The organism is Bacteroides sp. AM32-11AC (assembly GCF_003603515.1).
GTDB classification, from domain to species: domain Bacteria; phylum Bacteroidota; class Bacteroidia; order Bacteroidales; family Bacteroidaceae; genus Bacteroides; species Bacteroides uniformis.
In genome coordinates, this window is sequence record NZ_QTNH01000006.1 from 57,672 (window position 1) to 115,342 (window position 57,671).

The window sequence follows — 57,671 nt, forward strand, 5'->3', positions numbered from 1 at the left end:
AATAAGAATACCAAGGATGTCCCACGGCGGAGCGCAATGGGGTAAGGCTATTGATTACCACATTGTGTTGCATGAATTCAAGGTTGCCCAGGTCAAGCACTTCATTGTGAACGGTAGAAAGGTTACCGTTTACACCGAATGTCACGTTACCTATTTTCTTGCTGTAACTCAAACCGAATTCCCAACCACGGTTCACCACATCGCCCACGTTGCCGTAAGGAGAAACAGAGATACCTGCCACCGAAGGAACGGGCACCACCTCGATAAGGTCTTTCGTGCGTTTGTTAAAGTAGTCCACAGTAAGGTTCAGGCTGTTGTCAAGCAAGCCCATGTCCAAACCTACGCCCCACTGCTCGGTGGTTTCCCACTTCAAGTCTTTCGTACCGATAGAACCGGCATATACACCACCATATATAATGTTGTTCAAATCTTTACCATAAATCATCGCCCAGTCGGTTTCATTCAGAGGCACATTCCAAGAGTAGCGCGGAACCAATGCCACGTTACCTACCTGCCCCCAGCTTCCGCGGACTTTCAGCAAGTTCACCACGTTCTTCAAAGGTTCGAAGAACTCTTCGGAAGAAATCTTCCAGGAAGCCGAGAATGCGGGGAACACGCCCGAGTTATTGTCCTTATAGAGTTTGGAAGTGGCATCGCGACGCACACTGGCAGTAAGGAAGTAGCGGTCTTCGTAAGAGTAACCCAAACGAGCGAATGCCGACAGCATACTTTCCTCCCAGATGTTTTCCTCCGGCTGGAATTTGCTCCATTCGCCTGCCTGGCCGTTGGTAATGGAGTGACGATCCTCATTGACGTAGCCGGTAGTGTAGTAAGCGTCATATTTATACTTTTCGTAGCTCATGGAGTAACCCGCCATGAGACTGAAGTGATGCTTGTCGGCAAACACCTTGGCATAAGTGGCTGTAGTTTCCCACAAAAGCTTGCTGTTCCAGGTATTGGTCTTGTCGCGGGAGTTGTCAGAGTTGGGGCGACCGATTTCGGGAACACGGCAATTGAAGATGTCTTCCGTACGAATGTCGATTCCGGCAGTAAAGTCACTCTTCACCGTAAGGCCTGAAAGCGGCTTCAACTCAAGCGAAGTTGTAGAGTAGATGCGGTTGGAAGGACGCATCTGGTCGAGACGTTCCAACATAGCAACGGGGTTGCGCATCTCGCCATAAGGGCTGTTGATGCCTTCTGAAGAAGCCCAACGGGGGATGGTACCGTGATAAAGCGGCCTACCGGTTTTTTCGTCAATCATCAACTTGCCCTCCTTGTCATAGTCGTATACGCTTGCCGAACGGGGGAAGAAGACAGCCTGATTGAGCACACCTTCGTGGCCGGTACCCACGCTACCCTGTCCGTTCTTATATTCATAGCTGACACGCTCGCTCACCTTCAGCCACTTTGCCACCTGGAAATCCAGATTAGCCTTGGCAGAGAACTTGCGGGCGTAGGTATTGAGGAGCACACCCTTGTCGTCGTCGTAAGCAAACGAAGCAAAGCCTTTCATCGTATCGCTACCCCCCGACAGAGAGAGGGCATAGTGTTCCAGCGAGCCGGTGCGGAAGATGGCATCCATCCAGTCCGTGCGGGTAACGTTGCCATAAGGGAAAATCTCCGGGTTTCTGGAAGCGTGGAGAGGGTCGCCGGTAGCGGCACAAGCGTCAGCCCAGATTCTGTTATACTCTTCGGCAGTCAGCGTTTCAGGCAGGTTCACAGCGTTCTTAAAGCTCTTGGAAATGTTGATGTTCACCTTCACCTTGCCTGCGGAAGCCTGCTTGGTGGTTACCACAACCACACCGCCCGAACCTACGCTGGCACCATAAATGGCAGCAGAAGCGGCGTCTTTCAGCACAGTGATGCTTTCCACATCTTCCATATTGAAAGGTGCTCCCGGCACGCCGTCGACCACATAGAGCACACCATCACCGCTGTTATAGCTGTCGTCCGTACCACGCGAACCGCGTCCACGGATAGACAGGGAAACATCAGACAGCGGGTCTCCGCCATTGGATTGTATCATGACCCCCGGCATTTGCCCTTGCAAATAAGAACCCAGATTCGCGGGACGGCTTTTCAGTTTATCATCCATTTTCACTGTAGAGACCGCGGTCGACAAGTCTTCCTTACGGCTCGTTCCATAACCGATGACCACCACTTCGTCAAGCAATTCCGCATCTTCCTGCAAAATTATGGTAATGGGCTTCGACGAGGCCTTTACCTCCTGAGTTTTATACCCCAGAAAGCTGATTTCCAAAACATCTTTCTCTGCAGTTTGTAATGCAAACTTTCCGTCAACATCCGTAATCACCCCATTCGTCGTTCCCTTGACAAGGACATTGGCACCAATCACCGGTTCACCGGTCTGATCCTTCACTGTTCCTTTCACTGAAATCTGCTGTGCATAGACGCCAGCCGACAAGAACAGCCCTACCAAAAGGGTCAGAATCGTTCGATAGATTCTAAGATTTACTTGTTTCATTCAATTAAAATTTAAAGTTTATAATATAGATTCTAATATTTCTGCCACAAAGGTCGGAAGGCAGAATTACGTGGTTATTACAAGGTTGCAAAAATCATTTTTCCCAAAGCGCCGAAGCACCCAGCAGACTGGAATCCGTTTGCTGCGAAACCTCCACCTTCACCTTGTCCGATATCACTTTATAGGGGAAACTTTGCATAGCCTGCTCCATGGCATCCTTAAAAAACGGGAAAGCCGCCGCGATTCCTCCACCCAAAACGATAGCCTGGGGGGCGTAAGTGAAAAGGACCGCTTTCATCAGGTTGCCCAAGTGCATCCCGAGTCCATTCCAAAGCCCCAATGCAGCCGGGTCGCCTTGCCGGGCTTTTTCAGCCTCTGCCGCACCGGTAGTATTGTAGCGTCTGAAGAAAAAACTGCTGCAATAGTGCTCAAAGTCCGAGTCCAGATAAGGCAGCGAACCTATCTCGCCGGCACCCAGATACTGCCCGCCATACAGGCGGCGGCCAATGACGACACCGGCACCGATACCCGTCCCGATGGTGATGCCCACCATATTGTCATAAGGTTTCCCAACCCCATACAGGTTCTCTCCTAAAGCAAAACAATTGGAATCATTGTTGACGGCAACCGGAAGCCCGAACTCATTCTCCAGGACCTCCTTCAAATGTATCTCTTTCCAGGAAGCTATGTTTGCCACATTATATACAATCCCCTTCACGGAATCGACAATCGAGGGGACACCGATACCGATGCCATCCACCCGCCCATCCATCATGTCACGGACAAGACGGGAAAGCAGGCTTAACACCGCTGCGGCATCCTGCTGGGCAGGACAAGGGACAGACTCTTTATTCAGGCACTTCCCTTGTTCCACTTGTGCTATCCGGATATTGGTTCCTCCCAAATCTATTGACAGTTTCATAGTATATAGTATATGATTATACAGGTTTCTTAATTCTAATTACAAAATTAATGAAATTAGAAAATCGACAAAACAGCAAATTGCGCATATTAATCCTCATTTTGCGCAAACATTGCCTCTTCTCAAAGGCGGTTGCTGTTTATCAAATACGCCACTAATGCCTTTCCGTCCGGCTTGCCCACAAAATCGATGAAGACAATGCCGCAAATCCGCCTTCCCCCTTTCCTCAAATAGTCGGCAACCGGTTTGTTCACCTTATCGGCAAAGGCTTTAGGAGTTCCCGAAGGAAGCCCGGTAGCACTTACGAAAGTAATCCCCCACCGACGCGAAGAGGCCGGCTCGGCAGATACATTGTCGAGGTTGCGGATGCAGGTTTCTACTTTCCGCCCGGCCTCTTCACCCGATTCATATTGATATTCATCTTCGAGCAGAACCGCCCCTTCCTTACCATCTTTATTACGAAGAGTGAGCAGGCAAGTACTGTCATCCTCCCAACCTACACACGCTGCTCCAGGATAATTATCCATAGCATGATCTCTATGTAGGAAAAGAATCTTTCCACGGCAATCTTTCAGCGTCAGTTCAGGGCGAAAGTCTATCACGAAATAACTTTGATACTCAGGGCTGCTTAAAGAAGCGGACAGCAGAGAAGCATAATCCCGCAATTCTCCTCCTTCCTTTTTCAAGGAAACAATCAAAGTCTCAGAAGGATATGTTTGCAGAAAGTGTATAAAAGCAGGTAAAACATCATCTTCCCAATATATATCCTGAAAGGCATGGCTGTGAAACACCCCCAATTTATTATCCTTTTTTTCCAAACGGATATCGAAAGCACGGATGCCTTGTTGCAATTGGGCAGGAATATCTGTTGCTTGCGTTTTCAACATACGCCCTCCTTTGATGCTACCGCTATCGTGTGAACCGGGAATGGAAATCTTACATATAGGAAGCGTATCATGGAGAATCCTCATCCACTCCGGCTGCAGCACAGTCTCACCCCCCGCCTCTGCACAAGTATCCTGCAATCCGGAGGTTGTAGCACAAACCGGAGCATTCAATAGAAATATGGTCAAAGCCAATGCAACAACTGCTCTTAATCCGTTTCTCTTCATAGTATATTACTTTTAAGTTTACCGTATGCAAATATAGAGGGTTCATTCTTTCCTCCCATCCCAAATTACGTATTTAGTTCTTCATTTTGCGCAAACATCCAAAGCGGCATATAGCAACATCCGAGCTAAACGTAGCGTACCTTTTCATTACATTTTTGTTCTGTTTTTCGGTTTTCCGCCTACCTGCGTCCTATTTTCCCCCTATCTGCTCCGTGTATATATAGAGAGACCTGATAGGGAGCAGGTAGGGACTTGGTAGGGAGCAGATAGGGAGCAGATAGGAAAATGTTCTGTTTCTCGGTTTTCCCACATCGTTCAATTCTGCCAACGGGTTACACAGATGTACCTGACGAAAAATGCCATACATTCTCCGTACTGCGTATCTCATCCCAGACGAAGCCCTCCCAAGAAAAGGATTTCAACTCCTCAGGACACTCCAGACGGTTCTTGACAATGAAACGCGTCATCTCTCCGCGACACATCTTGGCGTAGATGACGACAGTCTTCGGCCGGTCGTCCTTCCAGACTTGAAACTCGGGCGTAATGACGCGCACCTCTTGCTCCACCCGCTTCCAGTCAAACAAATCTTTCATTTCAGCACTTGCCAAATTAATGAGAACACCGCCACAGTTTTTAATTTCCTCTATGAAGTAATCCGTCAACAAAGGCTTCCAATAATCAAACATGGATATTCCACCTTTTTCGGGCAAACGGACATCTCCTTCCAAACGATAGGGTTTGATACCGTCCAGCGGGCGAAGCAACCCATAAAGAAAAGAAGTGATACGCAGATGTTCTTGCGCATAACGAAAATCCTCTGCTGAAAAATCTTTCGGAAGAATGCGTTTAAAAACAGCTCCTGTGTAGGCGCAAACAGCTGGCATCGGACGATTCTCCTCCGAACAGAAATCATGAAAACGCAAACGGTTCTCAGCAGCAATTTTGGTATTCACCCGAAGAAGCCTTTCCAATTCGGATACTGAATACTGCGACATTTCCAACGCATTCCGCACAGCCTCCGCTTCGAATTTCGGGACTGTGACTTCGGGCACGACAACAGAGTAGCGCGCTGCCATGGTCTTTGCACAAGAGATAAAAACAAGCATAGCGATATTTTTTAATGGATACAAAAATAAAGATTTTTTAGTGGAGAATACATATACTTATAAAGATTTTCCGCAGAATCCACCTCCGTTTCAAGAGTTTTTCATACCTTTACACCTTGTTGGAGAAAAGTGCACGTATTGACCCCCTCTACTCCCCCAACACCTTGAGATAGAAAAAGAAAAAATAATATATAAAATGACTCACAAATGGAATTATCAACCCATTACACCCGAACAGGCAGAAGCAAGCCAACAACTGGCCCAAGAATTGGGAATTAGCCCAATATTGGGAAAATTGCTGGTGGAGCGGGGAATAACAACGGCAGCGGATGCCCGGAAGTTTTTCCGCCCCCAACTACCGGACTTATACGACCCATTCCTGATGAAGGATATGGATATAGCCGTAGAGCGCCTGAACAAGGCAATGGGAAAGAAAGAGCGCATTCTTGTTTATGGAGATTATGACGTAGACGGTACCACGGCTGTGGCATTGGTCTACAAGTTTATTCAACAGTTCTATTCGAACATCGACTACTATATCCCCGACCGTTACAATGAGGGGTATGGAGTTTCAATCCAAGGAGTAGACTATGCCGCAGAGAGTGGTGTAGGCTTGATTATTGTATTGGACTGCGGTATCAAAGCCGTCGAAGAAATCACATACGCCAAGGAGAAAGGCATTGATTTCATCATCTGCGACCATCATGTCCCCGATGATGTACTGCCCCCTGCTGTAGCCATTCTGAATGCCAAACGGGAAGACAACACCTACCCTTATGAACATCTGTCCGGATGCGGTGTAGGCTTTAAGTTCATGCAGGCATTTGCCCTCAACAACGGTATCGAGTTCCATCACCTTATCCCTTTACTGGACCTCTGTGCCGTCAGTATCGCATCGGATATTGTACCTATCATGGGTGAGAACCGCATTCTCGCCTACCACGGTTTGAAGCAGTTGAACAGTAATCCCAGCGTAGGCCTGAAAGCAATCATTGATGTCTGCGGACTGACGGACAAGGACATCACCGTCAGTGACATTGTATTCAAAATAGGTCCCCGCATCAATGCCTCCGGACGTATCCAGAACGGGAAAGAAGCTGTTGACCTGCTTACTGAAAAAGATTTCTCTCTTGCCCTGGAGAAAGCCGGACAAATCAACCAATACAACGAGACACGCAAGGACCTGGACAAGACCATGACCGAGGAGGCCAACAAGATTGTAGCTGACCTGGACGGACTTGCCGACCGACGTTCCATCGTATTGTACAATGAAGACTGGCATAAAGGCGTCATCGGCATCGTAGCCTCCCGGCTGACGGAAATCTATTACCGGCCGGCAGTAGTACTGACACGTACGGATGACATGGCAACCGGATCTGCCCGTTCCGTCTCCGGATTCGATGTCTACAAAGCCATTGAATACTGCCGCGACCTTCTGGAAAACTTCGGAGGTCATACCTACGCCGCCGGTCTTTCCATGAAGGTGGAAAATGTATCGGCCTTTATCGAACGCTTCGAAGAGTTCGTATCACAAAATATCCTGCCGGAACAGACATGCGCCGTCATCGACATCAATGCCGAGATTGATTTCAGAGACATCACTCCGAAATTCTTCAGCGACCTGAAGAAATTCAATCCATTCGGACCGGACAATGCCAAACCCATTTTCTGTACGCACAATGTCTATGATTATGGTACCAGCAAAGTCGTAGGCCGTGACCAGGAACATATCAAGCTGGAACTGGTGGATAATAAATCGAACAATGTGATGAACGGCATCGCTTTCGGGCAAAGTTCCCACGTACGCTTCATCAAGACCAAACGTTCCTTCGACATCTGCTATTCCATTGAAGAGAATACCCATAAGAGGGGTGAAGTGCAGTTGCAGATTGAAGACATAAAGCCGAACTGAAAGCCTCTCCCCTAACCCCTCCCCCACAGGGAGGGGAATAAGAATAGTCTCCTTATATTAAGGAAATGATGAAAATTGGTTGATGCTATAAGATAAGTAATCACTACTATTAGCATAGAGAAGGAAAGAATATCAATTCAACGATAAGAAGTAGCAAGAAAGTTCAATAAGACCATGAGCAGCAGTAGTAACTTCAAAACTCCCCTCCCTATGGGGGAGGGATTGGGGGTGAGGCTTCTGAAGCAATACTGGGGATACGATACCTTCCGGGGAATCCAGGAAGATATCATCAACAGCATTACCGAGGGACGGGACACTTTGGGACTAATGCCCACGGGAGGAGGAAAATCCATCACTTTCCAAGTTCCGGCACTTGCTAAAGAAGGACTTTGCCTGGTCATCACTCCGTTAATTGCCCTCATGAAAGACCAGGTACAAAACCTGAAAAAGCGAGGAATCAAGGCGCTTGCCATCTACTCAGGCATGAGCAGGCAGGAAATCATCGTCACACTGGAGAACTGTATATTCGGCAATTTCAAGTTCCTCTATATCTCCCCCGAAAGGCTCGATACTGAAATCTTCCGCACCAAACTGCAGAAGATGAAAATCAGTATGATTACGGTAGACGAAAGCCACTGCATATCGCAATGGGGCTACGACTTCCGTCCCGCCTATCTGAAGATAGCCGAAATACGCGAACTTCTGCCCGGCGTACCCATCCTGGCATTGACAGCCACCGCCACTCCGGAAGTAGTGAAAGATATCCAGGCCCGTCTGCATTTCCGTGAGGAAAATGTGTTCCGCATGAGTTTCGAACGCAAAAACCTTGCCTATATCGTCCGCAAGACGGAAAACAAGACGGGAGAGCTGTTGCACATCCTGCGCCGTATGCCCGGAAGCGCCATCATCTATGTGCGCAACCGCCGCCGCACCAAGGAAATTACCGAACTGCTGCACAACGAAGACATCACCGCAGATTTCTACCATGCCGGACTGGATGACGCCACCAAAGACATCCGCCAACAACGCTGGCAGACGGGAGAAAGCCGCGTCATGGTCGCCACCAATGCATTCGGTATGGGTATCGACAAACCGGATGTACGGATTGTCATCCACATGGACCTGCCCGATTCCATAGAAGCCTACTTCCAGGAAGCAGGACGTGCCGGAAGGGACGGACAAAAAGCCTACGCGGTCATCCTTTACGCCAAGTCGGATAAGGCAACACTGCACAAACGCATTCCCGACACCTTTCCTGAAAAAGAGTATATAAAGGAAGTATATGAGCATCTTCAATACTATTACCAGATGGCAATGGGAGACGGACAAGGCTGTGTACGCGAGTTCAATATAGAAGACTTTTGCCGAAAGTTCAAGTACTTCCCCGTTCCCGTGGACAGTGCCTTGAAGATTCTGACACAAGCGGGATACCTGGAATATACAGACGAACAAGACAATGCATCCCGGCTACTGTTCACTATCCGTCGAGACGAACTTTATAAACTGAGAGAGCTCGGCGAAGATATGGACAAACTCATCCAAACCATTCTCCGCTCCTATACCGGGGTCTTCACAGACCATGCTTTCATCAATGAAGATTCACTGGCCATACGCACTGGACTCACACGCCGGCAAGTGTATGAACAGCTCATCCACCTAGCCAAGCTACGTATCGTCAGTTACATCCCCCGCAAAAAGACACCATATATAATATACACGCGAGAGAGGGTTGAAATGCGCCACCTGCAAATCTCTCCCGCCGTGTACGAGGAACGCAAAGAGCGGTATGAGAAACGCATAAGTGCCATGCTGGATTACGTGAGCAGCGATACCGTGTGCCGTAGTCGAATGCTGCTACACTACTTCGGAGAGAAGAACGAGCATAACTGCGGGCAGTGCGACACTTGCATCAATCTGAAGAACAAGAAACCTTCCGGCCACCTTTCGGAAAAGGAACTTTCTGAAAAGATTCTTCAAGCCCTATCTGATAAACCACAAACTCCAGCCACTTTGGCAGAACAGATACCGGACGATAAAAACATGCTCATCGATGTGTTACATGAATTGTTGGACGAAGGTAAGGTAATTGCTGTCAACGGAATGCTTCAAATCAAAAAATAATTCATTACTTTTGCCGTTGGAAAAGAATGTCCTGCCGCTGAGAGGAACATCTCTTATCAGCCATGCCCCTCCTTTTCCTTTTTAATTTTTAATTCTTTAATTTTTAATCACCTATGGGATTCTTTAAATCTTTTTTCTCCGGCAAGTCAGACAGTCCGGCAAATGAGAAACAAAAAAACGAGCAGAAGAATTTTGAGATATTCAAGTATGACGGTATGCGTGCACAACGCATGGGCCGTACAGACTACGCCATCAAATGCTTCACTGAAGCCCTTGCCATTCAGGAAGACTTTGAGACCATGGGCTACCTTGCCCAAGTCTACACCCAGACCAACGAACTGGACGAGGCACACAAACTGCTGGAACGTATGACCGAAATAGAGCCGGAACATACCTCCACCTACCTCAGTCTAGCCAACGTATGCTACATGCAGGAAGACTATCCCGCCATGGCAGGAGCGGCAAAGAAAGCTATCGAAATAGAAGAGGGCAACGCCATGGCACACTACCTGCTCGGCAAAGCAGACAATGGGCAAGGGGACGGCATCATGTGCATCGCTCATCTTACGAAAGCCATCGTACTGAAAGATGATTTCATCGAAGCACGTCTGCTTCGTGCCGAAGCACTGGTCCAAATGCAGCAATACAAGGAAGCGATGGAAGACATAGACACCATTCTGGCACAAGACCCGGAAGACGAAAGTGCCATCTTGCTCCGCGGAAAGATAGAAGAAGCCACGGGAAACAAAGAAAAAGCAGAAAGTAGTTATCAGAAAGTGACGGAGTTGAATCCCTTTAACGAACAAGCCTTCCTCTACTTAGGACAGCTTTACATCACCCAAAACAAGCTGGCAGAAGCCATCGAGCTCTTTACGGAAGCCACAGAACTGAACCCTAATTTCGCAGAGGCCTATCATGAGCGCGGACGTGCCAAGTTGCTGAACGGCGACAAGGAAGGTTCTGCAGAAGACATGAAGAAAGGACTGGAACTCAATCCTAAAGAGATACAGAACTTTAACGGACAATATGGTAATCAACCGGGGGGAAGTACCGGTAATATCCTAGGATTATAACAAATTCAATTATTGCCGCCAATGAAACGAAATTTATTTCTATCAGTACTTTTTGTACTGATGTTCGCACCTGCCCATGCACAGCAAGTGAACATATTGTCCTATAACGTACATAATTGCATCGGTATGGACAAGGAGTACAATTACCGACGCATTGCCAATGTTATCAGTCAAACTTCTCCGGACATAGTCGCCCTGCAGGAACTTGACAGTGTAACGGTGCGCAACAAAGGAATCCATGCTCTCGGAGAACTAGAAAAACTGACCGGAATGCACGGGACTTATGCAGCAGCCATTCCTTTTCAGGGTGGAAGCTACGGCATCGGAATCCTCTCCAGAGAGATACCCATAAAATACAAAATCATTCCAATGCCCGGACGGGAAGAAAAACGTACCCTCATTATTGCAGAATTTAAAGATTATGTATTTTGTGCCACACACCAGTCCCTCACTCCAGAAGACCAGCTCCTTGCCGTACCATTGATAGAAAAAGCCTTGCAAAACGTCGATAAGCCCATCTTTATGGCAGGCGACATGAACTCCGCACCAGCAAGCGCTCCCCAGCTGGAATTGGCAAAACATTTTTCCACCCTCAATGACACAACCTCTTATACTTTCCCGGCAGACCGTCCCAACCGATGTATAGACTACATCTACGGCTATTCCAAGAATGGGTATCGGTATGACGTACAATACCGGAAAGTCATAGAAGACACCATTTCATCCGACCATCGTCCGGTTCAAGTCATTGTACAAGTTAAAGGGAAATAAGTTAAATTGCTACTATCCCTAAAAAAAACATTGTTTTTTGTTTGTATATAAAAGAAAAGCATTACTTTTGTCACGTAATTCAAAAACAGAGAATACAAGTATGAAGTCATTTACTTATGCATATTACTTCTTTTTTTACTTTTACTTTAGCCAGAAAGTAGAGCGGGAGTTTGTATGTATCAAGTGACAGTGATGCTTAAGGACTGAATAGAGAAACAAGTAAATATACAGAATCCCGCTCCATCGTATGGAAGCGGGATTTTTTTTATAGCATAACCAAGAAAATAAAAATAATGAAAAAGGTAGCCATTCAAGGAACATTAGGCTCGTATCACGACATCGCCGCACACAAGTACTTCGAAGGAGAAGAAATAGAGTTAATCTGTTGCGCCAACTTTGAAGACGTGTTCGGTGCCATCAAAAAAGACAGTCAGACCATAGGAATGCTGGCGATAGAAAACACCATTGCAGGTAGTTTGCTGCATAACAATGAGCTATTACGCCAAAGTGGCGCACAGATTGTCGGCGAGTACAAGCTGCGTATTTCCCATAGTTTTGTCTGCCTGCCCGATGAAGACTGGGATGATATTACCGAAGTCAACTCCCACCCTATCGCCCTGATGCAATGCCGTGAATTCCTGGGACAACACCCCGGAATCAAAGTGGTGGAAGGCGAAGATACCGCCCGCAGTGCCGAAATCATCCAACAGGAACATCTGAAAGGCCATGCAGCTATCTGCTCCAAAGCTGCTGCAGAGCGTTATGGCATGAAGGTCCTGCAGGAAGGTATCGAAACCAACAAACATAACTTCACCCGTTTCCTGGTCGTAGCCGACCCTTGGCAAGTAGATGAACTGAACCGGCATCGCAGCAAGGACGTCAACAAGGCAAGCATGGTATTCACACTTCCCCATACTGAAGGAAGCCTTTCCCAAGTATTGTCTATTTTGTCTTTCTACCGCATCAACCTGACCAAGATACAATCACTGCCCATCATCGGGCGTGAATGGGAATACCAGTTTTACGTAGATGTCGTCTTCGACAATGTACTGAGATATAAACAATCCATTGCGGCCATCACACCGCTGACCAAAGAGCTGAAAATATTAGGAGAATATGAAGATGGAAAATCAAACGTGTAGAATAAAGCCTGCCGACCGCCTGGCAAGCGTAAGCGAATACTACTTCTCGAAGAAGCTGAAAGAAGTGGCACAAATGAATGCCGAAGGAATGGATGTCATCAGCCTGGGAATCGGAAGCCCCGACATGCCGCCTTCCGAAAAGACAATCCGGACACTTTGCGAAGCTGCCTGCAATCCGGACGGACATGGTTACATGCCCTACGTAGGTATCCCCGAACTGCGCCGCGGTTTTGCGGACTGGTACCAAAAATGGTACGGTGTAGCATTGAATCCCAACACAGAGATACAACCGCTCATCGGCTCCAAAGAAGGCATCCTGCACGTGACGCTGGCCTTTGTCAACCCCGGTGAACAAGTATTGGTTCCCAATCCCGGCTATCCCACCTATACTTCATTAAGCAAGATTCTGGGTGCCGAGGTCGTGAACTATAACTTGAAAGAAGAAAACGGCTGGATGCCCGACTTCGACGAACTGGAACGGATGGACATGAGCCGTGTAAAACTGATGTGGACCAACTATCCCAATATGCCCACCGGGGCGAACGCAACACCGGAACTGTACCGGAAACTGGTGGACTTCGCACGCCGCAAGGACATCGTCATCGTAAACGACAACCCCTACAGTTTCATCCTGAACGAACATCCTATCAGCATCCTCAGCATTCCGGGTGCCAAAGAGTGCTGCATAGAATTCAATTCCATGAGCAAAAGCCACAACATGCCGGGCTGGCGTATCGGCATGCTTGCCTCGAATGCCGACTTCGTGCAATGGATATTGAAAGTAAAAAGCAACATCGACAGCGGTATGTTCCGTGCCATGCAACTGGCAGCCGCCACTGCCCTGGAAGCAGAGCAAGACTGGTATGACGGCAACAACGCGAATTACCGCAACCGCCGTCAGTTGGCAGGAGAAATTATGCATACCTTGGGTTGCACCTACGACGAAAACCAGGTAGGCATGTTCCTCTGGGGCAAAATCCCCGACAGCTGTACAGACGTGGAAGAACTGACTGAACACGTGCTGCATAAAGCCAGAGTGTTCATTACTCCCGGGTTTATCTTCGGAAGTAACGGGAAACGGTATATCCGCATCTCCCTCTGCTGTAAGGACAATAAACTGGCAGAAGCATTGAAGCGTATCAAGGACATGAAATAAATGCTTACAAGTAAGAGATGAACACCCTAAAGCCGGAATCCCGTTTACTAAAACTCCACCGGAGATTTACTAAAACGGGAGGAACGATTTAGTAAATCTTCTCCGACGTTTTACTAAATCTCCGGGACCTTGCTCAGAAAGTCTTCTGAAAAGGAGGAAACGTCACAAGGAAGAAAAAGCATAATTAAAGAATATTATTAAACAAATAAAGAATATGGAACTCGAATTAGAACCTATCACATTACCTGGTGTTGAAGACAAACGCCCTATGGTAATAGCCGGCCCCTGCAGTGCCGAAACCGAAGAACAAGTAATGAGCACCGCCAAACAATTGGCAGACAAAGGCCTCAAGCTATTCCGTGCCGGCATCTGGAAACCGCGCACCAAACCGGGCGGCTTCGAAGGAGTAGGCGTAGACGGCCTTGCATGGCTGAAGGAGGTAAAGAAAGAAACCGGCATGTACGTTTCAACAGAAGTAGCTACCGCCAAACATGTATACGAATGCCTGAAGGCTGGAATTGACCTTCTTTGGGTAGGTGCACGTACCACCGCCAATCCTTTCGCCGTACAGGAAATTGCCGATGCACTGAAAGGCGTAGATATCCCGGTACTGGTGAAGAATCCGGTAAATCCTGACCTGGAGCTGTGGATTGGAGCTTTGGAACGTATCAACAATGCAGGCTTGAAACGTCTGGGTGCCATCCATCGCGGATTCAGCAGCTATGACAAAAAGCTCTACCGTAACTTGCCCCAATGGCATATCCCCATTGAGCTGCGCCGCCGAATTCCCAACCTTCCTATTATCTGTGACCCCAGCCACATAGGTGGAAAGCGCGAACTGGTTGCTCCACTCTGCCAGCAAGCTATGGATTTGGGCTTCAACGGACTGATTATCGAGAGCCACTGCAACCCGGACTGTGCCTGGAGCGATGCAGCCCAGCAAGTCACCCCGGATGTGCTGGATTACATCCTCAACCTGCTGGTCATCCGCAAGGAAACACAAAGCACCGAGAACCTCAGCGAATTGCGCAAGCAGATAGACGAATGCGACAACAATCTTATTCAGGAGCTGGCCAAACGGATGCGTGTGGCACGTGAAATCGGTACATACAAAAAAGAGCATGACATGACCATCCTGCAAACCGGACGCTACAACGAAATCCTCGAGAAACGCGGCTCGCAAGGCGCATTGTGTGGCATGGATGCTGAATTCATCAAAAAGGTATTTGAGGCGATACACGAAGAGAGTGTAAGACAGCAGATGGAAATTATAAATAAGTAATTGGCACATTAAACATCATGAGAATATTAATACTTGGAGCCGGGAAAATGGGCTCTTTCTTCACAGACATCCTGAGTTTCCAGCACGAGACGGCTGTGTTCGACGTCAATCCGCACCAACTGCGTTTTGTCTACAACACCTACCGCTTCACCACACTGGAAGAAATCAAGGACTTCGAGCCGGAGCTGGTCATCAATGCCGTTACGGTGAAATACACGCTGGACGCTTTCCGCCAAGTGCTGCCGGTACTGCCCAAAGACTGCATTATCAGCGACATCGCTTCGGTAAAGACCGGATTGAAGAAATTCTACGATGAAAGCGGCTTCCGCTACGTGTCGACGCATCCTATGTTCGGTCCCACTTTTGCCAGCCTCAACAATCTGAATACGGAGAATGCCATCATCATCAGCGAAGGCGACCACTTGGGGAAAATCTTCTTCAAGGACCTCTACCAGACCATGAAGCTGAACATCTTTGAATATACCTTCGACGAGCATGATGAGACTGTGGCATACTCCTTATCCATTCCGTTTGTATCCACTTTCGTGTTTGCAGCGGTAATGAAACACCAGGAAGCTCCGGGCACCACCTTCAAAAAGCACATGGCCATTGCCAAAGGCCTGCTGAGTGAAGACGACTACCTGCTCCAGGAAATTCTCTTCAATCCGCGCACCCCCTCACAAGTGGAGAACATCCGCCTGGAACTGAAGAACCTGCTGGAAATCATCAGCAATAAGGATGCAGAAGGCATGAAGAAGTATCTGACTAAAATCAGGGAAAAGATTAGATAAACAATCAACAAGTGTGTGCCTCGATGCCAAGGTACACACTTTTATCCCAACTAAACACCCCGGATGAAAAAGACAGTCACCACCTCAGGCTATCCGTCGAAGTAGCCCTTTGAAGAGGTGCATGAATCACCGGAAATCCTAACAGTTGACACTAAAAGACAAAAAAATGTCTCCGGTACCATTTTCAAAAGCGGGTGCAAAAATATCACTTTTTTCAAGATGAAAATATCCTTTTTATCTTTTTATTACAATCTGCCAACTTCCTTTTCTATCTCCTCTCACCCTTGTACTCACTTGCTAGACAACACAAAACAGATATATAAAATAATAATTACATTAAACTTCCAGTGTATAGAATAAAAAGACGCCGTTAATTATTTTTAATTTTAGCAACTATATTTTACGATTAAAATGCATTTGTATTATTTTTGTATAAATAACACGTGGCAATTAAATTGCCATTAGACAATATACTACTTGAAAAATCAGGTTATGAAAATTTTTCTAGATAAAAGATGCATAATCAATTTATGTTTCCTTTTTTTATATTTAAGTTCGGCTTTTGCCACAGCAACCATAGTCGGCAAACACCGCAGATTACTTATTATAAACTCGTACAATGAAAGCGCACCCTGGAGCCAAGAACTTATAACTCCCATCCTGCTGCAAACATCTCCTATAGAGGACATCACAGCCGATGTAGTACACATGAACGGGACGTTCATTCGTAATGACTCATTGTATATCCGGATGGAGAATGGCATTTTCGAACGTTTCCAGGATAAGAAACCCGATTATCTTGTACTTCTCGGCAACATGGCTTTTACTTTAAGGGAACGTATTTTGAGTGAGTGGGGAAATATTCCAATAGTATTGATCGGCAACGAAGACACGTATGCTCCACGGGAATATTATTTCACCGGACGTCCTATACACATTTCCAATGCCATCACATCTCCTCTGGTTGACCTGCAGCCGCAATACAACTTTACTTTTATCGAAACGCCGTATATGTACAAAGAGACCATCGACATGATGGTACAGATGCTGCCAAAAATGAAAACGATTGTATTCGCAGCAGATGAACTCTATCATAACCAAGACTTGGACCGGCTTATTCATGCCTATATAACGTCAAAGTATCCAAACCTCCACTATGAACGCTTAATAGGTAATGAAAGAAACCAAAACGAATTACAGGCATATCTGCTAAATGATGAACCGGAGACGGGTATGCTATTTTCCACATGGTTTTACGAGCGTAAGAATCTACTCGGTTTTCCTACACTCATCAGTGGAGACTTTCAGTTAGTTGCATCATCGCCTCAACCCGTATTTGCATTAAGGAATGCCTATGTGGGTAAAGAGGGGTTTGCGGGAGGATATTTCTATGACCGCATGGAAGTGCAAAACGCGCTTTCTTCAGCCCTCAAACAGATATTTGCAGGAGAGGATGCACGGAATATCCCATTTACATATAGCAAGAAATCCTATCCCTTCATCAACTACCAGCAACTGCAGATGGACGGTCTGGACACCACACTCTGTCCTAAAGACTCGGTATTCATCAATAAACCGCTTACATTCTGGCAGAAGTATCAATGGTGGATTATTTGCGGAGTAGTGTTGATACTCTCACTACTTATCATAGCTTTAGTCATTTACCGGTTCCAGCAAAAGAAAATCACCTTGCTAAGTGCCCATGATACCCTTTTACGTAATATGCCGATATCTTATACTCAAATAGAGGTTTTCTTCGACAAAACGGGACAGATAGCAGATATGAGCTATCGATGCGGCAATATTATTTTCAACGACCAGTTTACGCCAACTACCGATGGTTCACAGAAAAATGCCTTCTCCCAAATAGAGCACCTGACACATTTCATGGAAATGGTATTCCAAGAAAAGCAAACGGTAACATTTACTCATTACTTCAAACAAACAAACAGCTTTTACGAATTCATTCTTTGCCCGGCATCCCAAAAACACACTTTGGATGTCTTTGCCGTAGATATTACAGCGCGCAAAGATGCCGAAAACACATTGCGAGAGATTAATAAAAAACTGGAAATGACATTGGGCATAGCACGCATCATACCATGGCGCTGGGATTTAAAGGAGGGTCTGATTTATTGCGAAGCACAAAAGATATTAGACCACATGAACTTTACAAAGGAGAAGAACTCTACAGTCCAAGTAGATATTATCAAGGCGTCAGAATATTTCCGAAAGATACACCCGGAAGACTTCGAACGTATGCACCATGTACATGAAAATCTCATTTCAGGCAAGTTGCAGCATATCAAAGAAGAATATCGTATCATCACCGAAGTAGAAGGGCGAAAAATAACAGATTGGATGGAAACCAACGCAGTAATTGACCAGCGCGACAAGAACGGCTATCCAATATCGCTTGTCGGCTCCCTTTTACTGATAACAGAACGCAAGAGGCAAGAAGAAGCGCTTATCCGAGCACGAGAAAAAGCCCAAGAATCCGACCGGCTGAAATCTGCATTTCTAGCCAATATGAGCCACGAGATACGTACCCCCTTGAATGCCATCGTAGGATTCTCCAGCCTGCTGACTGCAACCGAAAACGAAACCGAACGCAAAGAGTTCATCAGTATCATAGAAACCAACAACCAGTTGCTATTGCAACTGGTAAGTAACATCCTGGATCTTTCAAAAATAGAAGCAAATACACTGGAATTCAATTATCAGAATGTCGACTTAAATCAGTTGGCAAAAGATGTGGAAAACACTGTACGAGGCAGACTGCAAACAGGTGTTGCCCTACAATTCGTTCCTGAAGTACCAGTTTGTTATGTACAGACAGAACATAACCGTCTCTCTCAAGTCCTCATCAACCTGCTGGTCAACGCTGCAAAATTCACAGAGAAAGGTGAGATTATGTTTGGATACAAAATCCGTGGAGAAGAACTCTATTTCTACGTAAAAGATACGGGCATAGGCATATCACTAGAGAATCAGAAGAAAATATTTGAACGGTTTACCAAAGTAAACACCTTTATACAAGGAACGGGATTAGGGCTCTCAATATGCAAAAACATTGTCACAAAAATGAAAGGACGCATCGGAGTAGAATCCGAAGGAGAAGGTAAAGGAAGTACTTTCTGGTTTACAATACCTTATAAACCGAAAGAGGCCCAAAAGGAAAATAATCTAACTTTAATGCCTCTTCTGAACGAGAGAAGCAAGGAAAAGCCTATAATCCTGATAGCAGAGGACAACGAAAGCAACTATATGCTGTTCAAGTCTATCCTACAGAAAGATTATGAGTTGGTTCATGCTTGGGATGGGGAGGAAGCCGTGGAACTCCATCAGAAGTTTCATCCGCATGTGGTCATCATGGACATCAATATGCCTAAAATGGATGGATATGAAGCTACTCGCGAAATACGTAAAGTATCCAAAACGGTACCTATCATTGCAGTAACGGCATACTCCTTTGCTTCGGACAAAGAAAAGATTATGCAGAATGGCTTTAACGGATATATGTCCAAGCCGGTTGACATACAAAGATTGAAAGAAAAACTCGACTATACAATCCACGGGAATTTTATGATGATGTAGAGTTCCGGTCTGCTCTTTCCTATATGATATTTTTTGATTATCCAAGAAATATCATGTACTTTTGCACAAGTTAGAAAAGAGACAATGATAGACCAACCCACCATAGACCGCATACTTGATGCCGCACAGATATACGATGTCGTATCAGACTTTGTCACCCTGCGCAAACGCGGTGTGAACTATGTAGGTCTGTGCCCTTTCCACGATGACAAAACCCCTTCCTTCTATGTATCCCCCGCCAAAGGGCTCTGCAAGTGTTTTGCCTGCGGAAAAGGAGGAAATGCAGTGCATTTCATCATGGAGCACGAACAGATGTCTTATCCCGAGGCGCTGAAATATCTCGCAAAAAAATACGGCATTGAAATCAAAGAACGCGAACTATCCAGCGAGGAGAAGATAGCACAGGGTGAACGGGAAAGCCTCTTCATTGTGAACAACTTTGCCCGTGACTACTTCCAGAATATCCTAAAGAACCACGTAGACGGACGGAGTATCGGCATGGCCTATTTCCGCAGCCGCGGCTTCCGGGATGACATCATCGAGAAGTTCCAGTTGGGCTATTGTACCGAGAGCCACGATGCCCTTGCCCAGGAAGCTTTGAAGAAAGGCTATAAAAAGGATTATCTTGTCAAGACCGGCCTCTGCTACGAGACGGACGACCACCGACTGCGAGACCGCTTCTGGGGGCGCGTCATCTTTCCGGTACACACTCTCTCCGGCAAGGTGGTGGCTTTTGGGGGACGTGTGCTTGCCGGCGCCACCAAAGGCGTCAAGGTGAAGTACGTCAACTCGCCTGAATCGGAGATTTACCATAAAAGCAATGAACTGTACGGCATATATTTTGCCAAACAAGCCATTGTGAAACAAGACCGTTGTTTTCTGGTCGAAGGTTATACAGACGTCATTTCCATGCACCAATCGGGCATAGAGAATGTGGTTGCCTCTTCGGGCACAGCATTGACATCCGGACAAATCCGGATGATTCATCGTTTCACCAACAATATGACAGTGCTCTACGACGGTGACGCTGCCGGTATAAAGGCCTCTATCCGAGGTATTGATATGTTGCTGGAAGAAGGCATGAACGTCAAAGTCTGCCTCCTGCCCGATGGTGACGACCCGGACTCCTTTGCACGCAAACACAATGCGACGGAGTTCCAGGCCTTCATACAAGAGAATGAAACGGACTTTATCCGCTTCAAAACCAATCTGTTGCTGGAAGATGCTGGAAAAGACCCCATCAAGCGTGCCGAGCTTATCGGAAACCTTGTGCAGAGCATTTCCATCATTCCCGAAGCCATTGTGCGTGATGTCTATATCAAGGAGTGCGCCCAATTATTGCACGTAGAAGATAAACTGCTGGTTTCTGAGGTTGCCAAGCGTCGCGAAAAGCAAGCCGAGCAACAAGCTGAGCGAGCAGAACGTGAGCGTCGGTCGGCCAATGCCGCAAGAGCCAATGCAGAAACGGGGGTCAATGGCAGTCATACTGCAGCTACCAACCCCGACGCACAACAAGCTGGCTATCCGTCCCAATCACTGCCTGCCGGTCTCCCTTCCGAAACACCTCCACCTTTTCCACCCGAGGAAGAATATGTATCCTTCATCCCGCAGGAGGGCAAGGAGGGCCAGGAGTTCTATAAATACGAACGACTTATTCTGAAGATGGTAGTGCTCTATGGTGAGCGGGTGATGTGCAATGTCACCAATGAAGAGGGGCAGGAAACCCCTATCACTGTAACTGAATATATAGTCAATGATTTAAAAGAAGACGAACTTGCCTTCCACAATCCGCTTCACCGGCAAATCCTGACAGAGGCTGCCGAACGTATCCACAATGAGGGTTTTACCGCCGAACGGTATTTTGTGGCGCATCCCGACCCCGTCATCAGCAAGCTGAGTGTGGAGCTTATCAGCAACCGCTATCAGTTAAGGAAATCACAGATAGAACAAATGGTAACGGACGAAGAACGCCTCTATGAGCTAATTCCACGGTTAATGATAAACTTCAAATATGCCATCGTCTGCGAAGAATTGAAGCATACCCTATTTGCGTTACAGAACCCTGCCATAGCCAATGATGAAACCCAGTGTAACAGCATCATGGAGCGCTACAACGAATTGAACAAAGTAAAAAGCATCATGGCAAAGCGGCTGGGAGACAGAGTCATCCTGAATTTTTAAATTCAATTCGGGGAGTTCTCCGTCAAGAATTATGCCTGATTAAATTCATAAATTCCTCGCGAGTCTTCGCTTGGTTGAATGCTCCGGTAAAATCGGATGTAGTGGTAATGGAGTTCTGTTTCTCTACTCCGCGCATCTGCATGCACATGTGTTTGGCTTCCACAACAACCATAACCCCCAGCGGATTCAGCGTCTCCTGAATACACTCTTTTATTTGGAGAGTCATACGTTCCTGCACTTGCAGGCGGTGAGAGAAAATATCCACTACGCGGGCTATCTTGCTCAGTCCGGTAATGTAGCCGTTAGGAATATATGCCACATGTGCCTTTCCGTAGAAGGGAAGCATGTGATGTTCGCAAAGCGAGAAGAAGTCAATGTCTTTCACAATCACCATCTGACTGTATTCCTCTTGAAATTTGGCCGAACGGAGTACCTCGTGCGGGTCCATATGATACCCTTTCGTCAACGACAACATGGCCTTCGCCACCCGTTCAGGTGTCTTCTGCAAACCTTCACGTCCGGCATCTTCACCCAACAGAGTAAGGATGCGGTGATAATGTTCCTTCAATTCATCTAATGAAGGAGATACAATTTCTTCTTTTCCTAACATGATAATTCTTTATAAGGGGATGTTTATCTGCTCTTTCACGATAGAAACTTCCTTGAATACACCAGTAGCCCGCAACTGACGCATCATGGCATCCGCTTCTTCGATACTGCGGAAATCTCCTGCACGGCACAGCCAACGAGGGGGATTGAAAGAGGTATAAACTGTAAGTTCGGGAAAATGTTCCTTGATGCGGGTAGCTACCGCATAAGCTTCGTTCTTGGCCTGACGGGTATTATTCCCTGCATAAACTTGTATGCGGTAACCCGAACTTTTAATCACTTTCTGCTCATCCGAACCGGCAGGAACATACTCCGAACCTATCAATGCCGCAATGCGTGCATCTTGATGGATAGTCACCTTGCCTTGTCCCGGCACATTACGTTCCAGGCTTTTCACAATATTATTCTGCGCTACAGAAATCGTTGCAAAAGCGAAACATGCAACTAAAAGTAAACCAAGCTTTTTCATGAGTCAATATCTTTATATAACGGAAAATGGAAAGCTGAAAATGGAAAACAGTTATGCAGATACGACATGCAATCCATTTTCAACTTTCAGCTTTCAACTATTTAATTAAAGGCATCGATGATACCCTTGAAGTCAGAAACCTTCAAGGCAGCACCACCAATCAGACCGCCGTCAACATCCGGGTTGGCAAACAGTTCCTTTGCATTAGAAGGCTTACAGCTGCCACCATAAAGGATAGAGCAGTTGTCAGCAATTTCCTTACCATACTTTTCAGCAATCAAGGAACGGATGAAAGCGTGGATTTCCTGTGCTTGTTCTGCAGTAGCAGTCTTACCGGTACCGATAGCCCAAACCGGCTCGTAAGCCAAAATAATCTTAGAGAAATCTTCGGCAGACAAAGAGAATACAGAAGCCAGCTGAGCGGCTACCACTTCATTCTGCTTGTTTGCTTCACGTTCTTCCAATACCTCACCGATACAGAAAATCGGAGTCAGACCGTTAGCCAAAGCCAATTTTACTTTTTCTTCCAGAATAGCAACTGTTTCACCATAGTAAGCACGACGTTCAGAGTGACCCAGAATGACATATTTTGCACCAGTAGAAGCAACCATAGCAGCTGATACTTCGCCGGTATATGCGCCTGACTCCTTGTCTGCACAGTTTTCTGCACCTACACCAATCTTGGCAGCGTCTACCAAAGGAGTAACAGATGCCAGGTGGATAAACGGAGTACAGATGATTACATCACAGTTAGGCTTTTCGTTAGCCAATGTTTCATTCAGTTCTTTTGCAAGAGCAATACCCTCTTGGAGGGTTTTGTTCATTTTCCAGTTTCCTGCAACAATGTTTTTTCTCATTTTGTTTTATTATTAAAAGGGTTAATGTATTTACTATTTACTATTTGATACTATTGTTGTCTGAGGCGTTGTTTCTCCCGGCGCCTTACGACTAAAATATCGACACAAAGCACCATCATCAGAGGAAGGATGAACCACAGCAACACATAGCCTATTGTTTGTAAGTCACTTTCCTGCTTCTGCTTGCCCAATTCCAACTTGTCCAGGCTATCGGTCAGCACATATTCATCAGGCAGCCGGTTGTCACTCCACTTATTCAAAATTGTTCCGTCCTTTACCAACAGCAAACCGGGATTTGAACGGATAATGGTCTTCAGCGTAATATCATCTGTCTGGCAGAAAGGGTATTCCGCTCCAGTCTTGTCACGCCACAATTCTATCTCGTCTTCCGGAGATGAAGTCAAGGCATAAAAGCCATAACCATGCTCCACACTGTAATCGTATATTTCATTGATAAGGTCGATGTTACTGTCGTCCGCTCCTTCTATCCGATGGGCAACCAGCAGAAACGTATATCCTTTATCCGACAGTACGCTGTCCGTTATATCTTCCCATGTATCCAGACTCATCATGGAAAAATCATGAATGGGAGGTTCATAACCTTTTTCCTTCAGTATCGTACGCGATTCTACAAACGTCCATGTACTGTCCGGATAGTTGTCCAATGTAAATTCCTGACGCTTTCCTCCTTTTTCCAAAATGAACCGGCTTTCAAACACGCTTGGTTTAGCACCTTCCGGAATTTCCATGCCCTCCTTGATATTCGCTCCAATTCTGTAAGGTCGGAAATCAAGTATCGGCAAATTCTCCAGGCAATAGAAGGACAACGCAAACACAAATAGAAACGTATACATGGAAATCATCCACTCCATCTTCGGAGTAATGAAACGCACCAGTAAATCCTGCCACTTGAATACAGATACTGCCGCCACCAACAATACTACGTTCTTGCCGAAAGTCTGCCAATTGGTCAATATCCACGCATCACCGAAGCATCCGCAGTCGGATACCGGATTCGCCAAAGCCAGATAAAGTGTTAGCGGAGTCATTACAACCATCAGCAATAATGCCAATACAGATGCCACCTTCCGGCGTATACCCAAAAACAAGAAAACACCTACACTGAACTCTATGGCAGACAACGCTATCCCTACCAGCAAGGGCGCATAAGAAGGAAACCAGGAAATCATGCCGAAAGCCGTCAGGTAATCTTGAATTTTATAGAAGAAACCCAACGGATCAACAGCTTTCACAAATCCGGAAAATATGAACAAAGCCCCCAGCAGAAAACGGCAGAGGTTCACCCAAACTTTCCCGACAATATGTTTCTTGTCAATCTCCAAATTCAATCTTAATTAAGCCGAATACAGAATAGTTAATCATATCCATATAGTTGGCATCAATACCTTCCGAAACCAAAGTCGCTCCGGACAAGCTTTCAATCTGCTTTGTCCGATAAATCTTCATCAATATCAAATCCGTATACGAACTGATACGCATACTACGCCAAGCCTCATCATAATCATGATTTTTGGCAAGCATCAACTCCAAAGAGGTTTTGGCATATTTATCATACAGCACCAACGCCTCTTCATTGGTCATATCGGCAGCTTCGGCATAACCAAGCTCCAACTGTATCAATCCTACAATTCCATAGTTGACAATAGCTATGAATTCAGAACGGATGCCTTCGTCTACCAAAGTCACCCCTTTCGTTTCAATACTTCTGATACGGTTGGCTTTGATGAATATCTGATCTGTTACGGAAGACGGACGAAGAATGCGCCACGCCGGACCGTAATCATGAAGTTTCTTAGAGAACAAGTCACGGCAAACCGCAATGACATGTTCAAATTGTTGCTTGGTATCTTTCATTTCCTTTTTTCACAGTGCGCTGCAAAGATAGGAATAATTAAAGAAAAAGAAAAAGAGGGCACTCTAAAATCTATTAAAGTACCCTCTTCTATAGAGATTGTTTACGTTTTTATGAGCAGCGCAATACTTGTCCCGGTCTCAGGATTGTTTTACGCGTAATTCTGTTCAGTTTGCAAAGCTTGTCGATGGAGGTTCCCTGACGTGCTGCAATCCGTCCCAATGTGTCTCCCTTCTTTACCTTATAGAACAGACCTTCACCCGATGCCATGCTACGCGCCGTACCGGAAGAGCCTTTTGTCTTATGGAAAGTATAGGAATCAGCTACGATATCCTGCTTTTCAAAATCAAACATAAGCGCAGGATTGATGGGAATACCCAAGAAACGGGTTTCAAAGTGAAGGTGTGAACCGGTAGAACGTCCGGTATTTCCTCCCAATGCAATCGGTTCGCCGGCTTTTACCAACTGGTTTGTATCAACTAATTGTTTAGACAAGTGTCCGTAAACTGTTTCCAAGCCATTGTCGTGACGAATAACGACGTATTTGCCGTATCCACGACGACCTTGATTCTTGACAACGCGTACTTTTCCATCAAAAGCCGCACGGATTGTATCGCCTACATACACCTTGATATCCAAACCATAATGAGCTCTTCTTCTCCGGGGACGGTAACCGAATACATCTGTGATACGGGTATTGGGAGTAGGCATACAGAAACCGGTCAAATCAAATGTATAGCTCTCAGGCACAATCGCATTGCCATAGGCTTGTACGAATTCGTTGTTCCAGTTGGGATACAAATCCAAACCCGGATACAATGATTGTTCCGCACGTATCTGTTTTTGCAAAGCCAGTGAATCTACACTCTTAAGTTTTCTGTCGATGGGGGCCTGGCGGGCAATCAGGTCTTGCGAGAAAGAATTCAAGCTAACCATTGCCGTCGCAGCCAATAAAGCAGTTTTTATCCAATTAAAATTCATCCGTTTCGTCATTCATTTTGATATCCGTTGCAAGCATCTCGGCAAATCAAACACCACTTGTTCTACGCGAATATCCAGATTGATTTTCAAAAATTCTCCCAAAGGTAACATTTCTCTCTGAAAAACGACATCAGTCATTAACTATTTTTTCGAAGAGGAGGAAACTGTAAAGCTCGCAAAGATGTCTTAATCCCCTATAGATAGGAGATTTACAAGCAAACATGTTTTACAACATAAAATGCAATAAAAGTGCATGTTTAACCGTTTTTTCAGCTAATGGCAGCCCAATTAACGTTCGTTTTTCTCAACGCTTTCAGTTGTCGCCACAAGACCTCGTTCTCAGGCAACATGCCATGTGGATCTGCATCCACCACCGTTTGCGCTACTTCACGGACATATTGCAGCAGTTGTCCGTCACGGGCTATATCGGCAATCTTCAGATCGAAAGCAATGCCGCTCTGCTGTGTCCCTTCCAAATCTCCAGGACCACGTAGTTTCAAGTCTGCTTCCGCTATTTCAAAGCCGTCATTAGTCCGCACCATTATCTCCAAACGCTTCCTTGTATCCTCCGCCAACTTGTATCCGGTAACCAGGATACAATAGGACTGGTCAGCTCCACGTCCTACACGTCCCCGAAGCTGATGAAGCTGGGACAGCCCGAAACGCTCGGCGTTCTCAATCACCATCACCGAAGCATTGGGCACATTTACACCTACCTCAATCACGGTGGTAGCCACCATTATCTGTGCCTCGCCGGATACGAACAATTGCATCTGAGCATCCTTTTCAGCAGGTTTCATCTTTCCATGTACCTTGCAAACCCTACACTCGGGAAACTCTTCACAAACATGCAGATACCCTTCTTCAAGATTCTTCAAGTCAATCTTTTCGCTTTCCTTAATCAGCGGGTAGACAATATAGACCTGCCGGCCTTCGGCAATCTGCTTGTGCATGGACTGATACAAGCTTATCCGACGGCTATCAAACTGATGAAGAGTGACAATCGGTTTACGTCCGGGAGGCAATTCATCGATGACAGACACATCCAAATCGCCATAAAGCGTCATTGCCAATGTACGGGGAATCGGGGTTGCCGTCATCACCAATACATGGGGAGGTTGTACATTCTTTGTCCACAACCGTGCCCGTTGGGCCACACCGAAACGATGCTGCTCGTCAATCACAACCAAACCGAGCGAAGCAAAATTCACCGTATCTTCAATGACGGCATGGGTACCTATCAGTATATGTATGTCTCCCGTCAACAAACCGGCAAGGATAGCTTCGCGCCGCTTGCCCTTAACAGAACCGGTCAACAGTTCCACACGTACCTCCATTCCATACAGCAGCTCACGGATGGTTTCATAGTGCTGGTTTGCCAAAATCTCGGTAGGTGCCATCATGCATGCCTGAAAACCATTATCGAGCGCCATCAACATACTCATCAGTGCGACAAGCGTCTTTCCACTTCCCACATCCCCTTGCAGCAAGCGGTTCATCTGCTTTCCTGAGCCTACATCCTTACGGATTTCCTTCAATACCCGCTTCTGTGCATTGGTCAGTTCAAAAGGAAGATTACGGGAGTAGAAGGTATTGAACACTTCGCCCACCCTTTCAAAAATATAACCGCGATATTTCCGCTGACGGTCTTTTGCATACCTCAGGATATTCAACTGTACGTAAAAGAGCTCCTCAAACTTCAGCCGATACTGTGCCTTACGCAATAAATCCGGATTAGCGGGAAAGTGTATATTGACCAAAGCTTCCGTCAACGGCATCAGATGATGCTCGGCAAGTATAGCGGGAGAAAGGGTCTCGGGCAACGGCTCACGCAACTGCTGCACCACCGTATTCATCATCTTCTCGATGGCATGCGAATTGAGAGAACTCCGTTTCATCTTTTCAGTCGTATTATAATAAGGTTGTAACCCCATGGACGACAATTTCAAATCCGAAGCAGAGTCTATATCCGGATGAGCCATATTGATTCTACCATTGAAGAAGGTCGGTTTTCCGAACACAATATATTCCTGATGCACTTTATACTTCCCTACCAAATATTTGATGCCCTGGAACCAAACCAGGTCCACCACCCCCGTACCGTCCGAGAAATGAGCAATCAACCTGCGCTGGCGCCCTTCTCCAGCCGTCTCAAAACTTAGTATTTCACCTTTCAGCTGAATATAGGGCATCGTCCCATCGATCTCCTGAATATAATAAATCCGACTGCGGTCTACATATTTATATGGAAAGTAATATAGCAAATCGTGCAAGGAGTAAATGCCCAATTCCTTATTGAGCACCGAAGCACGCTGCGGCCCGACGCCCGACAAATATTTTATGTCACGCGTGGCTAAATCGAACATGAACCTATCAGAGCTGTGGCTATTTTTAAATCAAAAGGAGTGGTTATTTTAATGTTTTCCCGGTTTCCCGGCGTCAAAAAGACAGATACACCCAATGCCTCCACCACAGAAGCATCATCGGTAAAATGGGGTGTATAGGGCTGCTCGTATGCCGCTTTCAGCAGTTCCGCATCAAAAACCTGGGGAGTCTGCACCAATCTATAATCATCCCTGCCGACAGTCACACTGCTTTCCCCTTCCATACGGCGAACGGTCTCCACCACACCGATTACCGGAATTACGGCCTTTTTCTCGGCCGCCAAGTCATAACAGCGTGCAATCACTTCCCGGGCCACGAACGGACGCACCCCATCGTGCACACCGACCAAAGCAGGTGTCTTGACCAAAGCCAAACCGTTCTTTACGGAGTGGAACCGCGTCTCCCCCCCATCTGCAATGGCATGCGGCAATGAAAAACGGTACTCCCTGCACAGCTGCCTCCAGTAATCCTGCTGGCTGTGGGGAAGTACCAATATTATCCGTATCTCAGCATTGTAGTCATAAAACGCCTCCAGAGTGCGCATCAAAACAGGTTTCCCCCCTATCGGGAGAAACTGTTTGGGGAGTTCGGTCCCCATGCGCAAGCCCTTGCCACCGGCAACAATCAGAGCATACTGAACCATTTATGATTTATGATTTATGATTTATGATTTATGATTTAAAATCATAAATCCGTTACGCACATAGCTTCTTTCAGTTCCTGCACCTTCTCTTTGCCTTGCAACAGCTCCACTACGGCCAATGCAAACTCCATGGCAGCGCCCGGTCCTTTACCAGTGATGATATTGCCGTCTCTTTCTACCGGAGCACCCGTACATTCGGCACCTTCCAAATACTGTTCAAAGCCGGGATAGCAAGTAGCCTTCTTGCCTTTCAGCAATCCCAGCTTACCCAATACCATAGGAGCCGCACAAATAGCAGCAATCGGTTTCTGCTCTTGGGCAAAACGCAGTACCAGATTACGCAGTTCTCCACACTTCTCCAAAGTGGACGCACCCGGCATACCGCCAGGCAATAATACAAGCTCTGCATCAAAGAAGTCGCAGTTCACTACATTCTTATCGCACAAGACCGGAACATCGTGTGCTCCCGTCACTATTTCATCAGGGGTTACCGTCACCATTTCTACGTTCAGTCCGGCGCGTCTCATCACATCCACAGAAGTAAAAGCTTCTATTTCTTCAAATCCGTCGGCAAAAAAAACATAAACTGTACCCATAATTGTTCCTCCTCTTATTTTAGATTAAAATAATACGTTATTGTTCCCGTCTGATTGTTCAAGCCGCTTACCGCATTGAAACGGGCTTTCTTGGCAGCATCCTCTGCCGCTTTCCGCAATGCGGGATTGACGGTATTGGTCTGGCGGTTGATGCTGGTTGCTATCACATGTCCGGCAGGGTTCACTGTGATGGTCACCACAACCCTACCTTCATCCTGCACATTATATACCGGCCGCGGCAATCCGCCCTCACCAAGAGAACGTCCGCCCAAATTAAACGAGCCGTAGCCTCCCGTACCCGAAGTGGCTCCGGACGGAGCATTTCCCGTAGGACTTCCTTGAATACCTTCGCCTTCCGTATCGCCTTTACTACCCATTTGGGCACCTTTGCCAAAAGCGCCAGCTACCCGTTTACGGGCAGCTTCCTCGGCTTCCTTACGTTCCCGTTCGGCTTTTGCCGCTGCCAGTTTGCGGGCCTCTTCCGCTTTTTCGGCTTCCGTCTTTTCCGGTTTCTTCACCTCCTCCTTTTTCTTGGGTTCGGCTTTGGGCTTTATGGCAACGGTTTCTTCAGTTTCCTGCGTAATGATGTCCTGCTCCACCGTTTCCTGCACCTGAGGAGCGGTTTCCTCCGGCATGACATCCACCTTTACTAAAGAAGGGTCGGCAGCGCCCAGTGCATCGGGCACCTCTCCCAGCATAACGGGTACACCGCCTTCTTCCGAGGGTTCCGGCGGTGTGAATCCTACCAGTATCAGAAGGGCAATAATGGCAACATGCACCACAAGTGCACCTGCCATACCTATATATTTTCCTTTCTTCTTCCGATTCACCATTGCATTTACAATTTAGCCATGTACAATGTACGATTTAGTTTTCCGGTGGTCGTGTAGCCAGCACCATCTTGAATTTATTCTCGTTTGCAATGTTCAGCACCTTCACGATTTCCCGGTAAGGCACTGTTTCGTCAGCATACAAAGCTATATACATTTCAGGCTCCCTCTCCGCACACGATTGTAGGAAAGGAGTCAATTCTTCAAGCGTCAGAGACAGTTCCTTGTCATTGCCAAAAGCAGCATAATAATTCAGATTCTTATCTATGATGACTCTTGTCAAAGGCTTTGCAGAAGTCTGTTGCTTTCCCTGCGGCAGCAGTACCTTGATAGCATTGGGCGATACCATGGTAGATGTTATCATAAAGAAAATCAGCAGCAGGAAAATCAGGTCCGTCATGGACGCCATACTGAAATTGGGTGATATTTTAGCTCTACGTTTTAACACGCCTTTAAGTTTTAATTCTTAATTCTTTAATTAATCATTTCGCCGGTTCGTTCAACAAATCCATGAATGCCATTGTCTTGGCTTCCATCTTGTTGACCACGCCATCTATCAATGTCACCAGGTAATTGTAGGCAAACATAGCTATGATACCGACTATCAAACCGCCCACCGTAGTAATCATCGCCTCATAAATACCACCGGAAAGCAACGTTATATCAATATTATTTCCGGCATTTGCCATTTGCCAAAATGCACGTACCATACCCGTCACCGTGCCAAGGAAGCCTAGCATAGGAGCGCCACCGGAAATCGTGGCCATAATCGTCATTCCCTTCTCCAGTTTGGCAACCTCAATATTACCCACATTCTCGATGGCAGCCTGCACATCGTTCACCGGGCGTCCCAAACGGCTGATACCCTTTTCAATCATACGGGCCGAGGGAGTATCCACACTGCGACAATAAGCAATGGCAGCTTTCAATTCCCCACCCAAAATATAATCCTTTATTTTATCCATGAACTGAGGGTCTTCTTTCCCCGCCTTCCGGATAACATAATTACGTTCAAACAAGATGTAGAAACAAAGTACGGACATCAAACCCAAGACAATCATAATCCAGCCACCTTTGATGGCCATGCTCCATAAATTCATTTCGTCGGAAGCGTTTACTTGTGTCAGTACCGGATTGGCACCTGCAATAGAGTCAGTCAGTGCCGGAGCCACTTGGGCCAATAACAACATTACATTCATCAGCGAAGACAGTTTTTATATTCCTTGACCGTACGCTCCAATCCCAGATACAACGCGTCACTAATCAGCGCATGCCCGATGGATACCTCGTCCAGCCACGGAATGTTTTGATAAAAATAATTCAGATTCACCAGACTCAGATCATGTCCGGCATTCAGCCCCAGACCTAAGCTGCGGGCCACCTTGGCAGCCTCGACAAAAGGAGCTACAGCCGCTTCCCGTCCTTTGGGATAAGCCGTAGCATAAGGTTCCGTATATAGCTCCACGCGGTCGGCACCGGCTTTGGCAGCATATTCTATCATTTCGGCATCGGTGGAAACAAATACGGAAGTACGGATACCAGCATTGTTGAACTCATCCAACACTTCGTTCAAGAAGTCAAAATGGGTCTTGGTATCCCAGCCTGCGTTTGAAGTCAGCTGTGTAGGGCTGTCGGGCACCAAAGTTACCTGATGCGGTTTCACCTTCAAGACCAAATCCATAAATTCGGGTGCAGGATAACCCTCGATATTGAACTCTGTCCGCAGCAACGGCCGCAAATCATATACATCCTTACGGCGGATATGCCTCTCGTCAGGACGGGGATGCACCGTAATGCCATCAGCACCAAAGTCTTCACAATCCAGCGCTACCTTCACAACATTCGGGACATCACCTCCACGGGCATTGCGCAGCGTTGCCACCTTATTTATATTAACGCTTAATCTAGTCATAATTCGGTTTATAGTTTGGGACAAAAGTACAAATAATAGTTATATATTGGCAGCATTCTGAGAAAAAAATAGCATCTTTGCACTTCAATCCAACAGAATTGATTATGAAATTTGCCATATTCGGAAATACCTACCAAGCAAAGAAATCCTCGCATGCAGAAAACCTCTTCCGGTTGCTCGGACAGCATAATGCACAGCTCTGCATCTGCCGGGAATTCCATCACTTCCTGACTACCGATTTACATTTAAACATACCTGACGCCGAATTGTTTGACGGAGATGATTTCTGTGCCGACATGGTTATCAGCATCGGTGGCGACGGCACTTTCCTGAAAGCAGCCAGCCGTGTAGGAAAGAAGAATATCCCCATATTGGGCATCAATACCGGCCGGCTGGGTTTCCTTGCCGACATCTCACCGGAAGAGATGGAAGAGACCTTCGATGAAATCTACAACAACCACTATAAGGTGGAAGAGCGTAGTGTACTGCAACTGAGGTGCGACGATGAACGCTTGATGCAATCCCCTTACGCCCTCAATGAGATAGCCGTATTGAAGCGGGACAGTTCGTCCATGATCAGTATCCACGCCGCCATCAATGGCGCTCCGTTGACCACTTATCAAGCTGACGGCCTAGTTATCTCCACACCTACCGGTTCCACCGCCTACTCACTCAGCGTCGGCGGTCCGGTCATTGTGCCCCACAGTAAAACCATCGCCATCACCCCGGTGGCTCCACACAGCCTCAACGTCCGTCCCATCGTCATTTGTGACGACTGGGAAATTACACTTGATGTGGAAAGCCGCAGCCACAACTTCTTGGTTGCCATCGACGGCCGTAGCGAGTCCTGCAAAGAAACGACCCGGTTGCACATCTCACGTGCCGACTATAGCATAAAGGTAGTGAAACGGTTCAACCATATTTTCTTTGATACCCTTCGCAATAAACTAATGTGGGGGGCGGACATCAGATAAGCCTATATCACTTCATTCACTCCAGCAGGATAACTTATTTACTGTCTTATCCTGATATAGGTAGACACATTTACAAACTAATAAATGTGTTACTATTATGACTTCAAAACGAAAGCTTTATCGTGAAGATGAAAAACTGTTTTTTCTTCACTCTTACTACCAATCAGGTATGAGTAAGCATGCCTTTTGCCGGGCACATGGCATTTGTTGCCCTGCCTTGCTAAATAGTTGGATTAAAAAGTATTCAAATTTAGCAGAAGAGCTATCTTTGCCTTCTGAACAAGAATCACCTGATATGTCCAATCGCAGCAAGGAAGCCTACAAAGATGAAAATGCCCAATTAAAAAAGCGCATTAAAGAGCTGGAGAAAGCTCTGTCTTTCTCCAAGCTGGAAACAGAAGCCCGTGAATTGATGATGGCACTTATATACAAAGTGACACTTGTCTAAAACTGATAACTAAAAGTAATAACTAATAAAAATAACGATTATGAAAGAAAATGAAGTATCATATAGAATTCTTTATATTGATGGAGAAAGAATTATATCAGAAGAATCAGTAATAGGAAGCAATTCAATCTTAGAACAATTAGAAAGTATAATTGCAAAAATTGAACTATCCAAACCAACGGGTCAACTGCAAAGCATTACTGATATTCCCAATAATACTGGTAATAGTTTCAATATTTTTAGGAAACTTAGATTTCAAAGAATCAAGTTCAAGCAAAAGCTTTTCAAAATTCTTTTTTATAAGCTCCTCTTGGGCTACAAACCCTCCTCGGAGAGCCATATCGCTTGCTTCTACGTTGAGAGAAATTATAACATCTCCCCCAATAGTATAATTTGTAGCACTTATAAGATTTAAACGATTAAAATAGTCTAAAATAGCTCTTATTGTATCACTGGAGCAATTTAGCTCATTGGCTAATTGTATAATGTTAAAAGTATAAGTTACATCATTATGACTAAGCAGATTGTTCAATATTTTATCTTTTAATTCGGGAGTTATCATAGTTTATATGTGTTTTGATTTTACAAAAGTATGATTAAAACTTCTAAACTCCAAATGATATAGTTGTTAAAAGATAATGTTTAAAAGCATGAGTGTTCTTTTACATATTGATTGGTCTTATGAAGCGAAATGCAGATGTTAATAAGTATTGCTTCATTCTCTTGGATAGTTACGAACTTATTGATTGTATTGTACTTTATTTAATAGTATGACTATGAAAAAGACAGATAAACAATTAATATTCTCTAAGTTATTTCCTGACGAGGAGAGTTGCATTAGATACTATGAGGACAAAAGATGGGGTGGAAATCCGGTTTCTCCGTTTGACCCTTCATCTAAAGTTTACAAGTGTCGCAATGGGAAGTATAAATGCAAGAATACTGGTAGATACTTTGACGTGAAAACGGGAACTAAATTTGCTAACACAAAGTTACCACTACGATATTGGTTCTATGCAATGTTCTTGTTTCTATCGCACAAACGTGGCGTTTCTTCTTGTCAGTTAGCGAGAGATTTGGATATTACTCAGAAATCAGCATGGAAAATGCTTCAAAAGATTAGGGAAACAATGGGAGTTGAAAATGAACATAAATTGAAAGGAGAAGTTGAGATTGACGAAACCTTTGTTGGGGGCAAGAATAAGAATCGGCATAAGGATAAGAAAGTTGAGAAATGTCAAGGTCGTTCTTTCAAGGATAAAGTTCCGGTATTCGGAATGCTGGAAAGAAACGGTCATTTAGTAGCAAAGGTAGTGCCCGATACCAAAGTAAGGACACTGCTCCCTCTGATAAAAGGCTATGTTAAATTTGGAAGCGTCATATATACTGACGGCTGGGACTATGGAGGAATAACCAATGATTACATTCAAAGGTCAGTAGACCATGAGAAACATTACTATGGCTCTACCTACACAACAGATAAGGGAGAAGTCATACAAGTAAGTACAAATGGTATTGAAAATGCTTGGTCGCACTTTAAAAGAATGATATTTGGAACTTATTACTCGGTTAGTAAAAAGCACCTCCAGCGATATATTGACGAATATGTTTTCAGATTTAATACCCGAAACATTAGTGATATTGAGAGATTTAATTACTTTTGTCTAACATTTATAAACTATCATGGCTAAAAAGAAAAAAGAAAAGGAAACAATTAAGGAGGCAGAAGTCACAGCCTCAGAGAAGGAGTTTAATAAACTTCTTATGGGAATGAGTATTCCTAAAACAAATATTAAAAAAAAGAAAGTATAGTTTTTAAATAATGCTTTATGAATTTTATCATAGATTGTCAAATTTACCCTTTTCATATAATGGTACATTTTGGAAATAAAAAAGGCTTAATTATGAATTTGAAAAAATACGGTATAAATCTTTCACAAAAAGATATAAAAGGTAAATATAAAAGTCTATTTCTAAATGATAATCAGACTGTACTATACATGGATATTATACCTAAAACTATAGATGAATTATCTATTTTGCAACATGAAATTTTTCATTGTGTAATGTTTATATTGGATAAAATTGGAATAAAATTGTCATATAAAACAGATGAAATTTATGCCTATCTTATCCAATATATAACTAAACAAATTTACCTTAAAATATCTCCTACTTCTTTTTCTTAATCGTAGAAGGTGTTTTAATGGTTTCTACTATAGCAGTTTTTTTACGCCTTTTGGCTTCTTCTATTGGGATAAATTGCCCAGTTTCTGCATCTCTGCCAATTTTTCGTGTTTTAGCCATAACAATATATTTAAGTTTACTTTGCAAATATACTTTTTAAGTTTGTATATTCAAAGTGAAATAGTATATTTGTAACGCATTAAGTAGTTAATGCTTCTTATGAAATTATAGCTCAATCGCCTTCTGAATCACCACCTCGGAATATAACGAGCTATGAACCAATACATATTGGGTGAGTTGTACCTATTTAGGCGCAGACTTCCCCATAATGTATTGTGGTTTGTGGTGAACCAAGAAGGCGTATGGCAATGGTCTGCGCTTTTCATACTCTTACGTTAGGTTATTGCTGAATGAAAAAGATTTTTTTTAATTTTAGTATTAACCAATAAAACAAAATGGTATGAAAACAACTTTAATGTCGTTAACTATTATCTCATTATTTTTCTCCTTTATTTGTTGCAACAAGCAAGAAACGATAGAAGACAAGATTAAGAAAGAATTTAAAATCTATGTAAATGAAAATTTTGGCGACCCAAACGATTTGAAAGAGGTTGTATCTATTGACTTAAAAGATACAGTGAGTTACCGACCTATATATGAAATAGTTTCAATGACTAAAGGACTTTATGAAAAAGGAAAGGAACAAGATGATAGCATATTTTACTATATAGAAGGAAAAGGATTTGCTAAAGTAGTAAATAAAATGACAAGAGCTGAGAAAGAAAAAATTGGCACTTACATGAAGGCATTGATAGATTTTTACGAGGATAAACAATTAGAATATATCTCTGTTGGAAAAGAATTAGATAAAATATTAGAATATAATGACAGTACAATGTATATTCATTATGAGATAAAAGCAAGAGTAACAAAAGGAGATATTAAGAGTTTAGATATATATCATGCTTACATAGATAATAATGGCAAAATTGATATTAAAGACCATATTAAGAAAATGAGCGAACTGCCAAAAAAATGGAGTGATATAGATAATGATTTAACTCGATTCAATGCTATTATGAAGGAAAAATTAGATTATCAACTACCATTTTTTAAGTTGTTTAATACATATCCTTCGATAAAAGAAAACTATGAAAAAAAATGAGTAAATTAGAAATAATCGCTATCTTAGCGGTCTAATTATAAACATAAGTTATACCCACCCGGCTTAGGGTCGGGTGGTATATAACTGCCTTGATGATTACGCGTGCTGAAGAACTCTTCAACATCCCTATCAGAAAAAAATCTGGGGCCAAATCGTAACGGAACTGGTCAGTCAGCGCAACCTGAAAGTTGCGTTGGCCTGCCGTCTGTTTGGCCATTGTCGTCAAGCCTACTACCAGTCAAAGGCTGACATTGAGAGTCAGATACATAGGGAACGTCTCATGCTGGATGCTGTCCGTGATATCCGTATCGAAGATCCGGGTATAGGCTGTTACAAACTGTGGATTATGCTCACCGTGCTTTTTGGAGCCGGGTTCATGCCTGGGCGGGACAGCTTTTATGCATTGCTCCGGCAACACCGCTTGATGCTTCCTGCCCGCAAGACCCGGCATACGACGAACTCCAACCATCGCTACCACAAGTGGAAGAACCTAATCAAAGGACTGACCTTGACTTCAGCCAACCAGTTGTGGGTCAGCGACATTACTTATATACCACTTGCCAATGGTGAAGTCTGTTATCTGCATCTGATTACGGATGCCTACTCCCATAAGATAGTGGGATGGGTGCTTGCCGACACCTTACGGGTATCGGCAACCATCAATGCATTGCAACAGGCTATAGAGCAGGCTGTTGAAATGACAGGAGATGAAAATCTTACGGGCCTGATACATCACTCGGACCGTGGCGTACAATACTGTTGCGACCCATACGTGGCACTTCTTCAGAAACATGGCATTGCCATCAGTATGACGGAAGACTACAAACCCACCGACAATGCCGTTGCGGAACGTATCAACGGGATTATTAAGGCGGAAAGCAGCCATCCTCGAGGCCGGTTCAACGACATCGGGCATGCAAGAAATGTCATAGCTCGCTACATACATTTCTATAACCATCGCAGACCGCATATGAGTATCGGGTATAAAATACCTGCTGTGGCGCATCTGGAGAAGGGAATACAGAAGAAAATGTGGAAGAAGAAAAAATATCCTTCCACAAGTAGCAATAAAAAGAAGGATGCAATATCTTTGCAAAGCCGGACAGCAAGTCCGGGCGAAGGCGCAGGACAGCGCACCTGACAAAGACAGAATGCCTCTTTTAGGGGCACCCAGTCTTGCCGGACAAGCAAGCACGGGCTCTGCAAATGCAGCAGGATGACTGTCAACAGAATCAGGACAACTCACTTTGCTGTGTCTACTATATCAGCAGGGCTTGGGAAGAAGTGACTACTGAACCAGTACAACATTCCAAGAACCGTCTACTGATGTCGGTTATAAAAAGAAAAAGCGTCTAGCTAAATCAGGAAAAGACATACCTCAGTGGGGAACTCCATTTACCCCAGGATGTAACTACCTTTACCCCGATATGTAACGGCCTTTACCCCGGTGTGTAAAGAGTCTTTCCCCGGCATGTAACGTCTTTTACATAAGAATGTAACAACGCTGTAAATGTAATGTATTGACAATAAGCCCCTAAACCCATCCATCAGTTTACCACTTCTTATACTGCAAATGACTATTTCTGCCATCCTCCTTCATCGTGGAATATAGAATTGAATAATAATCACACAAAGTATATTTTCAGCAAAAAACTTTTAAATAAATAATAAAAACACCACCTTTGTAGTTCATTCTTTCAGAGTCTATGTGGAATAGTACTTTACTATACAAAGACACTACCATTCAGAATGCGTAAATGTAAGATGAATCAATATGCAGAAAGAAAATGATACTTTATTGGTAGCCAAGTTGAGAGAAGGCAATAAATTTGCCTTTGAAGCATTGTACGAAAAATACAGTGCCAGGCTGTACAACACCATCGTCCTTCTCGTATATGACAAATCATTAGCCAAAGACATCACCCAAAGCAGCTTCATGACGATATGGGAAAAACGCAGTAATCTGGATACCGAGAAAAGTTTTCCGGCATATCTATGCACCATCGCACGCAACATGGTATACAAAGAAACCGAACGAAGATTATTACACAACAAATTTGTAGAAAACAAGCTGAAAACAGAAGCAGAGGCTATCGAGGAAGATACGATGGATATGGACGTCTCCATCATTGAAAAACAGATAGAGCAACTTCTGCAAAGCCTGCCAGAAGTTTCACGGGAAGTCTTTCAGCTGAAAAGAGCAGGAAAACTGTCCAACAAGGAAATCGCCTCACAGCTAGATTTGACGGAACGTGCCGTAGAGGCTCATTTCTACCGTACTATGAAACTACTGAAAGAAGAATTACGCAAATTCATCATGCTTTTCCTCTCCTTCTACTTTCTAAATAATTGTTAAAACATGAAAATCCGTGAGTGTTTTGGCAGGCATACAGATATATACTACAGAACATGGATAAAAAAGACAGTCATATTGAACTTTTGGATCGTTTCTTTCGAGGACTGACCAACCCTGAAGAAGATGTACAGTTGAAATCATGGATTAAGCAACCGGATTTTCAACAGAAATTTTCCGCATACTATCAGCAATGCTGGGCACTGGCTCCGGACACGATGGACAAAGCCGTACAAAATGAAATGTTCACCGAACTTTTAAGCCAGATAGACGCAAGTTCCACCACGGAAACGAAGGTCCTGAAAACAAGGAACCGTTTCCTGCGTCAGATTGGGCGCTATGCTGCAGTTGCCTGCATCATATTGGCAGTGGGAAGCGGAGCCTATTATGCAGGAGTCAAACGACCGGCCGATGACGCCAATACAGAAGTCACCATGTCCGTATCCAACGGGCAGAAGGCCGACATCATTTTGGCTGACGGCACAAAGGTCTACATCAATTCCGATTCAAGAATTGTATATGACAACACTTACAACAAGAAAACACGTATGGTCTCCCTGGAAGGAGAGGCCTATTTTGAAGTTGCAAAGGACAAGGAAAAGCCTTTCATCGTGAAAGCAAATGGCATCAATGTACAAGCGTTAGGTACAAGCTTCAATATACGTGCACATAAAGACGATAAATCAGTAGCTGTAATCCTGATAAGTGGAAAGGTTAAAGTAGACGACGGCAGACACGAGGCATATATGAAGCCAAACGAAAGGCTCGTTTGCAACCTGACCAATGGACAGTTCGAAAAAAGCGAACTTCATCCTAATGCAAGTTATTTGCTATGGAGAAGCAATGAACTAGCGTTCTACGGTGAATCTTTTGAAGAAATTTGTACCATGCTTACTCGAATGTATAATTGCAAATTTATATTCAAAAACGAGAAAGTAAAACAATATACTTATCATGGCATCATTAAAAACGGCAGTTTAAACAATGTATTGGAATACATCAGCCAAGCTGGCGGCATTAATTACAAGATAGAATCTGACAATACGATTATAATATATTAGTAGTGTAAAATAGCCCTTTATATTAACTAAAACAAAAAGTATATGGAATATATTTTATAGGATTTTTACCTCAGACACAATGACCTACTTCTGGCAGCGACAATAAAATTTAAACATTCGAGAAATATAGTTTTAATATACTCTAATAGCTTAATTAGGGTTAGCCTTTGTCGTACCTTCCTTAAAGTAAAAAAGTAATTAACCTGATATGATAAGACATGAGACAAAATAAAATAATTACGCGATTTTCAATATTACTGGGAGTGCTGTTCTTCTGGGGAAATAGCTTTGCCCAAATCAGTTTATCTATAAACCAGCAGACTATCAAGCAGATTATACCTCAAATTGAAAAGACTAGCGGCTACAATGTATTCTATACCGACAAACTGCCCAATCTTGATACCCGAAAAGATTTGCTGGTATCCAATGCCCCACTTGAAGCCACCCTAAAGGAATTGTTCAAAGGGACCAAAATTACTTTCGAAATAAAACCCAACAAGCAGGTTCTACTATTTCAACAAGCCAACAAGCCCTCAGGCAATAGGAAACAAGTACCCAGCAAGTTATTGGTGGAAGCAGAAAGCTTTGACAGAAAGGGGGGATGGGTAGTAGACCAGCAATTCATGGACCTCATGGGTTCACCTTATCTGATGGCTCATGGAATGGGAGTCCCGGTTGAGGATGCCTCCACTACCATTTCTTTTCCTGAAGACGGTACATATTATGTATTTGTACGCACCTACAACTGGACTTCTCCCTGGTATGATGGTAAAGGACCGGGAAAATTCACTTTAGCCGTCGACAATAAAAAGTTGCCAGTGGTTTTAGGGGACGAGGGCAAACAATGGATGTGGCAACCTGCCGGAACAGTCTCTGTAAAAGCAGGAAGCTCTAGTCTGACATTAAAAGATTTGACCGGTTTTAATGGCCGTTGCGATGCCATTTATTTTACTACGGAAAAAGGGCAGCTCCCTCCCGCTCAGGCCACACAACTGACAGATTTCCGTAAAAAGATGCTGGATATTCCAGCCGAACCGGAGCAATACTCCTATGATGTGATTGTAACTGGTGGCGGTATAGCCGGTATGTGTGCAGCCGCAACCGCTTCCAGATTGGGATGCAAAGTGGCATTAATCAACGACCGCCCAGTACTTGGCGGCAATAATAGCTCTGAAGTCAGGGTTCACTTAGGGGGCAATATCGGAGTAGGCCCCAATTCCGGACTGGGACGTATGATAAGAGAATTCGGACATTCTAAAGAAGGAAATGCCAAACCTGCCGCAAACTATGAAGATGAAAAGAAGGAGCTTTTTATCGCCAATGAAAAGAATATCACCCTTTATGCCAACTACCGGGCCATATCTGTAAAGCCCGATGGCAACAGAATAGAATCTGTCATCATCAAGCATATAGAGAATGGAAAAGAAGTGGAACTGAAAGCACCATTGTTCTCCGACTGTACCGGAGACGGCACCATCGGGTATCTGGCCGGTGCAGACTACAACATGGGACGCGAATCCCGTGCCGAATACGGAGAAGAGCTGGCACCGATTCAACCGGACAAAATGACAATGGGTTCATCCGTACAATGGTACTCTGCAGACAAAGGTAAACCTACCCGTTTCCCTATTTTCTCGTACGGTCTGCAATTCAATGAAAAAAATTGCGAAAAAGTGACGATGGGTGAATGGAAATGGGAAACCGGCATGAACTTCAATCAAATCGACGACTTCGAACGTATACGTGATTATGGCTTAATGGTCATCTATTCTAATTGGAGTTTTCTGAAAAATGAATTAAAGGACAACAAGAAATATAAGAACCGCGCATTGGACTGGGTAGCCTATATTGCCGGAAAACGCGAGTCACGCCGATTGTTGGGCGATTATATTCTAAAGCAAGATGATATAGATAAAAATGTCTATCACGAAGATGCCTCCTTCGTCACAACCTGGAGCATCGACCTGCATTTCCCGGATTCGCTCAATGCATCACACTTTCCTGATGCGCCTTTCAAAGCAGCAACCAAACACATCCATATATATCCTTATGCAGTGCCCTATCGCTGCCTATATTCCAGAAATATCGAGAATCTTTTTATGGCGGGCCGCAATATCAGTGTTACCCATGTGGCACTGGGCACTGTCCGCGTAATGCGTACCACCGGAATGATGGGCGAAGTTGTCGGGATGGCAGCTTCCTTATGTAAAAAGTACAACACCACTCCGAGAGGAGTATATCAGAAACACCTACCGGAATTGAAAGCACTGATGAAAGAGGGAGTAGGAAAAAAAGAAGGGATTCCCGATAATCAGAAGTTCAATGAACAAAAATTATTAAAAAAGCCTCGTATATTTGTCATTGAAAAAAACAAGAAGTAAGAAACACGTTGATACTACAATTTAAGTATTAATAAAACACGCATATCATGAAAAATATTCTAACATTATTATTTGTCCTTTTCGGAGGATATTCGTTACACGCACAAGATACCTGCTACGGCCTTCTGAGAAATGACACTTTAACCATCGGAAACAATTTGGTCGAACGTACCTTTTTGTGGAACGGGGGAAATATCATAACTTACCGCCTGACCGACAAGAGTAATGGAAAATCATGGAAGAACCACAGCCTTACTCCAGATTTCAGAGTAACGAAAAATTTGCCGCAACCATCAAACGGTTCACTCAAAGTAGTTCCCGTAAAAGAGACTAAAATATTTCCCGCTTATCTGAAAGTAGAAGTTTCTTTCAGCCTGGAGAAGCTAGATATAAAACGGGTATATCGTATTTATGATGATTGTCCAGCCATAGCCTGCGACACCTATTTAAGAGGAACAGTAAACAGTATTTTCGGAGGCAGAGAAGTTAGTGCAGCCGACCGGAAGAATATTGAATTCGCCGAAGACATGAAATCTAAAGAAGTAACCGCTGTACTAGACCAGTTCCATTTCCAAGGACAACATTGGCACGCTCGCAGCGTGGAATTTTCCGATGTGACCGACTGGCACAACAACCTGGTTTTCGAGAAAGAGATTATTTCCTATCGCAAACTGGGATATCGCGGCAATCTGCTGTTTGCCTTTAATGGCGAGGACAACTGTGGCATCTTCTTTTTAAAAGAGGCTCCCTGCTCTTCGGTACAATTAGCCTATCAAGGAAAGGATTTTCTGACTGATTTCGGAAAGTTTACAGTAACCGGCCTGGGCATTACCGAGAAAGACGTGACTCCCGACCGTTGGACCCAAACATACGGATGCGTATTGGGAATATACGGAGAAGGTGAACTGAGCCGACTACAAACGCTTCGTTCATATCAGAAGAATATACGTACTTACCGGGCCGACCGCGACGAGATGATTATGATGAACACCTGGGGAGACCGTAGCCAGGACTCAAAAGTAAACGAATCCTTCTGTTTGAAAGAACTGGAACGCGCCGCCCGTCTGGGAATCACCCATTTCCAGATTGATGATGGCTGGCAAATAGGTAAAAGCCCTAATTCAGCTGTAGCCCGCGGTTCATTCAAGAACATTTGGGACAATAAAGACTACTGGAAACCCGACCCGCAAAAGTATCCACGTGGTTTGCATCCCATCGTAAAACGTGGCAAGGAATTAGGTATTGAAATCGGTCTTTGGTTCAATCCCAGCATACAAAATGATTTTGCCGATTGGCAGAAAGATGCGCAAGCACTCATCAGGCTTTATCGCGAATACGGCATCAAAGTATTCAAGATAGACGGGCTCACCATTCCCAGTAAAGAAGCCGAAACAAACCTGCACCGCTTATTCAACAAAGTGCTGGAAGAGACGGACGAGGAAGTGATTTTCAACCTTGATGCGACAGCCAGCCGCCGCGGAGGCTACCACATGTTCAATGAATATGGAAATATCTTTCTGGAAAACCGTTATACCGACTGGCAGAACTACTATCCTTACTGGACTTTGCGTAACCTCTGGATGCTTTCCAAATATGTTCCGGCAGAAAAGCTGCAAATAGAGTTCCTGAACAAATGGAGAAATACGGATAAATATAAAGGAGAAGTCTTCGCTCCGGAAAACTATTCATTTGAATATCTGTTTGCTACGACTTTAGCAGGACAGCCGCTTGCCTGGATGGAAGGTACCAATCTACCCGAGGAAGCATTTACATTACGAGAACATACAGAAGCCTACAAGAAATTTCAGCATGACATGCATTCCGGCACTATCCTACCCATAGGAGATGAACCGTCGGGACGCTCTTGGACCGGCTTCCAGTCTCTAAAGAAAGATAGAGGATACTTGATTGTGTACCGTGAAAATCATCCAGAAGGGACTACAGAAGTCGAAACCTGGCTGCCAGAAGGTGTCACAGTAAGATGTATCCCACTGATGGGACACGGCAAAGCTATGACAGCAGTAACCGGAAAGAAAGGAAGGCTGGAAATCTCTCTGCCATCAATCAATGACTATGTTGTCTACAAGTATGAAATTAAAAACAAACGCTAAAATAAATAACGACATGAGAACACTTTTCTTACTCACAACATTGCTTTTCATCATCCCGAACATGTTCGGACAAAAAGAATATCGCCTAAACTCACCGGACGGCAAGTTAGAGGTTACCTTATATATAGGTGACCGGATTACTTACGAGCTGACGGAAGAAGGGCATACATTGGTAGCCCCCTCTCCCTTATCAGTACATCTGGATAATGGGACAGTCTGGGGCAACGGCTCCCATCTTAAGAGAGTCAGCCATCGCCAGGCAAATGAGATGATTCCCTCTCCTTTCTACAAGCGCAGTGAAGTAAAGGATGTCTATAATGAAATGACGTTAAGTTTCCGGGAACATTTCAACCTCATTTTCAGAATGTACAATGAAGGAATGGCATACCGGTTCGCAGCGACCGGAAACAGACCGTTCAAAGTTACAAACGAAGAAGCCGCCTTCAACTTCAACAAGGACTACAAATCGATTGTTCCTTATGTAAAAGATGGCGATAAACAACCGATAGAAGCCCAGTTCTCCAACTCTTTTGAAAACACCTATACACATATAGAGCTATCCGGACTGAACCCCCAAAGACTGATGTTTACCCCCGTAGTAATAGAGCAGGAAAACGGCCGTAAACTTTGTATTGCCGAATCCGACGTGGAGAGCTATCCGGGCATGTTCCTCATCAACAGAAACGGGGGAACAGCACTCACTTCCGCTTTTGCCGCCGTCCCCAAAACAAAAAAACAAGGCGGGCATAACCAACTGCAAATATTAGTCACAGAGCGTGAAAACTACATTGCTTCCTGCCAGCCGAAAGCCAAACTACCCTGGCGCATCATTGTTGTGGCAAGAAATGACAAGGAGCTGGCAGATAACGATATGGTTTATAAGCTGGCTGCTCCATCACGCATGAAAGACATCTCATGGATACGTCCGGGCAAAGTGGCCTGGGAATGGTGGAACCATTGGGGAATCAAAGGCGTGGATTTCGAAGCTGGAATAAACAATGAAACATACATGCACTATATCGACTTCGCCTCCCGGCATGGCATCGAGTATGTGATTCTGGATGAAGGCTGGGCTGTCAACCTCAAGGCTGACCTTTTCCAAATTGTACCGGAAATTGATTTAAAAAAGCTCACGGCCTATGCCAGGCAAAAGAATGTAGGACTCATCCTTTGGGCAGGTTACCATGCCTTTGCCCGCGACATGGAACATGTATGCAAGCACTATTCCGAAATGGGCATCAAAGGATTCAAGATTGACTTTATGGATAGGGATGACCAGGAAATGGTAGACTTCCACTACCGGGCTGCCGAAATTGCCGCTAAATATAAGTTGATGGTAGACTTTCACGGCACGTACAAACCTACCGGGCTGAACCGCACTTATCCCAATGTCATCAACTATGAAGCCGTTCACGGGCTGGAACAGATGAAGTGGAGTGACATCCATACCGACCAGGTAACCTACGATGTCACCATGCCATTCATCCGTATGCTGGCCGGACCGGTGGACTATACACAAGGCGCCATGCACAATGCCAACAAACGGTGTTACCACTCCTCAATGGATACCCCAATGAGCCAGGGAACCCGTTGCCGCCAATTAGCTGAATATGTAGTATTTGAATCACCATTGAACATGTTGTGCGACAGTCCCACCAATTACGACCGTGAAGAAGAATGCACGGAATTCATCGCTACCATCCCTACCGTTTGGGAACAAACAATAGCCATGAACGGAGAAATTGGAAAATACATTACAATGGCGCGCAGGAAAGGAGATGTCTGGTATGTCGGCTCCCTAACCAATTGGGATGCACGTACTCTGACACTGGACCTTTCTTTCCTCGGTGCAGGCAGATGGAAAGCGGAAATGTTTCATGACGGAGTGAATGCCAACCGCCTGGCTTCCGACTACCAAAAGACCGTCACAGACATTCCTGCATCCCGTAAACTGACCGTCAAAATGGCACAAGGAGGCGGATGCGCATTGAAAATATACAAAGAATAATTCATAGGCTTTTTAAACGTTAACTGATACATACGATTTATGAAAATTAAAAGATTAATGATTACTTGTTTGCTCGCAGTGTCTGTACTGGGAGGCAAGTCACAAGCACAAGACTTATTGTCCAATGTTTACGGACGCGATTACCAGCTACTGAATGGGAAGTGGGGAGTCATTGTAGACCTTTATGACCAAGGAGAAAGGATGCAGGTGTACAAAAACAGAAAACCTCAAGACAACAAGCAATTTTACGAATACTCTTTCGACGGAGGTTTGGTCCTAAATGTACCTGCCGATTTCAATTCACAAATACCCGAGTTGAAATTTTATGAAGGAACAGTATGGTACGGACGCTCTTTCGATACCCCAAAGACTGACGGCAAACGTTTGTTTCTCTATTTCGGTGCGGTAAGTTACCGTAGCAAAATATATCTGAACGGGGAGAAAATAGCCAGTCATGAAGGCGGATTCACTCCCTTCCAGGTGGAAATCACAGATAAGGTAAAGCAAAAGGACAACTTCCTGGTGGTGAAAGTCAACAATACCCGCACCACGGATGCCATCCCTGCCATGTCCTTTGACTGGTGGAATTACGGCGGCATCACACGCGATGTAATGTTGGTAAGCGTTCCACAAAGCTACATCAAAGACCATTTCATCCAGTTGGACAAGGTACAATCCAACCTGATTCGTGCCAAAGTAACCTTATCCGAAGCAAAGCCTGGCATCAACGTGCAAGTCGCCATCCCCGAATTGGGCATCAGACAGAACATGACTACCGATGCCAACGGAATTGCCCAGGCCACTATCAAAACCAAAAAACTGCAACGTTGGTCACCGGATGCTCCAAAGCTGTATGATGTAACCATCACTTCGGAAAGTGACCGGCTCAACGAGCAAATTGGTTTCCGTAACCTTTATGTAAAAGGCGAAGATATCTATCTGAACGACCGGCCCATCTTCCTGCGCAGTGTCAGCTTCCACGAGGAAATTCCGCAACGCCGCGGGCGTGCCTTCTCAGAAGCGGACGCAACAATGCTGTTGTCCGAAGCCAAAGAGCTGGGTGCCAACATGATTCGTCTGGCACATTATCCACAAAATGAATATACTGTCCGCCTGGCAGAAAGAATGGGATTCCTTTTATGGGAAGAGATACCTATCTGGCAAGGGATTGACTTCAAGAATACCGCTACCCGTGAGAAAGCAGGCAGAATGATTAAAGAGATGGTGATGCGCGACAAAAACCGTTGTTCCGTTGCCTTTTGGGGGATTGCCAATGAAACAGCCACTTCCACCCCGCGCAATGAATTTCTGAAACACATGAAACAATGTTGCCTGGACATCGACTCAACCCGTCTGATTACGGCCGCCTTCGATTTGGTACGCTTCAACCGCGAAAGCCGGAACTTTGAGATGAATGACTCCATTATCAACATCCTGGACATGGTAGCCATCAACAAATATATGGGATGGTATCATGACTGGCCACTGGCTCCGGACCAGGCTGTCTGGAATGTAGCTCCCGGCAAACCTCTTTTCATTTCCGAGTTCGGAGGCGAAGCGCTCTATGGCAAACATGGCGACGCGGAAGTCAAGAGTTCTTGGAGTGAGGATTATCAGGCACAACTCTACAAGGACAATCTGGAAATGTTCAAGCATATCCCCAACCTGCGCGGAACATCGCCGTGGATTCTTTTTGATTTCCGTTCCCCCTTCCGTTTCCATCCACACCAGGGAGGGGAATGGAACCGTAAAGGACTGGTTTCCGACCAGGGACAACGCAAAAAAGCATGGTACATCATGCGTGATTACTATAACCAAAAGAAAACAGAACAATGAAACACAAAATAAAACACTACATGGCTGCCCTCCTCCTGACCTCTATGGTCTGGAGCGGGCATGCCCAAGAAAAGGATGAAATGGACTTGTCCGGTGAATGGGCATTCCAGACAGATGTCATGGACTTCCGGAGAGGTTCACTGGACGTACGTTACTGCCATCGCCTGCAGGAAAGCATCGTTCTGCCGGGAATTACGGATGACTATAAAATAGGCTACAAATCTCCTTACCGCCACCTGGATAGGCTGACCCGTGTCTACGAATATATGGGCCCCGCATGGTACCAGCGGGAAATAGAGATTCCTGCGGCATGGAAAGGCAAACGCATTTTCCTCTATTTTGAACGTACACACTGGCTCAGTTCGGTATATGTAGGCAAAGAAGAAGTGAGTAAAATAGACTACATCAGTATTCCCCACAACCACGAACTGACCCAATGGCTACATCCAGGCAAAAAAGAACTGATAACTTTCTGCATAGACAACCGCTACCAGTACGATACCCATAAATGGGACCATGCCCACTCCGAATTTACCCAAATAAACTGGAACGGAGTATTGGGCGAAATTAAACTGGTAGCTGTAGACCCGGTCTATGTAGATGACATGCAGGCCTATCCGGACATCAAGAACAAAAGCATCAAAGTCAAAATGACTGTCCGCAACTGTACAGAACATACCGCCAGCGGCAAAATATCCTTCCACGTGACAGGAAAGGACTATAGACTACAAAAGGAAGTACCGGTAACAGTGACCGATTCCATTACTTATATCGAGGAAGAGATGTTTTTGGGTAAGGATATCCATTTGTGGAATGAGTTCCATCCCAATCTTTATACGTTGGACTGTAAGCTGACTTCCAGTGTAGATGGCCAATCCTATGCGCATGAGAAAAGCACAACTTTCGGTATGCGCGAAGTAGAGGCCGGTGAGGACCATATCATCCTTAATGGCGAACCCATACACCTGCGCGGTACCGTTGAAAACGCAGTGTTCCCCAAGACCGGCTACGCTCCCGTGGACGATGCCTCTTGGGAACGTGTACTCCGTATCCTGAAAGAATATGGCATGAACCATATGCGCTTCCACTCCTGGTGTCCTCCTGCCGCTGCGTTCCGTATGGCAGACAAGCTGGGTGTCTATCTGGAGGTGGAAATGCCGATGTGGGGTAAAGATGCCCAACCCGATGAGAAGCGCTGGAATTTCTTCCGTCGCGAGCTGCGGGGTATCTTGAAAGAATATGGGAATCACCCTTCCTTCATTCTCTACTGTAACGGAAACGAAATTACCGGCGATTTCAGTTTCATAGAAGAGCTTACCGCCACGGCCCGCCAGTTGGATAACCGCCGTCTATACAGCGGTTCCACAGCCCGCACACGTGTCAAATCAGACCAGTTCTACATTACCCATCAGACTACCAAAGGACACATGGCCATCTACGAAGGACGCCCTTATACAAACTGGGACAAAAACAAGGAACTGGGAGTAGGCCTGCCCATCATCTCGCATGAATCCGGACAGCGGTGCATCTATCCCAATTTCGAGGAAATGAAGAACTTCACCGGCCCCGTACAAGCGCGTAATTTCGAGATATTCCGTGAACTGCTGGACAAGAACCACATGCTCGACCAGGCACATGACTTCTTCCGTGCTTCTGGAGCCTTGACCGCCATAGAGTACAAGGATGTCATAGAAGCCCAGTTGCGCACTTATCTGAAAGGCGGTTTCCAATTACTGTCTCTGAATGATTTTACCGGACAAGGATATGCACCGGTAGGCATTCTCGATCCTTTCTGGAATACCAAAGGGCTCATCACACCGGAAAAGTGGCGCGAGTTCTGTGCACCGACTGTCGCATTGCTCCGTTTCGACAAACGCGCACTTTACAATGATGAAGTATTTGAAGGAAAAGCGGAAATATACAATTATGGACCTGCCCTATTGAAAAACGCAAAAATCAATTGGAGGATCACCGACAGCAACGGTAAAACCCTTAAGAGCGGAAAACTGAAAACACAAACTGTCGGAAAGAACGGGGTATTTCCACTTGGCAGTTTCAGTTATGCATTGGACAATATCACTGAACCACAGAAGCTGACGGTCCATCTTTCTGTTGCACACGTAAAAAACAGCTGGGATATCTGGGTATATCCCCGTCATAGCAACTTAATGCAGTCCACTAGTGAAGTGCTCTACACCACAGTATTCGATGAAAAAGCAAAACAACACCTTGCCGATGGCAAGAAAGTGGTACTCTGCCCCAAACCTTCCAAAGTAAAAGGTCGTAAATCCGTGTTCCACAATCACTTCTGGAATCCGATAATGTTCAAATGGCCTCCTATGACCATTGGCTGTCTGATTCATGACGACCAGCCTGTATTCGAGCATTTCATAACTTCCTACCATACTGACTGGCAGTGGTGGGACATTCTGGAAAATGCCAAGGTTATTGAGATGAAGGATGCTCCGGCAGCACTGCGGCCTTTCATACAAGTAATAGACCATTACGACAATAATGAAAAGCTCGGTATTGGTTTCGAAGCAAAAGTGAAGAAAGGCAGTCTACTGGTACTGGCCGTAGATACCCAGAAAAACATCAACGAACGTCCTGCCACCCAGCAATTGCTGGAAAGCATTGACCGCTACGTAAAGAGTGACAAATTCGCTCCGCAAATTACCGTTGACGAGTCCTACATTGAATCATTCTTAAAGAAATAAATAAAGGAAATATGATGAAATTATTCTTGCTTTGGGCTCTTTTGTTGCTGCCGGTCGGACCGGCAGCAGCACAAGAGATAAAAATGTCACAAACAGCTCCATTGGAACAAGTTTATGGAGAAACAGTAGAAGATGATGCCTTACTGCCCATGAATGAACTGGATATGGATTTCGGCTATGCCCTCTATGAGACAACCGTTGATGTGGAAGAGGAGAATCCCACACTAACTATTGAAAACGTACGGGATTATGCCGTGGTCTATGCAGACGGCAAACTGCAAGGATATTTAAAAGATAGCAGTAAAAGTCTGAAAACCAATCTACCGATAGGCATACACAAACTTAGTATCTATACTGAAAATATCGGACGTATTACCTATGGTCCTGAAATTCTGGACAATTCAAAAGGTATCTACGGCAGCATAACATTGGGAAAGACAGATTTAGAAGGCTGGAAGATGACCCCATTGGAAATTAAGGAATGCGATGTGGCCGGAATAACTTTCAAAGAAGGTACCTCCTCCATCCCTTGCTTCCGTAAAGGTTGTGTCACAGTAAGCAACCCGGCACAAGAGACCTTTCTTGACGTGTCCGGCTGGGGAATGGGAGAAGTCTGGATAAACGGGCAATACTTGGGTGCCTACTGGGAAGAAAATGCAGAAAAGACCCTGGAGATACCTGCCGGTGCTCTGATAGCAGGTAATAATGAAATAGTGGTATTTGAACTAAAAAATAACGAACAAGCTTCCATGACACTAACCGATAAGCCTATTTTCAAATAAGCCCTTGCATGTACTTGTTTATATTCCTTAAAAAAACGACCTTTGTGTAGGAGCAGATTCCGAAAAACGTGTCTTATTTAATGAGAATAGCATAATTATATATATCATGAAGAAACTAACATTTATCAGTTGCCTCCTTTTAAGTGGTTGCCTGGCCGGAGCAATGGCTGCAGACAAAAAGCAACCCATCTACAAAGATGCCAAAGCTCCCATTGAGGAGCGTGTGAATGACCTGGTCAGCAGAATGACGCTGGAAGAAAAGGTACAACAACTCAACCAGTACACTTTGGGGCGGAATAACAACGAGAACAATCGTGGTGAGGAAGTAAAAAAAATTCCTGCCACACTAGGCTCCCTCATTTATTTTGATGAAGATGCCAATCTGCGTAACGAGGCTCAGAGAAAAGCAATGGAAGAATCACGTCTGGGTATCCCCATCCTTTTCGGATACGACGTCATCCACGGGTTCCGTACCATTTATCCCATCTCTTTGGGACAAGCATGTTCTTGGAATCCCCAATTGGTAGAACAAGCATGTGCCGTTGCCGCCCAGGAAGCACGCATGTCCGGGGTAGACTGGACTTTTTCCCCTATGATTGACGTGGCAAGAGACGGACGCTGGGGACGTGTTGCAGAGGGCTATGGCGAAGACCCTTATACCAATGCTGTATTCGGTGTCGCATCCATCAAAGGATACCAAGGTGAAGACATGTCCGACAGCAAGCGAGTAGCCGCCTGCCTTAAACATTATATCGGATACGGCGCTTCTGAAGCAGGACGTGACTATGTTTATACGGAAATCTCCAATCAGACTCTGTGGGACACCTATATTCCTCCCTATGAAGCTGGCGTAAAAGCCGGTGCCGCTACTTTAATGAGTTCATTCAATGACATCAGCGGCACTCCCGGAAGCGCCAACCATTACACGATGACAGAAATTCTGAAGAACCGTTGGAAACACGACGGCTTTGTTGTTTCAGACTGGTCCGCAGTACCGCAACTTATTGACCAGGGCCATGCTGCCGACCGCAAAGAAGCTGCCCGTCTGGCTTTCAACGCCGGCCTGGAAATGGACATGATGGGGCATTGCTATGACAGGCATATGGCAAAGCTGGTGGAAGAAGGTAAAATAAGCATGCAACTGGTGGACGATGCAGTAAAACGCGTGCTCCGTATCAAATTCCGCCTTGGACTTTTTGACAATCCCTACACCCCGACATCTACAGAAAAAGAGCGCTTCCTCCTTCCACAAAGCCTGACTATTGCAGAGAAACTGGCAGAAGAGACCATTGTTCTACTGAAGAATGAAAACAAGGTACTCCCTTTGGCAAACGGGAACAAGCCAACTATCGCCGTCATGGGGCCTCTGGTACAAAACAGTGCCGAGCTTCTGGGGTCATGGTATGGACATGGACATGCAGAAGATGTCCTCCCCATCAAAAAGACACTGGATGCAGAATTTGCAGGCAAGGCTGAACTGATTTATACCGAGGGTTGTGATTTCGACGGTAACGACACTTCCAAATTCAGTGAGGCACTGGCTGTAGCCCGGAAAGCAGATGTCATTCTACTCTGTATGGGTGAAAAGAAAAAGTGGAGTGGCGAAAACGCATCGCGTTCCATCATAGAACTGCCTGCCATTCAAGAGAAATTCATTGCTGAAATGAAGAAAGCAGGCAAACCGATTGTTCTGGCACTGGCTAACGGACGTCCTTTGGGACTCTCTAAAGTGGAACCTCTCTGTGACGCCATCGTTGAAATGTGGCAACCGGGAGTACCTGGTGGTAAACCATTGGCAGGTGTCTTGTCCGGCCGGGTAAATCCTTCGGGCAAGCTTTCCATTACTTTTCCACGTTCCACCGGACAGATTCCAATCTATTACAATCAGCGCAAAACAGCCCGTCCACAAAGTGGCAAATATCAAAACATCCCCTCTACCCCACTGTATGAATTCGGATACGGCTTGAGTTATACCACCTTTAATTATGGTAATATCAACTTGCCCAAAGAAACCATCAGACGCGGTGAAAAGTTGGTAATGGAAATCCCAGTCACCAATGTAGGCAAACGTGACGGTGCAGAAGTGGTGCATTGGTTTATCTCAGACCCATTTAGCACGATTACCCGTCCATGCAAAGAGTTGAAGCACTTCGAAAAACAACTAATTAAAGCAGGTGAAACACATATATTCCGCTTTGAAATAGACCCGATGCGTGATCTTGGTTTTGTAAATGCCAATGGTGAACATTTCCTTGAAAATGGAGAATATTATGTAATAGTGAAAGACCAGAAAGTAAAATTCACGGTTATAGATTAATCTTCTTTTTATATTGCAGGCCATCCTCCTTTCATCATTCTAAAAGACAGATGGCCTGCAATTTCTATTTTAGAACAAATAAGTATACTGTTCTCCTAAAAATTTCTTGATATGCTTCAAGGCTTTGGTTATTTGGGCCTCCACTGTCTTGACAGAAATACCCATTTCCCCGGCAATTTCTTGATTAGTCTTCCCTTCCTCCCTACTTTTGCGATAAACCTGCCCACATTTGTCTGGAAGGGAACAAACAGCTTCTTCAATCAATCGATTCAGTTCTTCCATCTCCACCGAAGTATCAGCAGCAAGAGCATATCCATATTCTTCTCCTCCCTCGATGGGAACCGTATCCTTTTCATCGCGTAAAGCATTCAGGCAACGATTACGTGCAGACTGGAAAAGATAAGCCTTGAATGAGATTTTAAGAGTCAAGTCGGCCCTACCCTCCCACAAATTCATAAAGATAGAAAGGGCCAGTTCTTCTATCTCCTGCTTGTCTCTCAGATAAAGGGACATGAAGCGGCAGAGTGAAACAAAATAAGTATCGAAAAGGTGCTTGAAAGCCTTCTCGTCATCTTGTTTGATTAACTGTAACAATAGGATATCATCTTCTGCAGGCATATCGAAGTTATATTAGATAAGGGCTTCTTGAGCGGCAAAGATACTAATATTATTTGTTCCTCGAAATTTATTAAAAAAATAATTGGAATCGGAATAAGGGTTAAACTCAAGTGATGTGTCATATAAGTGAAGGCCTATAAAAACATCATGATCATGAAAAAAAGTGTTCCTTGGAATTTAATCATTCCTAAGTTGAAACAGGAAATTTCCGCAGACGAAGAGCGGCAATTGGAGACTTGGTTACGCAGCAGTAACAACGAAGCGTTATTCAAGGAATTGCAACTGTTATGGGAAAAAATTCAGGCAAATGTAGAAAACTACACGCCCAATACCGAATATTATTGGAATGAACTTGTCAACCGTATGCACGCCAGCGAGCCTAAGCAGACTGCAAAACCTGCAAAGAAACGCTTCGAACTGAAACGGATATACCGCTACGCAGTAGCTGCATGTATAGCTGTTGCCATCGGTTGCTCATTCTACATAGGATTCCTTAACGGACAGCCTGAAGCCATGCCGCAGTTATACTCTAATTTGTCGGGTAAGTCTAAGGTTCTCCTTCCTGACGGAAGCGAAGTATGGATGCATACAGAGACCTCTTTGCAATACGAATCACAAATGAATAAGGATGAGCGTATCGTAAATGTAACTGGTGAAGCTTACTTCGATGTAGCACACGATGCTGACAAACCTTTTATCGTGCAGACAGAAGGTATGCGTATCGTAGTTCACGGAACCAAATTCAATGTCGATGCATTCCCCGGTTCGGAAAATACATTGGTGAGTTTGGTAGAAGGGTCCGTCTCTTTGGAAACCGAGACAGAGAACCGTTTCCTCAAACCGGGCGAAACAGCTACTTTTAATCGGAAAACCCTGACACTTAAGGTAGAAAAAGATGATGTACATTTTGCCTCTTCGTGGGCAAATACACAACTCGTATTCAGAAACCGTTCATTGGGAGACATTTGCAAACTGCTTTCTAAATGGTATCGGGTAAAGATAGACGTGGATCCTACATTATCCAATAAATATTTCTATACGTTTACGTTGCGTAGCGAACCGCTGGACGAAATACTCCGCATCATGGCACGCATCCAACCTATGAAATATACCTTTAACAAAGAGAATGAGTTGACAATTTCGTTTGCAGACACAAAACAAAAAGTAAAATGAAACAGTAACAAAATTAAAAACTTATGCCAAACAAATGAGAAATGCACATTATTTAATAATTAACGAAAAGTAAACACCTACATTAATCTTTAAATTTAAGACAATTATGGATATAAGAAAACAACTCATCATTCTTATACTGGTATTTCTATGTGCCCCGGTTTCTGCACAAAAGAAAGAGAAACTGATCACACTGAAGTTCACAAATATCCCATTATCAGAGGCTATGCCAAAAGTGGAAAAGCAAAGCGGATACACTTTCTTCTATGAATCGCAGCAAATAGACATCAAACAGAAAGTCAGCTTGAATGTTAAGAATGAAACTATTAATAAGACAATAGCAGCCTTATTGAAAGGGACCAATGTTAAATTTGAAATCGACGCAACACACATTATTTTATATACCGGAAAGAATAACAAGGCAATATCCGGACAACCACAGAACATCTCTGGTACAGTAATTGACGAAAGTGGTGAACCGATTATCGGAGCAAATGTCATGGTGGAAGGAACCAGTACTGGTGTCATTACAGATCTTGACGGAAAATACACAATCAACGCACCGGCAGGGAGTAATCTCAAAATCTCCTATATCGGTTATGTGACACAGACTGTAAAAGCTGGTAGAAACAGTACCGTAAAGTTAGTGGAAGACAGTAAAACACTGGCAGAAGTCGTGGTAATCGGCTATGGTACACAGCGTAAGTCCGACCTGACTGGAGGTCTGGTATCAG

General features: G+C 44.8%; 48 protein-coding genes (2 of these 48 cut by a window edge). 28 read left to right on the forward strand and 20 right to left on the reverse strand.

Annotated features, from left to right (window positions below; all coding sequences use genetic code 11):
* The 4 genes from DW800_RS07830 to yaaA form a co-directional block, all read right to left on the reverse strand.
* Positions 1-2,485, reverse strand: the 5' portion of a protein-coding gene (locus DW800_RS07830; RefSeq protein WP_119957960.1) for a SusC/RagA family TonB-linked outer membrane protein. The gene continues 680 nt to the left of window position 1, outside the view; the window shows 2,485 of its 3,165 coding nt (coding positions 1-2,485); it begins with the start codon at positions 2,483-2,485; its stop codon lies off the left edge, out of view.
* Positions 2,486-2,579: 94 nt separating this feature from the next.
* Positions 2,580-3,407: an ROK family protein gene (locus DW800_RS07835; protein WP_025834037.1), complete on the reverse strand. Its 828-nt coding sequence runs from the start codon at positions 3,405-3,407 to the stop codon at positions 2,580-2,582.
* A 122-nt stretch (positions 3,408-3,529) separates the two neighbouring features.
* The gene (locus DW800_RS07840) at positions 3,530-4,519 is read right to left on the reverse strand and encodes a phosphatidylinositol-specific phospholipase C (protein WP_119957961.1); all 990 of its coding nucleotides are present in this window, start codon (positions 4,517-4,519) and stop codon (positions 3,530-3,532) included.
* 332 nt (positions 4,520-4,851) lie between these two features.
* Positions 4,852-5,625 carry a peroxide stress protein YaaA gene (yaaA, locus tag DW800_RS07845; RefSeq protein ID WP_119957962.1) on the reverse strand — a complete coding sequence of 258 codons (774 nt, stop codon included), beginning with the start codon at positions 5,623-5,625 and terminating at the stop codon, positions 4,852-4,854.
* A 196-nt stretch (positions 5,626-5,821) separates the two neighbouring features.
* On the opposite strand from yaaA, the gene recJ reads away from it, so the two are divergent.
* The 10 genes from recJ (at position 5,822) to dnaG (ending at position 21,651) form a co-directional block, all read left to right on the forward strand.
* Positions 5,822-7,537 carry a single-stranded-DNA-specific exonuclease RecJ gene (gene recJ / locus DW800_RS07850; protein WP_119957963.1) on the forward strand — a complete coding sequence of 572 codons (1,716 nt, stop codon included), beginning with the start codon at positions 5,822-5,824 and terminating at the stop codon, positions 7,535-7,537.
* Between the two features lie 210 nt (positions 7,538-7,747).
* Positions 7,748-9,658, forward strand: coding sequence for an ATP-dependent DNA helicase RecQ (locus DW800_RS07855; RefSeq protein WP_009037890.1), 1,911 nt, complete (start codon positions 7,748-7,750; stop codon positions 9,656-9,658).
* A 113-nt stretch (positions 9,659-9,771) separates the two neighbouring features.
* A complete protein-coding gene (locus DW800_RS07860) occupies positions 9,772-10,731 on the forward strand; it encodes a tetratricopeptide repeat protein (RefSeq protein WP_005833337.1) in 960 nt (319 codons plus the stop codon).
* A gap of 21 nt (positions 10,732-10,752) precedes the next feature.
* Positions 10,753-11,502 (forward strand): endonuclease/exonuclease/phosphatase family protein, encoded by a 750-nt coding sequence (locus DW800_RS07865; RefSeq protein WP_119957964.1) that lies wholly within the window; start codon positions 10,753-10,755, stop codon positions 11,500-11,502.
* A 293-nt stretch (positions 11,503-11,795) separates the two neighbouring features.
* Positions 11,796-12,644, forward strand: a complete 849-nt coding sequence (locus DW800_RS07870; RefSeq protein WP_005830004.1) for a prephenate dehydratase — start codon at positions 11,796-11,798, stop codon at positions 12,642-12,644.
* Entirely contained in the window at positions 12,619-13,800 is a 1,182-nt protein-coding gene (locus tag DW800_RS07875) for a pyridoxal phosphate-dependent aminotransferase (protein ID WP_005830000.1), read from the forward strand. The genes DW800_RS07870 and DW800_RS07875 overlap by 26 nt, the downstream gene beginning before the upstream one ends.
* Before the next feature lie 214 nt (positions 13,801-14,014).
* The gene (locus DW800_RS07880; RefSeq protein ID WP_005829998.1) at positions 14,015-15,082 is read left to right on the forward strand and encodes a bifunctional 3-deoxy-7-phosphoheptulonate synthase/chorismate mutase type II; all 1,068 of its coding nucleotides are present in this window, start codon (positions 14,015-14,017) and stop codon (positions 15,080-15,082) included.
* A gap of 17 nt (positions 15,083-15,099) precedes the next feature.
* Positions 15,100-15,873 (forward strand): prephenate dehydrogenase, encoded by a 774-nt coding sequence (locus DW800_RS07885; protein ID WP_005829995.1) that lies wholly within the window; start codon positions 15,100-15,102, stop codon positions 15,871-15,873.
* A gap of 492 nt (positions 15,874-16,365) precedes the next feature.
* Positions 16,366-19,470, forward strand: a complete 3,105-nt coding sequence (locus DW800_RS07895) for a response regulator (RefSeq protein ID WP_005829988.1) — start codon at positions 16,366-16,368, stop codon at positions 19,468-19,470.
* Between the two features lie 84 nt (positions 19,471-19,554).
* Complete coding sequence (gene dnaG / locus DW800_RS07900) at positions 19,555-21,651, forward strand: DNA primase (RefSeq protein WP_005829986.1); 2,097 nt, start codon at positions 19,555-19,557, stop codon at positions 21,649-21,651.
* Positions 21,652-21,673: 22 nt separating this feature from the next.
* On the opposite strand, the gene folE is transcribed toward dnaG, so the two are convergent.
* The 13 genes from folE to DW800_RS07965 all read right to left on the reverse strand — a co-directional run bounded on the left by folE (position 21,674) and on the right by DW800_RS07965 (position 32,806).
* Positions 21,674-22,261, reverse strand: coding sequence for a GTP cyclohydrolase I FolE (folE, locus tag DW800_RS07905; RefSeq protein ID WP_005829983.1), 588 nt, complete (start codon positions 22,259-22,261; stop codon positions 21,674-21,676).
* A 9-nt stretch (positions 22,262-22,270) separates the two neighbouring features.
* The gene (locus tag DW800_RS07910; protein WP_005829980.1) at positions 22,271-22,729 is read right to left on the reverse strand and encodes an SPOR domain-containing protein; all 459 of its coding nucleotides are present in this window, start codon (positions 22,727-22,729) and stop codon (positions 22,271-22,273) included.
* A gap of 101 nt (positions 22,730-22,830) precedes the next feature.
* The gene (gene tpiA / locus DW800_RS07915; RefSeq protein WP_005829974.1) at positions 22,831-23,586 is read right to left on the reverse strand and encodes a triose-phosphate isomerase; all 756 of its coding nucleotides are present in this window, start codon (positions 23,584-23,586) and stop codon (positions 22,831-22,833) included.
* Positions 23,587-23,636: 50 nt separating this feature from the next.
* Positions 23,637-24,929 carry a BT_3928 family protein gene (locus tag DW800_RS07920; RefSeq protein WP_117703972.1) on the reverse strand — a complete coding sequence of 431 codons (1,293 nt, stop codon included), beginning with the start codon at positions 24,927-24,929 and terminating at the stop codon, positions 23,637-23,639.
* The gene (locus tag DW800_RS07925; protein ID WP_005833349.1) at positions 24,919-25,461 is read right to left on the reverse strand and encodes a DUF1599 domain-containing protein; all 543 of its coding nucleotides are present in this window, start codon (positions 25,459-25,461) and stop codon (positions 24,919-24,921) included. Before DW800_RS07925 ends, DW800_RS07920 begins: the two co-directional genes overlap by 11 nt.
* Positions 25,462-25,570: 109 nt before the next feature.
* On the reverse strand, positions 25,571-26,440 hold the full coding sequence (locus DW800_RS07930; protein ID WP_005837478.1) for a M23 family metallopeptidase: 870 nt from the start codon (positions 26,438-26,440) through the stop codon (positions 25,571-25,573).
* 269 nt (positions 26,441-26,709) lie between these two features.
* Positions 26,710-28,806: an ATP-dependent DNA helicase RecG gene (gene recG / locus DW800_RS07935; RefSeq protein ID WP_005829964.1), complete on the reverse strand. Its 2,097-nt coding sequence runs from the start codon at positions 28,804-28,806 to the stop codon at positions 26,710-26,712.
* The gene (locus tag DW800_RS07940; protein ID WP_005833354.1) at positions 28,794-29,468 is read right to left on the reverse strand and encodes a 2-C-methyl-D-erythritol 4-phosphate cytidylyltransferase; all 675 of its coding nucleotides are present in this window, start codon (positions 29,466-29,468) and stop codon (positions 28,794-28,796) included. The genes recG and DW800_RS07940 overlap by 13 nt, the downstream gene beginning before the upstream one ends.
* 41 nt (positions 29,469-29,509) lie before the next feature.
* Positions 29,510-30,064, reverse strand: a complete 555-nt coding sequence (locus DW800_RS07945; protein WP_005829959.1) for a DJ-1 family glyoxalase III — start codon at positions 30,062-30,064, stop codon at positions 29,510-29,512.
* Positions 30,065-30,078: 14 nt separating this feature from the next.
* Positions 30,079-30,897 carry a TonB family protein gene (locus tag DW800_RS07950; RefSeq protein ID WP_005829957.1) on the reverse strand — a complete coding sequence of 273 codons (819 nt, stop codon included), beginning with the start codon at positions 30,895-30,897 and terminating at the stop codon, positions 30,079-30,081.
* 34 nt (positions 30,898-30,931) lie between these two features.
* On the reverse strand, positions 30,932-31,342 hold the full coding sequence (locus DW800_RS07955; RefSeq protein WP_005833355.1) for an ExbD/TolR family protein: 411 nt from the start codon (positions 31,340-31,342) through the stop codon (positions 30,932-30,934).
* A gap of 34 nt (positions 31,343-31,376) precedes the next feature.
* On the reverse strand, positions 31,377-32,093 hold the full coding sequence (locus tag DW800_RS07960) for a MotA/TolQ/ExbB proton channel family protein (protein WP_005833356.1): 717 nt from the start codon (positions 32,091-32,093) through the stop codon (positions 31,377-31,379).
* A complete protein-coding gene (locus DW800_RS07965) occupies positions 32,093-32,806 on the reverse strand; it encodes a pyridoxine 5'-phosphate synthase (RefSeq protein ID WP_005829949.1) in 714 nt (237 codons plus the stop codon). The genes DW800_RS07960 and DW800_RS07965 overlap by 1 nt, the downstream gene beginning before the upstream one ends.
* Before the next feature lie 104 nt (positions 32,807-32,910).
* Here DW800_RS07965 and DW800_RS07970 point away from each other — a divergent pair, with 104 nt between their 5' ends.
* A complete protein-coding gene (locus DW800_RS07970) occupies positions 32,911-33,780 on the forward strand; it encodes an NAD kinase (protein WP_057258794.1) in 870 nt (289 codons plus the stop codon).
* 97 nt (positions 33,781-33,877) lie between these two features.
* On the forward strand, positions 33,878-34,228 hold the full coding sequence (locus tag DW800_RS07975; protein WP_117703971.1) for a transposase: 351 nt from the start codon (positions 33,878-33,880) through the stop codon (positions 34,226-34,228).
* Between the two features lie 166 nt (positions 34,229-34,394).
* On the opposite strand, the gene DW800_RS07980 is transcribed toward DW800_RS07975, so the two are convergent.
* Positions 34,395-34,790: a hypothetical protein gene (locus DW800_RS07980; RefSeq protein ID WP_117703970.1), complete on the reverse strand. Its 396-nt coding sequence runs from the start codon at positions 34,788-34,790 to the stop codon at positions 34,395-34,397.
* A 214-nt stretch (positions 34,791-35,004) separates the two neighbouring features.
* Between DW800_RS07980 and DW800_RS07985 the strand changes: the two genes are divergently transcribed.
* The 3 genes from DW800_RS07985 (at position 35,005) to DW800_RS07990 (ending at position 36,417) form a co-directional block, all read left to right on the forward strand.
* On the forward strand, positions 35,005-35,919 hold the full coding sequence (locus DW800_RS07985; protein WP_117703980.1) for an IS1595 family transposase: 915 nt from the start codon (positions 35,005-35,007) through the stop codon (positions 35,917-35,919).
* Positions 35,912-36,040: a hypothetical protein gene (locus DW800_RS20035; RefSeq protein ID WP_255420223.1), complete on the forward strand. Its 129-nt coding sequence runs from the start codon at positions 35,912-35,914 to the stop codon at positions 36,038-36,040. Before DW800_RS07985 ends, DW800_RS20035 begins: the two co-directional genes overlap by 8 nt.
* A gap of 92 nt (positions 36,041-36,132) precedes the next feature.
* Positions 36,133-36,417: a hypothetical protein gene (locus DW800_RS07990; protein WP_133303157.1), complete on the forward strand. Its 285-nt coding sequence runs from the start codon at positions 36,133-36,135 to the stop codon at positions 36,415-36,417.
* On the opposite strand, the gene DW800_RS20040 is transcribed toward DW800_RS07990, so the two are convergent.
* Entirely contained in the window at positions 36,401-36,535 is a 135-nt protein-coding gene (locus tag DW800_RS20040; protein WP_255420222.1) for a hypothetical protein, read from the reverse strand. The genes DW800_RS07990 and DW800_RS20040 overlap by 17 nt on opposite strands.
* A 340-nt stretch (positions 36,536-36,875) precedes the next feature.
* Between DW800_RS20040 and DW800_RS07995 the strand changes: the two genes are divergently transcribed.
* From DW800_RS07995 to DW800_RS08055, 11 genes are all read left to right on the forward strand, one after another.
* Complete coding sequence (locus DW800_RS07995) at positions 36,876-37,580, forward strand: hypothetical protein (protein ID WP_016274102.1); 705 nt, start codon at positions 36,876-36,878, stop codon at positions 37,578-37,580.
* Positions 37,581-37,761: 181 nt separating this feature from the next.
* Complete coding sequence (locus DW800_RS08005; protein WP_227224309.1) at positions 37,762-38,721, forward strand: IS3 family transposase; 960 nt, start codon at positions 37,762-37,764, stop codon at positions 38,719-38,721.
* Between the two features lie 633 nt (positions 38,722-39,354).
* A complete protein-coding gene (locus DW800_RS08015; protein WP_005829818.1) occupies positions 39,355-39,936 on the forward strand; it encodes an RNA polymerase sigma factor in 582 nt (193 codons plus the stop codon).
* 53 nt (positions 39,937-39,989) lie between these two features.
* Positions 39,990-40,994, forward strand: a complete 1,005-nt coding sequence (locus DW800_RS08020; protein ID WP_117703928.1) for a FecR family protein — start codon at positions 39,990-39,992, stop codon at positions 40,992-40,994.
* A 218-nt stretch (positions 40,995-41,212) separates the two neighbouring features.
* Entirely contained in the window at positions 41,213-43,375 is a 2,163-nt protein-coding gene (locus DW800_RS08025; protein WP_117703927.1) for an FAD-dependent oxidoreductase, read from the forward strand.
* 47 nt (positions 43,376-43,422) lie between these two features.
* Positions 43,423-45,486 (forward strand): alpha-galactosidase, encoded by a 2,064-nt coding sequence (locus DW800_RS08030; protein WP_119957965.1) that lies wholly within the window; start codon positions 43,423-43,425, stop codon positions 45,484-45,486.
* Between the two features lie 13 nt (positions 45,487-45,499).
* The gene (locus DW800_RS08035; RefSeq protein WP_117703934.1) at positions 45,500-47,494 is read left to right on the forward strand and encodes a glycoside hydrolase family 97 protein; all 1,995 of its coding nucleotides are present in this window, start codon (positions 45,500-45,502) and stop codon (positions 47,492-47,494) included.
* A 39-nt stretch (positions 47,495-47,533) separates the two neighbouring features.
* Entirely contained in the window at positions 47,534-49,330 is a 1,797-nt protein-coding gene (locus DW800_RS08040; RefSeq protein ID WP_117703925.1) for a glycoside hydrolase family 2 protein, read from the forward strand.
* Positions 49,327-52,047: a sugar-binding domain-containing protein gene (locus DW800_RS08045; RefSeq protein ID WP_044467978.1), complete on the forward strand. Its 2,721-nt coding sequence runs from the start codon at positions 49,327-49,329 to the stop codon at positions 52,045-52,047. The genes DW800_RS08040 and DW800_RS08045 overlap by 4 nt, the downstream gene beginning before the upstream one ends.
* A gap of 11 nt (positions 52,048-52,058) precedes the next feature.
* Positions 52,059-52,829: a hypothetical protein gene (locus DW800_RS08050; RefSeq protein WP_009037861.1), complete on the forward strand. Its 771-nt coding sequence runs from the start codon at positions 52,059-52,061 to the stop codon at positions 52,827-52,829.
* A gap of 106 nt (positions 52,830-52,935) precedes the next feature.
* Positions 52,936-55,146 carry a glycoside hydrolase family 3 N-terminal domain-containing protein gene (locus DW800_RS08055; RefSeq protein ID WP_117703924.1) on the forward strand — a complete coding sequence of 737 codons (2,211 nt, stop codon included), beginning with the start codon at positions 52,936-52,938 and terminating at the stop codon, positions 55,144-55,146.
* A 69-nt stretch (positions 55,147-55,215) separates the two neighbouring features.
* On the opposite strand, the gene DW800_RS08060 is transcribed toward DW800_RS08055, so the two are convergent.
* Positions 55,216-55,764, reverse strand: coding sequence for an RNA polymerase sigma-70 factor (locus tag DW800_RS08060; RefSeq protein ID WP_005829791.1), 549 nt, complete (start codon positions 55,762-55,764; stop codon positions 55,216-55,218).
* 153 nt (positions 55,765-55,917) lie between these two features.
* On the opposite strand from DW800_RS08060, the gene DW800_RS08065 reads away from it, so the two are divergent.
* Positions 55,918-56,937, forward strand: coding sequence for a FecR family protein (locus tag DW800_RS08065; protein ID WP_117703933.1), 1,020 nt, complete (start codon positions 55,918-55,920; stop codon positions 56,935-56,937).
* A gap of 106 nt (positions 56,938-57,043) precedes the next feature.
* On the forward strand, positions 57,044-57,671 hold the 5' end (the start) of the coding sequence (locus DW800_RS08070; RefSeq protein ID WP_016273123.1) for a TonB-dependent receptor. 2,612 nt of this gene lie beyond the right edge of the window; the window shows 628 of its 3,240 coding nt (coding positions 1-628); its start codon is at positions 57,044-57,046; its stop codon lies beyond the right edge, outside the window.

Coding starts and splice junctions, on each gene's coding strand:
- dnaG (WP_005829986.1), top strand. CDS start 19,555: ATGATAGACCAACCCACCATAGACCGCATACTTGATGCCGCACAGATA.
- DW800_RS07880 (WP_005829998.1), top strand. CDS start 14,015: ATGGAACTCGAATTAGAACCTATCACATTACCTGGTGTTGAAGACAAA.
- DW800_RS07995 (WP_016274102.1), top strand. CDS start 36,876: ATGAAAACAACTTTAATGTCGTTAACTATTATCTCATTATTTTTCTCC.
- DW800_RS07945 (WP_005829959.1), bottom strand. CDS start 30,064: ATGGGTACAGTTTATGTTTTTTTTGCCGACGGATTTGAAGAAATAGAA.
- DW800_RS08030 (WP_119957965.1), top strand. CDS start 43,423: ATGAAAAATATTCTAACATTATTATTTGTCCTTTTCGGAGGATATTCG.
- DW800_RS07885 (WP_005829995.1), top strand. CDS start 15,100: ATGAGAATATTAATACTTGGAGCCGGGAAAATGGGCTCTTTCTTCACA.
- DW800_RS08040 (WP_117703925.1), top strand. CDS start 47,534: ATGAAAATTAAAAGATTAATGATTACTTGTTTGCTCGCAGTGTCTGTA.
- tpiA (WP_005829974.1), bottom strand. CDS start 23,586: ATGAGAAAAAACATTGTTGCAGGAAACTGGAAAATGAACAAAACCCTC.
- DW800_RS07960 (WP_005833356.1), bottom strand. CDS start 32,093: ATGAATGTAATGTTGTTATTGGCCCAAGTGGCTCCGGCACTGACTGAC.
- DW800_RS08050 (WP_009037861.1), top strand. CDS start 52,059: ATGATGAAATTATTCTTGCTTTGGGCTCTTTTGTTGCTGCCGGTCGGA.
- DW800_RS08060 (WP_005829791.1), bottom strand. CDS start 55,764: ATGCCTGCAGAAGATGATATCCTATTGTTACAGTTAATCAAACAAGAT.
- DW800_RS08055 (WP_117703924.1), top strand. CDS start 52,936: ATGAAGAAACTAACATTTATCAGTTGCCTCCTTTTAAGTGGTTGCCTG.
- DW800_RS07835 (WP_025834037.1), bottom strand. CDS start 3,407: ATGAAACTGTCAATAGATTTGGGAGGAACCAATATCCGGATAGCACAA.
- DW800_RS07930 (WP_005837478.1), bottom strand. CDS start 26,440: ATGAATTTTAATTGGATAAAAACTGCTTTATTGGCTGCGACGGCAATG.
- DW800_RS07910 (WP_005829980.1), bottom strand. CDS start 22,729: ATGAAAAAGCTTGGTTTACTTTTAGTTGCATGTTTCGCTTTTGCAACG.
- DW800_RS07870 (WP_005830004.1), top strand. CDS start 11,796: ATGAAAAAGGTAGCCATTCAAGGAACATTAGGCTCGTATCACGACATC.
- DW800_RS08035 (WP_117703934.1), top strand. CDS start 45,500: ATGAGAACACTTTTCTTACTCACAACATTGCTTTTCATCATCCCGAAC.
- DW800_RS07875 (WP_005830000.1), top strand. CDS start 12,619: ATGAAGATGGAAAATCAAACGTGTAGAATAAAGCCTGCCGACCGCCTG.
- DW800_RS07895 (WP_005829988.1), top strand. CDS start 16,366: ATGAAAATTTTTCTAGATAAAAGATGCATAATCAATTTATGTTTCCTT.
- recG (WP_005829964.1), bottom strand. CDS start 28,806: ATGTTCGATTTAGCCACGCGTGACATAAAATATTTGTCGGGCGTCGGG.
- DW800_RS08020 (WP_117703928.1), top strand. CDS start 39,990: ATGGATAAAAAAGACAGTCATATTGAACTTTTGGATCGTTTCTTTCGA.
- DW800_RS08045 (WP_044467978.1), top strand. CDS start 49,327: ATGAAACACAAAATAAAACACTACATGGCTGCCCTCCTCCTGACCTCT.
- DW800_RS07865 (WP_119957964.1), top strand. CDS start 10,753: ATGAAACGAAATTTATTTCTATCAGTACTTTTTGTACTGATGTTCGCA.
- DW800_RS07965 (WP_005829949.1), bottom strand. CDS start 32,806: ATGACTAGATTAAGCGTTAATATAAATAAGGTGGCAACGCTGCGCAAT.
- DW800_RS20040 (WP_255420222.1), bottom strand. CDS start 36,535: ATGGCTAAAACACGAAAAATTGGCAGAGATGCAGAAACTGGGCAATTT.
- DW800_RS07855 (WP_009037890.1), top strand. CDS start 7,748: ATGGGGGAGGGATTGGGGGTGAGGCTTCTGAAGCAATACTGGGGATAC.
- yaaA (WP_119957962.1), bottom strand. CDS start 5,625: ATGCTTGTTTTTATCTCTTGTGCAAAGACCATGGCAGCGCGCTACTCT.
- recJ (WP_119957963.1), top strand. CDS start 5,822: ATGACTCACAAATGGAATTATCAACCCATTACACCCGAACAGGCAGAA.
- DW800_RS07975 (WP_117703971.1), top strand. CDS start 33,878: ATGACTTCAAAACGAAAGCTTTATCGTGAAGATGAAAAACTGTTTTTT.
- DW800_RS07925 (WP_005833349.1), bottom strand. CDS start 25,461: ATGAAAGATACCAAGCAACAATTTGAACATGTCATTGCGGTTTGCCGT.
- DW800_RS08015 (WP_005829818.1), top strand. CDS start 39,355: ATGCAGAAAGAAAATGATACTTTATTGGTAGCCAAGTTGAGAGAAGGC.
- DW800_RS07990 (WP_133303157.1), top strand. CDS start 36,133: ATGAATTTGAAAAAATACGGTATAAATCTTTCACAAAAAGATATAAAA.
- DW800_RS08025 (WP_117703927.1), top strand. CDS start 41,213: ATGAGACAAAATAAAATAATTACGCGATTTTCAATATTACTGGGAGTG.
- DW800_RS07970 (WP_057258794.1), top strand. CDS start 32,911: ATGAAATTTGCCATATTCGGAAATACCTACCAAGCAAAGAAATCCTCG.
- DW800_RS07840 (WP_119957961.1), bottom strand. CDS start 4,519: ATGAAGAGAAACGGATTAAGAGCAGTTGTTGCATTGGCTTTGACCATA.
- DW800_RS07950 (WP_005829957.1), bottom strand. CDS start 30,897: ATGGTGAATCGGAAGAAGAAAGGAAAATATATAGGTATGGCAGGTGCA.
- DW800_RS07940 (WP_005833354.1), bottom strand. CDS start 29,468: ATGGTTCAGTATGCTCTGATTGTTGCCGGTGGCAAGGGCTTGCGCATG.
- DW800_RS20035 (WP_255420223.1), top strand. CDS start 35,912: ATGGCTAAAAAGAAAAAAGAAAAGGAAACAATTAAGGAGGCAGAAGTC.
- DW800_RS07860 (WP_005833337.1), top strand. CDS start 9,772: ATGGGATTCTTTAAATCTTTTTTCTCCGGCAAGTCAGACAGTCCGGCA.
- DW800_RS07985 (WP_117703980.1), top strand. CDS start 35,005: ATGAAAAAGACAGATAAACAATTAATATTCTCTAAGTTATTTCCTGAC.
- folE (WP_005829983.1), bottom strand. CDS start 22,261: ATGTTAGGAAAAGAAGAAATTGTATCTCCTTCATTAGATGAATTGAAG.
- DW800_RS07980 (WP_117703970.1), bottom strand. CDS start 34,790: ATGATAACTCCCGAATTAAAAGATAAAATATTGAACAATCTGCTTAGT.
- DW800_RS08065 (WP_117703933.1), top strand. CDS start 55,918: ATGAAAAAAAGTGTTCCTTGGAATTTAATCATTCCTAAGTTGAAACAG.